Here is a 46,694-nt window from a genome sequence, read left to right as displayed (position 1 = left end):
ATCGCTGCGCAGAGATCAGCCTTGTGCATCTGCAGTGATTCGCAAACTAGTGAATAGGTGTCGCGGAAGCTATAGGGCCTCAGCCATTCGCCTTGCTCGGCTTTCTGTTTCACCAGCTCCTGCCAATAGGGCAAACGGCGCAGGGTTTTTCCCAGGTTGGCGCCACTGATTTCCATGGGATTGCCATCGGTGCCGATCGGTAGCTTCAGATCACAGCGCTGGATTTGACCCACAAGCTCAAAGGTCTGGCCGGCCACCGGGACGGCCTCAAGCCAGCGGGGCTCGTTTGATCTCTTCACGCCACGGGTTGTGTAGACCTTGCCCTCGCGGCAAAAGAGCTGAGGTTCACCATCGGCATTGGTTCGAACAATCAGGCAGTTCACTTCCCACATCCGTAGGCCAAACACCCGCAGCAGTCTGGCCACATTCGCTCAACCTTCTTCTAGGAGCTCGAATAGCTGCAAGCATTCAGCATCAGATAAGGTCGCCTTGATTCTCCTTTGAGCTGAGCTGCCGCGGAGTTTTTCGTATTCACTTGGGCTGATCAACTAGCACTGGGATTGAACGTTTAAAAAGTAATCTCATTATCTCGGATGTTTTTGGTTGCAGCTATCAGGCCAAATCAACTGCAGGAATGAATAAAGAGCGAGGTGTTTCTCCTTTAAAAGCCCTGCCTTATGCAGCGGGAGTAATAGGACTGTCTGGTTAGCACCAATGACTCACCAAGCATCCAGATCTAGACCTAAAGAAAGCCACTACAACCCCCTTGGGCTCGAGGGGGCCTGGGCGGGATTTCCCGGATGAGGTGGCTTAGGGGCCCTACTTTCTCGGGCCCCGCAAACGATTGAAAACCAATCAAGCGATAGCCCACCTCCTAGGCGTATTGGTTGCCTAATGAGCTATCCATTGAGTAATTGTTGTATGGAATTAACAAAATCATGCAATTAGTCCCTGCGACATTTCTTAGCCTTGGGATGGCTTTGATCGGCACTAGTTATCCGACTATTGCATTCGCTGGGCCTCAGCCATATCGGGAATGCCTCATCGCGAGTGCCGATGTGCCTGAAATTGGGCATGGACTACTTCAGGGATATTTAAACAAGGAGGATCGGCCGGATAGTTTGCAGTTGCTGCCTGCACCGCCAACGCTTGGCAATTCTGATCACGCTCTAGACAACACAATCTCTCAGAGAAGCTTCTCGCTCCCTGGGACACCCCGTTGGAATCTTGCGGCTATTGATGCTGATTTGAATTTTCCTGGGGCAGCCGGCACCTTTTCCTGCGCAATAGGTATCTCCATTAATGAAGAAGCAACGCCGAGGCTCTACATGCTTTTACGCCGGAGCCTTACTGATGCGGGTTTGTCCACTTATGCAGCCAAGAATAACTACAACCGCCGCAGACCCTTCTTGGTGAATAAGAAGATGATCTGCTCACCTCAGGACACCGCAGAGCTGACGACAGATCCCTCCTATCCATCAGGTCACACTGCCATTGGCTGGGCCTGGGCTCTGATCCTCAGTGAAATGGTTCCAGAGCGCCGTGACCAAATTCTTGCCAGAGGACTGGCCTTCGGGGAGAGCCGCCATCTGTGCAATGTGCACTGGTATAGCGATGTGGTCAACGGTCAACTGATGGGCGCAGCCTCTGTAGCGCTGCTTCATGCCAATGCCGACTTCCGTTCTGATTTCGCAGCTGCGAAAGCTGAGGTTTCAGAAGCTCGTTCAAGGGGATTACAACCAAATCGTGATTGCAGCGTTGAGGCTGCAGCGCTGGCCCAGGACACCATGCGTTAGCCCATATTGAGCGTCCAGCCTCCAGCCAGCCCGCTCTCTTCCCCTGGATGTGTGGCCAGGGATTACTAGCTGAGTTGATGTTTTCCTGGTGGGGCGCTCCCTTGCAATTGACTTCATGCCTCTGAGACACCCCCTCTTTCATCGAACGATTCAGGCGCTGTTTTGGGATGCAAAAGAGGCGGGGTTTGTGCACCCCACACTGGAAAATATCGACAGCTTTAGAGAAGAGCTTTTAAGAGAGCTGGAGGAAGGGATCAAGCCGATCATTGAAGAGCGTTGCTATCGGGATCCCACAGTCGAAAGATCAGAAGAAGATTCTCAAATTCCTCAGTGTTAAGACCCCTCCTATCGGTATCCCCAGGAATGGCCAACAGAAGGGTGATCACGTGCTGCCCTTGTTGGCCAGTGAAGCCACGCCTGAGAGCAGGGCTTTTCTTATTTACTTTTTCTCTCTGAGGCGGTGACGACTTTTTGTTTTCATCCATTACCGCTATCCATAAGTTGACGCAACTTCTTTAAAAACGCAGTGACCTGGCTCAATGCCATCGATGAGTTCGAACACAGACTGATCAAAGACATGCTTAGCTTTTGATAAGCAGAGCAAACAACTGACATGGAGAAGGGCACCCGCGTTGGATGCCCTCAAGTCCAGGACTCATTCTCAGGGTTTCTACGTCCTCGGACTCCTGATCTAGGTCTAAGCAAGCAGGAACAAGGCGTCAGCAGGGATAAATGCTTGTCTGTATCGGCCAGCTTCTCATCAGTCCGGCGTTTTGGCTGCTTGCTGGAAATGGATAAGCATCCATGCTCATGGTCGCCCCTAAAGAACTCTGTATTGTTCGCAAGTTGAGAGCGCTAACCGCAGGTTGCTTCATGCACTCCAAACAGTATTTTCACTTTGGATAAGAACACAGCCATACGAGAGGCACAGTTGCGTCGTATTGAGGCTTCTCTCGTTGCAATGCACCAAGCTGAGCAGGCTTTGAAAAAGGAAAAGCGCAGTGAGCTCTGCCAGCCAACCCACTGGAATTAGTGTCTTGAGCTGAATCGTCTTCAATACAGCAACGCCAAGGGAACAGCTAGTGACGGCTGAGGAACTGACACGGTCAACTGGCACAGTGACAGTTGCGATCGTTATGGTTAATTTGTGAGGAGGACTTCTCCTCGGAGTGGAAACAAGGAAACACGCCCAAAGAGAAGTCATGAAACCCTGCCTTTGGCGGGGTTTCTTTTTGCCCTTACATCTAGAGCTCTGAGCCCGACGAACAATGGCGCCAGGCATTTTTGCAGAGGGAGTAAGAGAACTGTCTGGTTAGCACCAATGACTCCCCAATCATCCAGATCTAGACCTAAAGAAAGCCACTACAACCCCCTTGGGCTCGAGGGGACCTGGGCGGGATTCCCGGATGAGGTGGCTTAGGGGCCCTACTTTCTCGGGCCCCGCAAACAATTGGCAACCCATCAAGCGATAGCCCACCTCCTAGCCTGATTGGCTGAACAGCGATAGCGATCTGCGATCTGTTGTCAGGTGTATCCCATGCATCGATAGCACTCAAGCGACGCTTGGCGAGGGTTGAGAACGCATCACCTCAATGAGGGGATCTGGTTTCATTTGACTTTTGTAGTTTCAGCATTCACCTTTGAATAGAGGTCTGACTTTGCATCCGGTGTCAAGGTTGCATAGATATAGCTACTCAGGTGCATCTCAAGCGCGTGCCCCTATTGCTTGGGCAATGTTCGCTATCGGGTAGCCCTGCTGAATGAGATGTTTGGGCGTAGCGATAACGAAAGGCATTGGCCGTCAGAACTTCACCTTGATGTTTTGCTTCTTCCCTTAACAGTTGCCATAGTTTTCAACGTTTTAGGTAAGTGGTGAATGACTTTGCATCATGCCCATCCTCCCTAACGGTGGTTATCTCTCCCCTGCTGCGAATCTTGTTTGAAGGTTCCACTTTGTCTTGTTGTCAGCCATATCTCTGAAATGTAATGCATTCAATCGACGGGCTTCAAGTAGACACCTCTTTGCAGGAATAATTAAAAGCAGATGGTGCAGATCAAGTTGCTATTACCAAAGCTGCCGGACTAGCGATTACCTCGAAGACTGAACTACTGATTGTCAAAACCTGTCTGATGAGGATCTAGAAGGATTGGCTGGGGAGGTGGTTGTGGCTGGTGCAATATTAAGGCAGCCTAGGATGGCAGCAACCGATCCACTAACTAGCTCATGTTATATTCCCCAATCATCTTGTAGTTACAGGGTAATTTTAGCATCTAAATAGACACTTCAAGCTCTCAAAAGTAATCCGATGCTTGGCACACTAAACTTAAGGCAACCACTAAAGATTTAATCAATGTCACAAGAACAACTCAAGGTATTCATCGCCAAGGTCAAAGGCGAAAAATCAATCCAAGACAAGCTAATTCATGGTGGTTTTCAGAGAAATTAGAAATATGAAATGGATATTCCTGCCAAGTTCCTTACATTTATTATCCTTTCTGCATGCTTAGGAGGCTGTCAATACTTGATATCTCCCGACAAGATGGCGGAGAGCATAGAAGCAGATGAGAGGTGTTATGAGTGGAAGGAAGAAACCACGAGAGAGACTGAGAGGCTTAGGATGAAATATACCCTGTTTAACAGAGAATGTAACTTGAATGAAGATGAGACAATGATCTTAGGTTATCAAGGAGAATATGAAACAGGCGATAATAAGCAGGGCAACGCAATAAGAGTGAACTGGAAGGTAGTCAAGAGCTTTGATCTGAAGAAGTAGAGCTTTCCTTCCAGTAAGTTGGGGATAATTTATTGATAACATTAAGTCGCATTCATGCAACAATGCTTGATGTTGACAAAGATGGGCCTTCGACTTAAAAGCAGTCAATAGTAAGCATTGCTGCTGATCATGTAGTTAATATTACCAAAGAGCATAAGCAAGATTTCAAAATAAATATGCTGAAGTAAGCTCAACCTTCAGGATAGGAGTAGAAGGCTTGGCTGGATCAAATTGTGGAGGTAGCAGCTACTTAAAGGTAAGATTTGAAGATAGGATTTTGCTACAACTAACTATTTCCACCAAATTTAAAAATAAGGCCTTTTAGGATCCATTGATCAAACAGTATCCTTGATTCATCCCTATTGCGAACTCTCAGCTGAAGGGCCGATCACAATCCAAAGCAGCAATAAGGCCCCAATGAACGGAATCAGAGCGATAAATATCCATTGCCACTGACGGCCGGTATCGCGTATTCGACGAACCTGCATGGCAACTCCAGGAACGATGCTTGCAACAGCAAAAAGCGCGTAAATCGAGTAAAAGCCTTCTTGCAGCTGGGCGAGAACAAGACCGAGCAGAATATTGACGAGAACAATGGTCCACTAGTCACTGCGCTTGGTTCGACCCTTGAAGTCAAAACCCTGAGTCCAGAACGTGCTGTAGCGATCGAAAACTGACACTATTTAAAGTCAAAATATGAATCAATTGTAGACCCTTCCACTCTCTACTCACTCATGCAACCACTGATTAAAATTTTTCCATAAAATCATTTACCTTTATTAGACTCCGACCCTTTACGTTCCCATGGTAGAAAAATCCGCAGTTAAGAAAGTAAGCCTGTTTAGAAGCGTGTAATGAATGAATGGATTTTAATTTTGCTTAGCATGATGAAATAGGTTGCTACCTAGATCATTTGATGAATATATAGCTCATCCTGAGATTGCATTGTATGCGTGTGATTGCATTGCAGAAATAATCTGACACTACCAGCAGAACGAAAATCTGTAAGTACGAACTCTATAGTAACCATCAAGTCAGCTAAAGCCTTGATTAGCTTAGGAGGCCTCAATCTATACCGATAAAATCTTTCTGAGAAAGAGATCGAGGCTAGCTGGCGGTGTCGTTAGTGGTGAACCTCCAAGACCTGTTGTGCCTGAGGGTACCCAGTTTGCAATTAAACTATTGCAATAAATTTTATTTAATCGTTCAAAGGTGTGGAGGTAATGATTTGCCTTGTCTTTGTTAAATGCTAACCCGATTTAAATCCAGGCTTCCGAGGAGCAGTAAAAAATTCTTAAATACCTCAGGCTGTTATTTTCATATCAGGGGATGGATAAAAGCTTCTTTCATCGACAAAAAGATGGCAAGATTTTGATATGATGCTCAGTCACAATTTGAGGTGAAACTCTGTAAGTGGGATGACGCTCAGTGTTGTGAACTTAGGCAATCAGTTTGCTGCCCTTGAGGTTGTTATCAATAAAGAGATACGCTATTTAAGGGATGTTAGTATTCCCTTGACTTGTTAATATATAGCTTCTTAATCTTGAGCTGATTCATTGACTTAGCTGTCTGTGTCTTAGTGGTATGCGACCGCGAACAAAGGCGTTGCGACACCTAATGCCTGAAAATGTTCCTACTGTTTGATTAATTGCTGTTGGAATCTGAGACAAGACAAGGCATCCGAGTAAAATAACGACCCATTTTTGATAGGTAGTCAATGAGATAAAGCCTTTGCTTATCCTCTTTGGGAAGTTGGTTCTGTTGGTATTCATTGGTTGAAATCTTGTGTTGGTAATTGCTTGTTGATCATAGGATTGCTAACTACTTTCCCAGAGCATAAGAAGCAAGGTCATTGTTTAAGGGTTTTTTGCTCAGTTTTGATGGGTTTAACTATGTTCAGCAAAGCAGCAGCAAAACCAAGAACAACTGTGGAGCTTTTTACAGCACCTTCGTTAGCAGGCCATCTCGGGGTTTAGGGCTAGGCAGCATTTGCAGAGTGAGGTCTTGGTCAGGGATCAAGTGAAGTCGCAACTGGTGAAACAAGCCGACCACCATCAAACGTATTTCAAGTTCCGCTAGTGGTTTGCCTAGGCATACTCGCTCTCCTCCCCCAAAAGGCAGCAGGGTTGCTGAACAGCCATCATCTAGGTGGCGCTGGGGACGAAAGGCTTCCAGATCGCCAGCACCATGACGGTTAGAAGCTGCCAGAGCAACCTGTACCACACGGTTTTTTGGCACCTCCACACCGTCGATTACCAAGGCGCACTTAGTGCGGCGAAAAAAACCTCCCACCGCTGGCGTGAGTCGCATGACCTCAGAAACGACCGCATCAAGTTTTGGTGCGTTGACCTGGTCGTAGGCAGTGGTGGCCTGCTCGGGTGCTGGAGGCCAGTCAAGTCCATCGATTTCCTCTCGCAGCCACGTTTCCACTTGCGGGTTGAGAAGGAGCTCCCGCATCAGACAGCTGAGCGAAGAAGCCGTGGTCTCGTAGCCCGCGAACAGAAGAAGCAGAAGCTGCTCAACCACGTCTTCGTCCGTTAAAGGAATACCTGCTTCATCGAGACCTCCCGCAAGCAGATCAAGACCACCGTTGCCATTGGAGGCTTTTAAAAGTACCTTCTGAAGCCTCTTCAACAACCGTTCCCGTGCCTTAAGCGCTTTAGCAAAGGAGCTACCTGGAAGAGCTATCGGTATTGAGAAGAGGGCTCTGGTCCAGATCTCGAAATCAACGAACAACTCATCACGATCAGTACCCTCCAATCCGAGAACCGTCGTGGCGATTACCGAGAAAGCGAAACGACGCATTCTCTCTGCGAGAGGCAGAGCTGTTGTTGCAGCTTGCAGTTCGTCGGCAAGATCCTTAACCATGCTGATGATGCCAGCGCTGTAGCGCTGTAGTGCTGAGGCCGAGAACAATTGGCCTATCACCCTTCGGCGTGCTCGATGGGAGGCTCCGTTGCGGTTAGCCAGCGAATGGCTGCCCAATAGCTGCCGAACACTCTCCGGCCACCAACCTTCTACTGCGTTGGGTTGAGCTAGGAGATCACTTATCGCTTGCCCGCCCTGAATGAACACCATTGGCTGTCCGAGCAGTGATGTTTCAAAAACATTCCCGTGACGCTTAAAGCGCTTCTGTGCGAAGGCTGGATCGCGAAAAAATGCAAACGCTTCAAGTACCCCACTCAGGGCAGCTGTATTGGGAAGAGGGCGAAGCTTGGCATCATCAGAATTCGCCATGACATTTGCTATCCAACAGCAAAGCTAATCGGGCGGTAGAGCGAACCTTGAAGAATCGATGAAAAACCCTGAAGCCAAAAAGGGTCTCAATACTCTTCTATGCATATACAACTCGTCCCAATGATAAAAACAGCAGACCCTTGGCATGAAGAAGGGCACCCGCTTTGGATGCCCTCAAGTCCAGGACTCATTTTCAGCGTATCTGCGTCCTCAGACTCCTCATTCAAATTGAACCAGGTTTGAATTAGAGGCGCAGGAGGAATAACTGCTCCTTTTCAGTTGCCTCCATTGCAGAAGCGAACAGCCTCAGCATTGCTCCTGCCTGTGGCGATGGTTTCCTCTACGCAGCCGTTGAATACCTTGCTTTCTTGTTTGATGGAGCAGACACCCAGAGCAATTGCAGCAAGGGAGATTGCGGAGACAACGGTGGCGGTGATCTGAATGACGCCATAAGCAAGCATTGAGCTCTTTTTGCTGATGCAGTCCTTTTTGGTCGTGGTCTCTTCAGTCATGGATAAGGAAATGACTGCAAATATCCTATGCAGATCAATTACTTAAATATGGGATACATAAGGCAGTAATAACCACACTCATGGGCTTTTTAATCAGCATGGAGGCTTAGACAGCACCGCAAGTCTCAACTTTTAACAAATCTCCTCACCTCAGAACATTGATCAATTGCTAGGCATCAACTACTCGTTTTCAACTATATCTATGCCTAATATTATTTGTTTTTACCGATGGCTAGATGCCTGTTTGGACAGTTAGTTTGACCACCTCTGGTAACCAGTTCCTCAAGGAGGTAGCTTTCATCAGGTGTTGTCTCCAGAGAAGCTGATTAGGCTTGAGACACATATATCAATGGTGCTTTGGCTGGATGCCAGGCTCGATTCAACACAATAAGCTCGCTCTGGCAGGCCAAGCCTCAAAGACATAAGCAAAGGATTGCAGGGTGGTTATAAGGCTTCTAGTAAACCCTCTGCATCGTTAATAGACTTTGGAGATTTATACGTTTTCGTTGAAAAGCTTTTGGCTTTAGATATGCTACTGGAGAATTGGGACGATGGATCAATTGCCAGAGGTGTCTCCCGGCGTAGTAGAAACAATTATGGCCTTAATGATAAGTGCTTGGATTTTCCTATTGCTAATGCCGACCGATCACAATGAGGACTAGTGATTGGGGGGATTGTTTATTTAATCCAATTTTCAGGGTCTTCAACTTCATCATTGCTGATTGTTCCCTTTTGTTAGGCTTTTTTGTTTTGTATTGAACTGGCGGATGAGGCCTTTGGGTCAATTAAGGCAGGGCTTTTGGCTTTTGTTTTTTCTTCTTGCTTCCCGTGGTATCCGATTAGGTATGCCTGTATTTATATTAATAGTGAGTTATGTTTAGGATTAATCTTCTGGCTTGTGATCGAGATGGCCTTTACAGTCCAATGACAGTCTGCTGTCATTAACTTGCATTCAAGCTCCGCAGTGATAGTGGCATGTGAGATAATAATTATCAGTTTAAACTTTGATGATGCAGTGGTTGAGAGGGAGGTATTGAAAGGCTAAGAGATTGAGGATTGGTTTGCAGATTGTGATGACCACTCTCAGCATTTCAAAAGTCTCAAAGCCATTTGTTACTGGTTTTCAATGCTGGCTTCGATAAAGTTTAGTCTTCAGCTCTTGGTCGATAGTGGTTTACATTTATTGCAGTTGTTTATATTCAACTCACCCTTCGGGCTTGTCAATTTTTTTTGGAAGCTATCTAGCTTTTCTGCAACACCTGAAGGGCTCGTCGTGGACCCTACTATTCCGATTGCGTGGTGTTGAAGAGAGAGCTTGAATAATAGACACAACATTGGCTACCGTTTGCTGATGGACCCTACGCCAACCACGCAGTTCATCACCTACTGCGCTGAGCAAGAGTTTGGAGAAGATGCTGAAGTTACAAGAGTTAGAGACGAACAAGGTAGAGGACCTTGCAGGGACAACAAGTACCTCATCGTTAGTGCTGAGAAAAACTTCTATGAGTTCAAAGGGCTGGTTAACATCAATGGCATCACATTCGGATTCAAGGCCAAAACATTCAAAGCTAAGAAGCCCGAGTGGTCCTTCACGCCAGAGGCCCTTCTTAAAGAGCAGAAGAGCTCCACATAGGTTCCTCCAAGCAGCAATGATGGAATGGACCAAGGGGATCCCGAGCCTTTAGCCACCGTTGCAAAAGCGAGTCGCCCTGGGAATATCGTATTCCTTGTAACTGTGCCTCTCAATAATGCAATAAACCCTGAGAATTGCCTCAGTTGCAATTGGAACTTGGGTTAGGGCGAGCAGGGCCAATGCCAGTCCCGTGCCAGGTGCATGGATGTTTGCGGTAAACCAAGGTTTTTTTGTCACGGAGCTCTGCGGCTAGAGACGCTTCAAGAGGAAGCAACTCTGCCTCATAGATTGGCTTTACGCTTATCCAAGTTTGAAATGCTGGGTGAGGTGGCGGTGGTAAACCTTCGGCTGCGCTTCCAACACGCAAACCTTAGAGGTGCTAGAGGGACGCCTATGAATGGAATTACCGCTTAATTTTTAGCCTTTAGGCATCGGCGCTTAGGTGAAGACGGCAGCATTAAATCAGTTCACTAAGGGCTTCCTCTGGCCAGCATTCCTTGGGAATGTCTCGAAGCATTTTGAAGTCGTCGAAGTCAAAACCTGGGCTAACACAGCAGCTCACTAAGGTATAGGAACCTTGGCTGCAAGCAGCTTGCCAAAATCCTGCGGGGATCATTTGCATTGGCTGTGCTGTATCCAGCTTTAATCTGACTAGCTCATTGCTATTTGGATCTAGTCGCCAAAGAGAGAGGGGTGCTCCCTGAAGGTGAATCCAGATTTCATCTGCACCATCGACACAATGCCAACAACTTTTATCATCCTTGCCTAAGAGAAAAATGATCCCTGTGATGGCATTGCGTTGATGACCATCACTTCGTTTTACGGTAAGACCACTTCGGATGACTTCCCGGTACCAGCCTCCCTCCGGATGTGGGGATAACTGGAATTGGTCAATTAGCGTCAAGATGCTGTTGTCTTTCAATTGATCCAAGAGATTGCTAGCATGTCCTCAGAATAGGCAGAGTGTTCTTGGCGGGAGGAGGTGTAGGCGTTTTTATTTATTTGCTTCAGTCATTTGACTGGTCTCAATAAGAATGAGGGTGTTGGCCTGTGTGATGAAGTAAATACATTCTTACGGAATCAGTTTGATATTAGGGCCCTTTGTCGTAGGGTTGATTGATAATGATGAGAAGAATTTGCTCAAGAGAACTTGCTCGATGAATAGCGGTAAAGATGTACCTTCAGAATTCAGTCATGAAGTGAATAAGGAATCCTTCAGAAGGTTTTGCATGGGCAAGGGTGATCGTGTAGCATTTGAACAGTCGGAAATTTATGATGACTGATCAAAAGCGCGATGCGGAGTCGCCCTTGGCAAGATTCATTAATTGGATCAAAGGAGTAATGGGAGGGATGGGAACAGCAGTTGTGTCTGAGAAGAGTAAAAACGTACCTCCCAATATTGGCGCCCAACCATTTAAGGATAAGCCAAAGAAAGGAATTTTATGAACCGATGAGAAGTCATTAAAATATTGCTGATATTCGAAGAAATAATCTTGGATTTGTCCGTATTAAACTTTGTGGACAATGAGAGATTTAGGATGGGAGATTTAAACAGTAAATACTCTCTCCTGAGGAATAACTTTTTGATTTCACTTAGACATGGAGAATTTAGAATTAGAAGAATCCAGCTTTGCCAGATTTTTGCTATCAAGAGATCCTTATAAGATCTTCATCGGATATTGGCAAGGTACTTCTCATCATCCTTGCCGCTTTCTTTGCAGACCCCGTACACACAGCAGAAGTTCTGTCTATTGAGGATGGCGACACAATCACTGTTATTGAAGCCACTCGAGCAATCAAAGTGCGTCTTGCTTGCATTGATGCTCCAGAAACCTCCCAGGCGTCCTATGGAAGATCAGCTCGACAAGCATTAAAGCATCTTTTACCTAATGGTTCTCAGGTCAGCTTACGAATCAAGGCAAACGATAGTTATGGCAGAACTGTCGCTGAAGTTTTTCACAACGGCAACAACATCAACAAACTCTTGATTAAGTCAGGTGATTCCTTTGTTTATTGGCAATACATCAACGGGTGTGATCGTCAGGACTATGCTCGTTAGAGACCATGGCTCGTTTACAAGGCTCTGGGGTGTAGTCTGTCCCAGGCGGGATCCAGCGACCATGGGATTACAGGCAAAGCAGGTAGACCAACATCCGCGGCAAATTCGTATTGTTGAATGAAACATTTGTCCTTAGGTTCCTCACAAGCACGTCTCATGCAGTTCACCCTTTAGGCGGAGATTATTCTGAGTGATGTAAGCTGCCATATGGATTGTTCTTGCATAAGTAGTTGTGGTCTTTGCTATTGGGATGAAGTTCAGCTGAATCTCCCGCTCACTTTTCAGCAAGAAACTCATGAAGTCATTCTCAAGAAAAGACTTCATTGCATGGCTAGACCGTATCGGGGAGAAGCAGGTTTTGTGATGAATAAATGACTGCATAGCTTGGGGATAGAGCTTTGATAGCATGTAATCTTTTTGCTAATCATCGTTTGTAGGTTTAATTGGCGAAATAATAGCAATAATGATCGCTCTATATTCCCAGACTTAAAAACTTTATCCGTTCACAACTCTAGCCACAAAGGAGAGCCTCGGCGATCCCTTTCCCGGTAGATAAGTAAGCTCCAGCAAAATAATGATGGGTGTGAATTATGCTAGTAATCACTCCATTTGAGTATCTAACTTATTGACAATGTAATCTTTTCAGCTTGGCAAGAGATATTTTAAAGTCAGATTATAAGTCAATGCTGCTGTGCTCTGTCTTGTCGCTAATTGGTGCATCACTCTGTTCTCAAAGCTCCATTGAAATAGAGTTTCATGCCTGGCATAAAATTGAATGAGATATTTTAGCTAAGTTAAAAATTAATGAGATCATATCTCAACTAAGTCTTGCTTAGGTGGTCAACTTAGAGATTGCCTAGTCAATGCACCTGGCGGATTCATGATCGAGGCTTCAGTCAACTGTGGTAACGCTAAAAAATATATTGCTAGGGCCTAAACCCTCCCCGAAGGTTCTCACTAGTAACCTCTACCTAAGACACGATGGAAATCCTTTAGGCCACCTTGAGGAGTCCTGAGGCAACCTTAAGCTCCTTTTCAGAGATGCCACGATCCTGAGCTTCTTCGATGACTTGATTGAGTTGATATCCGAAATCCAGGTAGTCGAGTTCAGAATGTTGATTGCTCAGTATTTCCATGATCTTGTCTTGGTACTCATAAGCCAGCTCCTCTTTTGTAAGCTTAGTGAGATCTTCGCTGTTGCCCGGAAGGACAGTCGCTTTAACGGTGTACATGGTGCATTATTTATAGAGATAAAATCTAGGCACTATCCTTAGCTTGGGCTAGATACAGTCAGCAGATCTAGATATAAAGGGAATCCAGCATGCTACTCATCTGAATCATGAGCAGCCTTTATCCCTTCTTGTGTGATCATCTGTTTTATTATAGTAATAAGGATATTACTTTTGTGATAACTTCTTCTTCTTCTTAAAGTGTGTCCAAAGACTCTGCAAGTTGGTTTTTCAAGCTTTTTGAAGCTGGGCACTCTCTAAAATGAGATCCTCCGGCGAATCTTCTTGCTGGAATCTCTGATTTCTATTAATGTTTATTCACTATGCTTGGGCGGTGCAAAGCAGCTGTTGGCTGAGCTCGCCAGTGCGCTAATGGAGGTTTTAGTAAGGCTGTTGCATCAGATCAACCTTTTGCTTTGATTGCTTGCGCCTGGGAGCTGAATAACTTGCTGGGACCTGAGAACAGTCCAGCTCTTTCAAGTATCTTTTCCGTTGTGCGCTGTCTAGTGGATCAACGTCCAAGTAGTAAGTGATCGTCTTTTTTTTGTTAGGCATGCATTAATCAAACCACTTTGACGATAGTTGTATCTTGAAAACCGAATAAAACGATCTAAGACGTAGTTCTTGCTACTCAATGCATAGTCAGAGTGTATGCCTAGTTACAGTTCCCATCACATCATATTTAAAACGTATCGAGGTCTAGGCAATAGAGGGAGAGGTGACCATTGCAGAATTAACGTTGATATAACCAACGATGGATCTGTTTTCTGCTGTCGTGAACTGGTTAAGTTAAGTTGGACAAGGCTAGCCAGCGACTATAAGTCAACAAGTTGGTCAGGACTTCTTCGTAAGCTTAATGGAGAAGAACAGAAGTTAAGCAAGCCTCAATCTAGGTTTGGCAGATAATCAAGACCCCCAGTTGGATGCCCTAAATGCAGGATCCTTTTTGGGCATCTGCTCGGGCGGAGATCTGAATGGCGTCAGACTAGGCAGGTTTAAAGCATCATTCCAGGAAACACTCCTTTTTCATGGCCTCTATGGGCGAGGCTACTGGGACAATTGGTTGAGCGGGGTATGGTGCGGCTTAGGATACCTGAGAAAAACATTGACTTTCCCCCCGCTCAGTGTCTGGTTAGGGCTTTTACTCATTGCGATTGGCGTGAGCGTGGGGATTGAGTTTCAGGTTCGAGTGGATTCAGATTCAGATTCAGATTCAGATTCAGATGAGTAGATACCACTGCCCTTTCTGCTCAAGTCGCTACCAGATTCATCAGCAACGGGCGGATGGTGTGATGGTCTGCGGCCAATGTGGTGACCCCTTAGTCAAGGTTCCATTCATTAGGCCGACTCAGATCGTTGGTTTAGTAGCCGCTGCAGCATTCATTGCCCCCTTGCTGCTGATGGTATTTGTATTCATCCAAGACCAGCAACGCCCTAAGTTGAAGCGTCCTTTGTCTACAATGGCAGTTGTTACTTCGACTACTTCTGTAGATATTTGCTCTAGCCGAAGTTGAATTCTTTTAAGTATCTCTTTTGTTTGGGGTGGTCTAGGGGGCAACTGTAAACTAGAAGATGTTCTTCTTGTTTTGATGTGCATGCATCAATGAAACAAGTTTGCGACTATTCATCTGTCGGATGCGCTAAGTATTGAGAAGCCGCCAACATTGATTAAGCTTTTTTCTACCTATGAATGTCACCTGCCTTGCTGAGCGGGTGCTCTTTCTGCTTCTATTTCTCTGCATTGTTCATTTCTTGGTGAATGGATCACTCCAGATCAGAATTCAGCCGTAAAGGGATATGGGATGGAGTTGATCAGTGTCCAGACCGTCAAAACTGATCAGCCGCGTCAGTTCGGTCGGTCTGCGTAGACGCCAGTAGTTGAAGGGGAAAAGGGCTAGAGCTCATACTCCTGCTCAAAACGCTCCAGTAGCCCCTTGTAGAGGGCCAGGGTCCCCTCTGTCTCCTCGCAGAAGCCCTTCAAGACATAGCTTTCTGAAAGGTGAGAGGCTGCGGCGTTGATCTGCTCGAAGCCAGATAAATATTCGCCCTGAGTCTCTTCATCGGCGATGTCGTAGATCATCGCCATCACCAGCTCCACTTTTCGCTGCGCAGCAGCGATCTCTGCTTCCATCTCCTTGTTGAGTTTGCGTCGCTTTCTCGGCATCTCTCCCTCTAGATCCAGCAAAGAGACTAAGGGAGTGGCAGTTTTTAAGAGGAACCTCTTTTCTCAGAGGTTGCTTCTAATAGGGATTGGTGTTGATCTAGAGATCAACCAACAAGCAAAAGACCAAACAATCAATTTTGCTCCGGATCCGAGCTCTCCGCAATCAGCATTAAGACTGATTGCCATCAATGACTGACAGGGCCACAGTGAGTCCATCGAACACGGAGGCGCCTAATTGGACGACACGCCACCTGAGTACGCAGAAGAAGCAAGCTGACTTCTGGCCCCTGCTCCAACAGTCTCAAAAAATCGTGGGCTAATCGTCTGGTGCGACAAAGTTTATTTGTGCGTCAAACCAGTCGATCCTCCTCTGCATCGTCCTAGGTGCCCTTAAAGGAGTTTTTACAGCCACACACCTGGACAAATGGCCCCAGGTGCCAATCCTCAGAAGCTTCGCTTAATCGCTAAACGACATTAAAAACCGACCTCCACTTTTTTAGAGGAGGTTGGTTTTTTTTATGAATAGAGGGAGCTTTTGTCTTATGCCATGACTTTGCAAGGGTTTCAAATGTGAACTGACATGGCCTGCACTTTTGTTAATTACCCATTGAAATTGGATTCAAAATCTGATTTTTGATAGATGGCTCTACTAATTTATTTGTGGGATGAAGTGCTTGCAAAAGCTGATCATCAATTTGGAAGATCAAAACCATGACTCATGTCTTCTAGCAACTTGGTTTTTATTCATATGTATTGAGTAAAATGTTGCAATGGTCTACTTGCATATCTCGACTCTGAGTTGCCCGTTTGCTTCTCTCCTTCATAAGTGCGTTAGCAAGTATCTGCAAATTTGTAACGAATTTGATTGAAGGTGGAGGTGGTAGAGGGCTACAAGGTGTGGAGTGATCCTTCCCAGTTGAGGATGAATGCGAGCGCAAAGCCAGCTAAAAGGCCAATCGCCCAGCCCAGCCAGAGTATCTGGTAGTTGCTCAACAGAAAGTGTTACTGAATTTCTAGATGGGGTTCTTCTGTCTAGGACGATTAGATCCATCAATCAGTCCTACCAGTGATAGCTTTGTGTGGATTTAGTTTGTGTGCAAAACCTTAGAGTTGGTTTCGTGCACAGTGATCAATTGTGAATGAATTCAGTCACAATTACTTATCGCGTTTATCAACACATGGGTTGGGGTTGGTTCTCTTGTCGAGATGGGACTGCGCTAAAATAACTCAACGAGCATTGCTATGAGGTTGTCAATTGCAACTTGAGGACTTCAATCAACACAAGTGATGCCATGCTTGCCATTGCAAATCTCCCGTGCAAGATCTCGACTTGGCTCAATCGGGCGAAAGTCATGATGGAAAACCCCCCTAACGAACAAAGAGAAGAGCCGTCGGTGCAGAAAGGCGGCGATAGATCTCCATTACATAAAGACAGGTCACTCAATCCGCGTCAATAGGTCAATGCACTGGGCAACTAGCTTGATCGGTCGTTGATCCAGTGCAGCATTGCATTAAAGGTATTCAACACCAACGTGATTGAGCTAGACCTAGCTTGCAACCTTGATTTCATTCGACTCAATCGATTTTTTCTAGCAAGATTTCGCATACACTGTAATCAAAATTAGGGGGTCTGCAGAGGTTGTTGACTCCTGATCCATCAATCGCCTGTCTCTTGATGCAGTCACTCAATTCCAAAGCTACTTAGAATTCGAATGAGATCCAAGTAGGTGTCTTCCTTGATGAGTTCCAATGCATAGAGAGCTTTGACAAAAGAAAAGAGCCGAACCAACTCAGAACTAGAAAATGTGATTAAAGTTGGCCAGTCAATTCCGGCGACAACTCTAGACTTTGTTCAAAGTTAAGCTAAGAACGAGGGCTTGAGAAAAGATATCTTTTTGGATGTAAATGGGTGCGCTAGATAAGTAGGCATTTCAAGTGAGTCTCAATCAATTGCCTGGTATGACTGATTCCATTTTTCAATAATTAAAAAATCAAAATATTTACAACCGTGTTCGACTCATTAGAGGGAATCGTTAATTCTTAGCGGTCTATTTGCATGTAAATTATATTATGACTTATTGTATTCTTACTGTCTGCTCTTTCGAGATCTCATATTCTTCTTTGCTGATCAAGCCTTGTTCATATAGCCGCTTTAGCTCTTCCAGCTTTTGAAAAGGTCGTTTGGCTCCAGTTGCAAAGAGCCACCATCGCACCAAATATTTTTCCGACCGCTCTGGTAAATGCGTTTCTGCTTTCTCATTCTTTGGTATTTTGGTTTTGGTGATGGCGTCGCCGTGAACCCAGTCTTTTATTTTTAGATTTAGACGAATCATTGAGGGATGCCATGGTCTACGCAACTCTCCTTGAGTAATGCCATTTTTCATCAGAATAGACATCGCTTCTCGTTTAGCTTGACGGATTCCCGATTTGTAGAGGAATGGTCCAGCAATATATGTAGTCAAATAGAAGACTATTTTCCATTGTTCTGAGGAAGGCCCTTGGCCTGAGACTCCGAAAGTATTGATACATGCTCCAATGATTAAGCATATAAGTGCTGTTCCTACAATCCCATAAATTATTGGGGTGATAGATCTTCTGGATATGGCGTAATATATCTGGACAAGAGGAACCCAAGCTGATGACATTGCATAACCCCAGCCAGTGTCTTGTTGACGCTTTCTGAAAGCTCGGATTTTTTGGGCTGAGATTGGATGGACCATTTAGCCTGTTCAAGAACTATTTAATAGCACAATAACATTCTTGTTCTTCTATATAGTGATGCAAGTCAAGAATAGTAGACTAGGTAGTAGATGCTGAATTGCAGTTACTGTTATTCATAAGGGGTAACTTTCTTTCGACTCTTTGCTCAATTATTAGCTGATCACTCCTCAACCCTTTGGCTGGCAATAAGTTTCTGGCTGTAAACATATATGCCAGTAGATGATTGTTGAGAGAACCAAATCACCGTTCTTGCATATGCAGCCTATTCAAGTAGTCATGGATGATGTTTGCATGAAGGCAATTCCCAATCAAGTCGTTGGTCAAAATCTGCCTTCTTTAGGGTTGATTCGCATCTTAACTTCTGAAGTTAGAATAGGAAAAACCTTGATTGACCTTACAAGCTTTTACATTGTGCAGTAATAAGTGATTTTGTTAGAGGGTTTGGATTTTATTTATCTTTTGCTTGCTAGCTGCATGCAACGTTTTGCGCTTGTAGCCTGAATGTTGCATGAAATAGTGAGATAATTTACTTGGCTTGTGTATCCCTTGGCTAATGCACGTGCTTGACCGCGATATTTTGTTGCCCTCTTATGATGTCTTAGTAGTTGGCGCTGGGATTGGTGGACTAACTGCAGCGGCACTTCTTGCTAAGCGTGGGTATAGGGTTTTGGTGGTAGAGCAGCATTATCTCCCTGGTGGATGCGCGAGTATCTTTCGCCGTCAAGGGTTTACATTTGATGTAGGAGCTTCTCTCTTTTTTGGGTTTGGAGAAAAAGGCTACAACCCACATCAATTTGTGATGAATGAGTTGGAGGAAGACATTACTCTTGTTCCGATGGATGAAACCTTCACCATCCATCTAGATCAGCAAACCAAAGTCTCCATGTATACACAACGGGAAAGATTTTGGGAAGAAATGTGTTCTTGTTTTCCACACCAATCAGAACAAATCAAAGCATTACTAAGGGAATTCGAATCTTTTTATCATGACTCATTGGATAGCTATGGAGGTCAGTTTTTTGCGCCAGCGGAAACGCCACCGCAGCACGGCATCAATTTGATGCTTACGCGCCCTTTGTATTTGGCAAGGTTGCTCAATTATCTGCTTTCAACTCAAGAGCAACTATTTCGCCGCTTTACGCGTGATCCGCAGATTCTAAAACTATTTACGCTTTTAAATCAAAATATGACCACTTGTGGATTGGATCAGACTCCCGCCATCGCCGGCCCAATGATCCACGTGGAATCTTACACAGGTGGTTGTTATTATGCTCAAGGTTCACCACAGATGCTGGCGAATAAACTAGAGAAAGCCATTCATAAATATGGTGGGCAGATCTTATATCGCAATCGCATTGACAAAATCTTAATTGAGAAGGGCAAGGCGATTGGCTGTAAACTTGAAAGTGGTCTTAAGATTAAAGCTCATACGGTAATCTCAAACACAACTATCTGGAATCTCTATGGTAAGTTGATCGATCCCCAGCATATCTCTCGCAGGAAAAGAAAGTGGGCAAAGAAATTTAGGCCAAGTTATAGTGTATTTGGTGTTTATCTAGGGGTTAAAGCAGAAGCTGTCCCTTCGACGATGAAACCCACCCAGATTTTACCTTATGAGGTCGAAGGTTCTTCAAGTTATCTGACAGTCTATGTAACGTCGATGTTGGATCCTGAAGCTTCTCCGCCAGGGACCCATACACTCTGCATATTTCTACCGGAATCTACTCCAGAGATCACAGTGCCAACAGATGGCAAAGATAAATATCATAGCCGTACATATCGAGATCAAAAGCAGAAAAAAGCATCCGCTATTATTGATTACTTAGAAAAGAATTATTTCCCAGAACTCAAAAAACATATCTTGGTTCAGGAAATAGCTACCCCACAGACGATTCAGCGCTATACCCTTAAAAGTCATGGATCTATTGGTGGACCACAGGTGAATATGAGCCAAAGCTATATGAGTCGCCTGGCTGCTCGCAGTGATTGGCAAGGACTTTATTGTGTAGGGGATTCCACCAGTCAAGGGATCGGCGTAGTTTCTGTGACTGTGTCCGCAATAAGTGCAGTCAATGCAATTTTAAAGGATCTTCGTCAACCTCAATATCTGCCATTAAAGCATTATCCTCAAAATTATGTTCATTTTGCTAAAGCCTCTCTATCTCAAGAGCAACACTCTGCGGATTTGTTCCCAGACAGTCAGATGATAAAAACTGTGCAATTAGAGCCCCGAGCTTGTCTGTCTCCGCGCTGCGTTCGTGCTGGTCCAGACAGTACTCATCAAGCCCATATCGCACGCCTTGTCGAAGCCGGTAATTGGCTAGGTGCTGCACAATCATTACGAGCCGTTAATCCACTTTCAGAAACAACCTCGTACCTTTCTCAATCAGACGATTTTTGTGGTCCTTCATGTTCGCAATTGTTATGTCCTGACGCTTCTATTCCCATTAAGTCATTAAATCGCTATGTGTGCGAGAAAGTCCCCAATTACATACCAGATGTATCTCCGGATAATGGTAAGCGAATTTCTATTGTTGGGGCTGGGCCTGCTGGTCTAACATGTGCTCACTATTTGGCGCGTTTAGGCTACCAAATAGATATCTACGAGAAGCAAAGCGAATCTGGAGGGATTTTGAAGTGGATTACTCTTGCAGCAAGGATTCCTCAGTCAGTATTGCATCGTGAAATATCAAACCTATTATTGCCTTCTATTAGGATTTATTTTGATCAATCTTTAGGTGAAGATATCACAATTGCTGAGCTTAGACTTCAATATGATGCAATCTTTTTAGCCTGTGGTCTGGGAGAGAAGCAAATTCAGCCTAAAGATATCGATCACGATTTTAACTTGATTCATGGTCTGAAGTTTTTAGACCAATTTACTCAAGAGCCAACTATTGTTAGAGAAAAGATATTGACAATAGTTGGTGCTACCTACCTTGCTACGGATATCTCAAAGTTGGTAATTCAAAATGGTGCAAAGAAGGTTTGTCTGATTGACGAGCTGGCTGAACTGCAATCGAAATCTCAGGCTAAGCGTTTAAAAGAAATGCAAGAACTTGGAATTGAGATCCACTCCAGAATAGATCCAATAGCTTTCTCAGAACTCTGTAGTTCTTCTCATCAGGTAATCATGGCAGGTTTGGAGCAACAGCGTATTCAGTCTGAATTAAGGGACCATCTAAGTACAAGCCTTGTGGTAGATATGGATGACTTTGTTGACTTAGAGACGCTTCAGGTTCAGGGTCAGGTCAATGTATTTGCGGGTGGAGATATCATTAGAGGCTCCATTAGTATGCAAGCATCAATTAGAGACGGTCGCAAGGCAGCAGTAGAAATCAATCATGCCTTAATGAAGAATCAATCTTGATTCATAGAATAGGCATTTGACACTTTGACTCATAGCATTATTGAAAATGGAGTATCTTGGATAGTTGAATCAACATGAACCGATACTTCAACTTGAATAATTCTTTGCGATCTATTGAAGTATATTTATTCTACCCACCGATATGGGCTTTATTAGTTTAATCATGCTTGAACGCCAAGATAGCGTTCCACGAGACGAGCAGGAGCTATTTCACTGGTGCATACGGATTGACTAAGAGGTTGAGTTGGATGTACAGCTCAAGCAGGGAGCAGAAGAAGAGCCTGATCATCGCAGATCATTTTTCATTCCCAATGGTTCAAGGGCTATGACACTTATTGTTGATAATGGTGAGATTATAAAGAAGATTTATTAATCACCGGATGGAGAAAAAATCTCAGTGAATTGGTGCTAGTTTTGGTATATTCTTATTGCTAATAATTCTTCTATAAATAATGTACGTTGGAATCATTTTTCTTCATGGCTGAAGAGATACTCCGACTTGCCTAAAGTCTTCTTTTGCTAGGCTAATCGCTATGATACATTATTCTTCGGGGTGCATTTTGCTGCTCGAGAGTATCTTTGGAGGAATCCTAGTTGAAAGCATCTATCATTGCCTGAAATAGTTTTATAATAGAAACCATAAGATGAATGCCTGGGTAAAGTGATTCTTCGGAATCGCTGGAGTATGCCTTTGCTATTAGTATGAAAGTACTGAGCCTTTCGCTATGTGATTTGGCTTTGATTTCGAGATCAGATTAAGCATTTTGCGGATGTTCTTGTGCTCAGCGACAACGTCTTTATTTTATATTCAATTAGTCTCGGTCTCGAACTGTCAATAAGACCTTGTTAGTGCAATAAAAAGCAGGCAAGGCGGCATTGGAAAGCGATTGAGGCTATACAGCAGTCTTCGATCACTGATGAACCACCTAAATGGTTTATTTTCTCTTGCTCAGCCGTTCTGGAATATGATGAGTATGAGGTAACTGCCCATGACTCATTTCACTCAAGTTTCAACAGCTCTGATCGTCGCCCTTGGCATGGTCTTCATGTCAAAGGTGGTCATGACACTTGTTGCTGACATCGCTTTGTTTGCAAGCCTCAAGAGCTTGATGGGCTTGATGGTGAGAGGTAGCTATGCGACAGGCCGTACCTTTGGCATCTTCTACTGGCGTTACCTGCATGGCCCGCTCCGTATTTTTCTGATCCAGCTCATGGTGCTTATGGTCACACTAGTCATCCTTGCCTTCGATGCTTGGAGGCATACCTGGGAGCATCGCCTTAAGGTAAGTGCCCCAGCTGTTGCCCGATTGACTCCCGCTCATTAATCTTTCATTGCATTTCCCTAAAACAAATGCATACCCCAGTTTTTTGCTTATCATTGATATTTCAAAGCACCGTTAGTCAACGTTGCTTTCTCCGTAAGCATTGCTTCAATTGCTTTTGGGAAATTTTGTTCGTAAAAGCAGGAACGTCAGAATATAGTCTGGCTTGCATGCTTTACGGAAGGGGATAGCTTCCAATTCAAAACCTCTGCGTAGAGCCGCTCAACAAGAAATGCGCTTAGTTCAGCTTAGTGATCCTCACCTTGTTGCCTTTAATGATCAATTGGTACGAGGTCATAATCCGCTTTTGAACTTACAGTATGCGTTGCAACAGGCAAGCTCTCATTCTCCGGATCTGCTGTTAATTACTGGAGATCTTTGCCATGACGAGAGCTGGTGTGGGTATGTTTTATTGCGTGATGAATTGCAGAGTCTGAATCCAGCAACAAAGGTTGCTGTTCTTCCTGGCAACCATGACAACACTTTTTTCATTAAGGCGGCCCTTGGACGCCATGCCTTTACAGCCCCCGCAGACTTGAATGTTGATGGTGTTCGTCTCATTCTTCTTAGTAGCCATGTTTCAGGTCAAATCGCGGGTCAACTTGGTCAATCACAACTGCAATGGCTTGATTCGCGCTTGTCAGATATTGAGCAATCTGGCAGGCCATTAGTGGTTGCATTGCATCATCCACCTTTGCCGATTGGCCATTCTTGGTTGGATCCCCTTGGTCTATTGGATGGTGAGGCGTTGATCCAGTTACTCACTCCTGTAGAAGAGTTATGCGCTGTGGTATTTGGGCATATCCATCAGCACTGGCAAGAGGTCTTCCCTGGGCGTAAGGATGTGTTATTGCTTGGTTGCCCTTCCACTCTTTGCAGCTTTGAGGCTGCACAGCCATGCCCTTTGGGACGAGAAGATGAACCTGGAGGACGTTTGATTGAGTTGGATGCAAGCGGAACGCTTTTTGAAATGCTTCTGCGATGGTCAAATCCTGATCTTGATAATGGTTATGTTACTCGATAACGAGAATAGAGTCGACGGCCTTATGTTGAGAGTTCGAATATATCTTTCTAAGACATCCACTAACCCTTAAGTCTCAATATAGCTATTGCTGTAGAGATCAAGTCTGTGATCCATTGATATGATGCGCGAATGCAACCGATTCTGCTTTGGCAGCGTGTAGACATAATTATAGATCGATTGATTCAAGAGAAGATTTCATCCAATCATCTATTAAGGCTTTCATCTATTAAAGAATAAGTTCTTCCTGTAGTGGTCTTTGGTTGAAGATGGTAATGCAAAGCCTTAGAGAAATAATCTTTGGAAGCACATGGCAGATGTAAATCAAGCTAGTATTGCCTCTCAGGCTTGACTAAGCTCATCATTAGCCCTCTATTTGATAAATGACTTGGCTAGAGATCCTCTAATTCTTTTTGATCAATGTAACCTATAAATGTTATTTTAAGACTCATCACGTTAGCCTCTTTGAAATGGCTACTTGCTTGCTTGATGATTTAGCTAATGATCCATCTATCTGCCGGCCGGAATAACTCGTTCTGAGATCCCAGAGCAATCAAGGCTGGTATATGTATCCGCGCCAGTTTTTGAATTCTTGCCTGTAGCTCTTGCACAGAGCGCTTTTTGTTCTTGCCTGTCAAGCAAGGCGTTAGTGAAGTCAGCCCCATCAATCAAAGCACCAGCGAATTCACTCTTCCTTAGATTCGCGTTGCGTAGGATACTTTCTGAGAGGTCGGCATTGTCAAAGCGAGTGGCGTATGCCAATACATCCTCTAAGTTTGTACCGTGGAGATTGGCATTCTTCAGAGTCGTTACACTGAATGTAGACCCTCGTAGATCAGCCTCGCTTAAATCATAGCCGGCAAGATCATACTTTACAAATTCAGCTGTCAAGGGTTTGCCATCTTCAACTGTGTCTAGAAATGGATACTTTTTGCTGAGAGCATCTAGATTCTTCCTAGTCTCTAACATAGATGGATCAGCTCCACCCTGATCGTTTTCCAGCATGCTTGGGTAAGTGGCATCAGCAGCCAACGGCAGGATCAGGTAAAGAGAAGCGGCAATAGGGATCAGTATCCCCAGTAGTAGAGATCGCAGGACTGACGACCGAATCTTCCGCATTGGCTTGCATCGTAGAACTATCTGTCGTCTATTAATATCTCATTGGAAGCAAATAATAGCTGTATTCAAGTTGCCAGTCTAGCGTAATATATCTACGGTTTAAGGTAACTCTTGCTACTTCTCGTGGCTGGTCTAGTTACTGCTTATTGTCTGATTTGACCAGTATCTTTTCTTTCCATTCCTTTTCTCCTTGAAGCTTGAATATGTTTTCTGGCCAGTGAATAGCCATTGGCTCTTTTCTATGCATTGGCAGAAATTATGATTACTTTATTTTTATGAAAAGTTATTTCATTGGAAAGTTAATTCTCCAAGACTGCCTCGGTTCGCATTTGATTGCTTTAGGCAATTCCAGAATCATGATTATTTTACTCTCAAGCCCTATCTTTACTAGTGGGCACTAATCCTCCCTCGGTTGTAAATTCTTGTTCTGAAGATATGAATTCTCTGTGTTGGAGGTATTTGCTAAATTGTCCAGATCGTGTTCTCTATTATAGATATTATTCTATGTCTTCATGCTGATGCCCTTGCGAAGCGTTGAGACAGTTTTTCTTGACAACGATGAATCTCTAATTCATTGTATTGCGGATATCCACTCTATCGATGTAAAGAAATAAGCAGATTTCGTCAAAATATTGCTAGCAAATGTGCATTAGTCTTTCGCCGTTATTCACGCAGCTTCTGTTGATTCTGATGATGAGGTGATGTTGATGATCACAGCTAATCCAATACATATAACAGTAAGAATGCCGCAAAGTTCTGTCCAGCCAAGCAGTCCCAATCGAGTCACTGCTAGAGGGGCTACAACGGTGATCACCCCACCAGAGAGAATGGGTTGCAGGATCAATTGTTTGATCGAAAACACAGGTAAGGCTTTTGTAAGGTTGCGGGGATCGGCCAGTCGAAGCAGCAAAAGGCCACTCGCAGCGACTCCAGTGGCCTGTCCGAACTCGGTGATCGAGCGCTCGAACCATTCCTCGCGCAGTGTGAATCTGGCCACAAAGAGCATGATCAATAGATTCCAGGCCAGCCCTGTTACAGACAACACAGTTAGTGGAAGCCAGTCGTGTTGCAGCAGCGGCAGATTCAGGCTTGCCATTGCAGTGGTGATCAGCAGGTCGGTGGCCAGGATGCCGATTTCACGTTGCAATAACTGTGATACCCATTGAGTTTGGCCCGAGACTTCCAGGGCTAGTCGGATCAGTAGTGAACCCCCTAGTGCAAGAGGAAAGACTGGGAAGACGTGAATGACTTGCCGGTAGAACTCCCCCAGCCAAGGGCCCAATAATCGCAAGCCTTCGAGCATCAACACGCCGCAAGCAACAGCGGCTCCAGCCAGGCCAAGATTTACGGCCAGCAGGCGAAGTTGTTGGCCAAAACTCGTTTCTTCTTCAACAGCTCCTGTGTCTCCGATTTCTGTGGGGCCATGGGGGGCAACCCATCCACGCCAACGGCCGAAAATCACCAGGACACTGCCCAGAAGGGTTGATGTGAGCAGGCCCACTGTTGCCATTGCCAGGCCAAGGTCTTGGCCCCCGGGAAAGCCGAGTTCGCGAAAGCTTTCACCCATAACGGCCGCTGCCCCATGGCCGCCCTCAAAACCCACTTCAATCAGGCAGCCCATGAGCGGATCAACCCCCAGCAAGGGAATCAACACCAGCAGGACCGCTAGTCCCCCCACTAGGTATTGACCAAAACCGAGCATCATTCCCAGCATGGCCTGGGATGCCACAGGCTCCCATAAGCCTTGACCTTTCGGGAGGGGGCGCCCGAGCATCAAGGTGGCGAAGACCAGGGTAAGCAACGCTGTTGGAACTTCAGTCCAGATGTCCGTTACGCTCAGTGGCAGCAGGGGTAGGGGGCCATAGGGCCCCAGCAGCAGGCCTGCTGTGCCGGCCAACAGGGCAATAGGCAGGCCTAGCCGCTCCAGTCGCAGGGCAGGCTCGAGCCTTCGCCCCAAGCTCAGCAACAAGGCCAGCACAGTCAGCAGACTTAGGGCCAGCCACAAATTGGTTGGCTGGGTGGCATGGAGCAGGCTTTGCAAGCCGTTAACCATGAGAGCCGTCTAGTGGCTTTAGATCAAAGCAGCGGTTCAGATGGTGTTTTGTGTGCTGGAGAACTTCGATATGTATTGCGCCATCTTGAAAGCCATGACTGTCGTATGCAAAGGCTTTTACTCTCAGCGCTCCTTGATGGCTTGCATGGCTGGAATCGAGAGCTTGTGTCTGCTCAGGCTTGAGTGTTGTGGCGCTTTTGTATGAGTGGATTGGCGGCGAGTGCTTCATTGCGGGGAGCCATTGGTGTTGCTGTGCTTTTTTTTGCTGGGCTAGTTTTCGATGCTGAATCCCCGCTGTTGGCTGAGGCGTTTGCAGTGAGTGGCTTGTCTTCTTTTAACCAATCAGGGTCAGGTAGAGCACTATGCAGGGCGCCCTGCAGCAGATGTCCAATGGCCATGCTCCTGTCTATAGCGTAAACATCGCAATAGTCATCGAGGCAACCCAAGACCTCCTCCTGAAGTGAGATCTCAATGCGCGTAGCTGTGTGACGATCGTTATGTGGAGTGCTCATCAGTTGTCATCTCGGTGTGTTTGTGCCGATTCTGATCGGCCAAGCTTGGGAAATGAGTAAGGGGAGGGTATCGCGAAGCGCTTGAGGGTCTATCGACTTGCAAGCTCCCAATCCAGGGATTGGTTATGGCATTGCCCAAAGAACAGGCATTTCTTTCAAGACAGATCACCTTGTGAACTCAGTAGGGTTGGGGTGGCTTTTTGGGATTGTTGTCTGAACGACGCATCCTGATCTGAAGCTGATGAGCTGTTGAGAGCAGCTTTGACAACCTGCTGGAGACCTTTGCCTCTTGGAAACAATCGAAGCCGACGTGGTGATCGTGGGTGGTGGCCCAGCTGGTTGCAGCTGCGCGCTTTACACATCGCGTGCCGATTTGAAAACAGTCATCCTTGATAAGAATCCTGATGTAGGCGCCTTGGCGATTACCCATCAGATCGCTAATTATCCAGGCGTTTCCAGCGAGATGAGTGGCGAAGCGCTACTGGCTTTGATGCGCGAGCAGGCCGTTTCCTTTGGCAGTGATTATCGTCGTGCCCAGGTTTTTGGTGTGGACGTGAATGGTGAATGGAAGACGGTGTATACCCCTGAAGGGACTTTTAAGGCAAGGGCGCTGGTTGTAGCGACTGGAGCTTTGGGGCGCCCAGCATCATTTAAGGGAGAGGCAGAGTACCTTGGCCGCGGCGTGAGCTATTGCGCTACCTGTGATGGTGCCTTTTATAAAGGACGTGAGGTGGCTGTTGTTGGGGCAAACAAAGAGGCAGTTGAGGAAGGACAGGTGCTGACCAAGTTCGCCTCGACAGTGCATTGGCTTACCACGAGTGACCCCAAGGAAGATGACGTGCACGCGCAAGCGTTGATGACTCAGCCAAATGTTCAACACTGGAGCCGCACAAGATTGATGTTGATCGAGGGAGATGATGCTGGCGTGACTGGCATCAAGTTGAAAAATCGGGCTCAGGAGACAGAGCAGGACTTGGCCGTTGAAGGTGTGTTTGTTTACATGAGTGGCTCTAAGCCAATCACTGATTTCTTAGGTGATCAGGTGGCTTTTAAAGAGGATGGAGGCGTCGTAGTAGATGACTTTATGGCCACAACAGTGGACGGGGTATGGGCTATTGGTGATATTCGTAACACCCCGTTTAAGCAGGCGGTGGTGGCTGCATCAGACGGATGTATTGCAGCAATGGCGATCGATCGATTCCTTAATAGCCGCAAGGGGATTCGTGTTGATTGGGTGCATTAGTGAGGACGCACCTTCGACCAGGCCTTGTCTTGCCGATCTTTCCTCCATAGCTGATCAATTGTTCGATCAGGAAATTGACTTTAAAGTTTGAAGAATGAGGTTTTGTGCAGAGTAAGATGAATGAGCAGTAATGCTTAAGGCGATTAATTTAATTGATTTACATGCTAGCTAAATATTAAATTATAACCCTGGCAATTTTGGCGATATAAATCCGGGTTTTAATATTTTCTTTTTAAGGCCACATTGCATTGCATACGCAAGGCATCTCTTGTGTGAGTATTTCTCGGCACTTGATGGCAACGTCTTGGTGTTCTTTTTGGGTTCCATGTGCGGAGCGCAGATCGATATAATGAAGCCAAGATCTAACGCTCCCTGCCATATAGATTTTCGTGGGAGTTGCTAGTGGAAGAACTTCTCTTGCGCATTCTTTTGCTACGCCAGCTGCAAGCATCTCTTGGTATAGGTCGCGACTTTGTTCAAACAATAAGTTCGCTTTTGAACTCAGTTTTGATACTGTCTCTTGATCAAGATCGTCGATGCTGCTTTGCCTATTTTTTATGTCTTGCCTGCGTAGTGAAGGCGGCTTAGCAAAGGCCATTGTTGAGACATCAGCATAGCGCTGACTAAATTCTTGAAAAGAGAAGCTTCGATGTCTGAGGATTTGCGCTGCTATTGCTCGGGTCGTTCCTATTTCCATAACTATATGGGCCATCTCGAAGGGACTCCAGTGACGATGTTTAATTAGATAGCGGATAAGCCTTTCGCTATCAGGATTGTCTTGATTTTGAGGATTAGAGACTCTCGCACAGTAAGCAATGATTTCTTCTGCCTTGGGCGTTACGGAGATTAAGGATACGGTGTTCATGAATCTGATGATTGGGAGATTGAATGGTTTGGGTATGTGATTGGCTGTTTTTTGGGATGGTGTTTATTGTTGGTCCTTATCCTTCGACTGAGAGCGAAATGGTTGTGCATCCAGCAGGATCATTCTTTGCAAGACTTCGGTATTCGTGAGAATGCTTGAGGCGGCTTGAATGGATTGATCCCTGACTCTTGACCTGCACTGCCATACAAAGATTTAGCAAATTTACTGGGTTGATGAGACCTGATCGAGGAAGTGTTAACAGCTTGCTGAGTTTACCTTATTCATTCAACTTGAATTTTGTTGGTAGTTGCAGAGAACTTTGCTGTGAAATAAATTCCTTGAAACGGAGCAAAAGCCAGTTGATATCTCAATAGAAAAGTGTTCGTCAGTGAAGCAAGTGACTAAAAAATAATTCATGTGCGGTAGTGTTGCATCTTCTTCAGGAATAGGCGATTGCTATAGGTATGTTGGCTTGCTCTTTTGTGGAGCTCTCGTTGTTGCAACGCCACAGCTGTCTAGATTTATGCAGGGGATTATTTGCAGATAATTCTCTGGAATCAAAACGAAGTTGTCTAATGATTTGCGATTGAATTCCAATATTAAGCTTAAGCTTAATATTGATTGGTACTCGCTTAATTGAGATTTTTTTAGGCTAGTCCTTTGTTCATTGGCGTCAAGAATCTGTTCATTATTCAGGGCTGGCAGGCATCTTGGTCCAGATTGCTAACTCCTCGATCGACTGCACCCCTTCACGTCGCTGTCCGTCTTCAAGGATCCAGGTGGGATAGGCCTGAATCTCGGCTTTTACGCAGGCTGCTGATTGTTCAGGCAGCTGTTTTGGTTTGCCACATTCCACATAGTTCAGGATCGTGCTCGCCTGCTGGCCGAACAGGTTTTTTTGGAAGAAACAAGCCGGACAGCTCCAGGAGCCGTAGAACACGGCTCCGATGGTGTTGAGATGACGAACCAAGGTCAGTTGTTCGCTGGTTGATGTTTTGAGAGGCTCCCCTAGGGTGCCCGCGCCATCGCCTGCTCGGGTTTTGGCAGCTTGCAGTGAGAGACTCAGCCCCATCGCTGTGAGTAGGGACAGCCATAACTTCAGGCCATGGTTGCCTTGGAGGATTTGTGGCCGAACCATGGAAGCTGAAGAGTGGGGTTTGGCAAACTTAATCACTCTCAAATCGTTCGGGCTTCCCTCCATGTAGCAAGGCGCAGGGTTACGGCGAAACTGGGACACTGAACAGATGTAGGGCCTCGCGCCAAATCAACGCCATGGCCGGCAGCGGCTACCGGGATTATTTCAAGGTTCTCGGAGTTGAGCGCAACGCCGATAGCGATGACATCAAGCGAGCATTCCGCAAGCTGGCGCGCCAGTACCACCCTGATGTGAATCCCGGAGATTCTACTGCTGAGGCGAAGTTCAAGGAGGTGAGTGAGGCATATGAGGTGCTTTCCGATCCGGATAAACGCAGTAAATATGAGCAGTTTGGCCGCTATTGGAATCAGGCCAGTGGCATGGGTGGTGGAGGTCCTGCCGGGGCTGGTTTTGAAGTTGACTTTGGTCGTTATGGGAATTTTGACGACTTCATTAATGACCTTTTGGGCCGTTTTGGTGGGCCTCAAGCTGCTGCTGGTTTTGGCGCTGGTTTCCCTGGTGGCGCAGGCTTTCCTAGAGGGAGCTCGCGTGCTCCGGTGAATCTTGATGCCGAAGCTACCTTGAAGGTGAGTTTTGCTGAAGCGTTTCGCGGTACCGAACGCACCCTTTCTGTGAATGAAGAACGAGTGCAGGTGCGCATTCCGCAGGGCATTAAACCTGGTTCGCGCTTACGCCTCAAGGGAAAGGGCAATCTTCAACCTGGTACTGGCCGGCGGGGTGATCTTTTCCTCAATATTGATGTACAAACCCATCCCTTATGGCGGTTGGATGGTGATCAGCTGCGGGCCGATTTGCCCGTTGCACTCGATGAGTTTGCACTGGGGGGTACGGCGACTGTGATGACTCCTGATGGGGAAGCTCAGGTGACCATTCCTGCAGGAACCTCGCCAGGCCGCAGTCTGCGGCTTAAAGGCAAAGGTTGGCCTTCGCCTGGGGGGCGCGGTGATTTGCTCTTGACCCTCAACCTGAAGTTACCGTCTGAATGGTCTGCTGATGAGCTGGAGTTGTTGAAACGGTTGCAGCAGTCCCGCAGTACTGACCCCCGTCAGGCGTGGCTTCAGATGGCTCCACTCTGAGGCGAGACTTACGCTCACGAGATTGTTATGCGGTTTTGATGGATCTCACTTATCGCCCTCGTCGGCTGCGTCGTACTCCTGCCCTGCGTTCCATGGTGCGGGAGCACAGCCTCACTGCTGCTGACTTTATCTATCCCTTGTTTGTCCATGAGGGAGCTGATGTGGAGCCGATCGGTGCCATGCCAGGAACCAATCGCTGGAGCCTGGATCGCTTAATGGGAGAAGTTCAACGGGCCTGGGGTCTGGGCATTCGTTGTGTGGTGCTTTTCCCGAAAGTCGCTGAGGGCCTCAAAACTGAAGATGGGGCGGAATGTTTCAGTGAGCATGGGTTGATTCCGCGGGCCATCACGCAGCTCAAGCATGAGCTGCCGGAAATGACAGTGATGACCGATGTGGCATTGGATCCCTATTCCTGTGATGGTCATGACGGCATCGTGAGCGCCGAGGGTGTGGTGCTGAACGACGAGACGATTGAACAACTCTGTCGTCAGGCTGTTGTTCAGGCTCGTGCTGGTGCTGACCTGATTGGACCCAGCGACATGATGGATGGTCGCGTCGGTGCCATCCGTGAAGCTCTTGACGACGAGGGTTTTGAGCATGTGGGGATTATTAGCTATACAGCGAAATACTCTTCGGCGTACTACGGCCCGTTTCGCGAGGCGCTTGATTCAGCCCCGCGCGTGGCTGGTGGTAAGCCAATTCCTAAAGACAAGAGCACGTATCAAATGGATCCAGCCAATGCTCGTGAGGCGATTACTGAGGCTCAACTCGATGAGCAGGAGGGTGCAGACATTCTCATGGTGAAGCCTGGCTTGGCCTATCTCGACATCATTCATCGTTTAAGCGAAGAATCGGAGTTACCCATCGCTGCTTACAACGTGAGTGGCGAGTATTCGATGGTGAAGGCTGCTGCTGAAAGGGGTTGGCTTGATGAGCGGGCGGTGGTCTTAGAAACCTTGTTGAGTTTCAAGCGAGCTGGTGCCGATTTGATCCTCACCTACCACGCTTGTGATGCAGCCGCTTGGTTACGGCAGGGATGATTGGCTTCTTTCAAGTTCAGTGGGGCGGAACAGCGTTGAAATGAGCGCTGTAGTCATGAGCTCTGAGGTCTCGACTGCTTCGCGTGCCTTTCAGGACACACTCAAACAGCTTGAATGGCCACGCTTATGTGAACACCTCGCTGGATTTGCCAGCACCTTGCAGGGCCGGCGTTATTGCCAGACTTTGTCGCTGCCTGCCGATTTGTCTGACAGCCGTTTGCGCTTGGCAGAAACTCTTGAGATCGGTGCTTTGGATGGTCTGATTGATGGAGGCCTCAGCTTTCAGGGTGTCCATGACCTTGGCAATATCCTGGCTCGCTGTACAAAAGGTGGTGTGGCTTCTGGGGAAGAGCTTTTAGCTGTTGCCGACACCCTTGCAGCAGCGCGCCGGTTGCGCCGCCAGATTAATGATCCAGAGCTTCGTCCCACGATCTCGGCGTTGTTGCTGGATGTCGCAACGATGCCGGAGCTGGAACGGCGACTCAAATTTGCATTGGAAGAGGGTGGTCGGGTGGCTGATCGCGTCAGCTCCAAGCTCGCTGGCTTGCGACGACAGTGGCAAGGTTTGCGTCAGGAACGTCGCGATTGCCTACAGGAGGTGATCAGGCGTCATGCGGCCATGTTGCAGGACACTGTGATCGCAGATCGCCATGGCCGGCCAGTGCTAGCGGTGAAGGCCGCTGCAGTGTCTCAACTCCCCGGCCTGGTCCACGACAGCTCAGCATCTGGCAGCACAGTCTTTGTTGAGCCTCAGGTTGTGATCACCCTGAGTAATCGTCTTGCTGAATTGGATGGTCGTATCCGAGAGCAGCAGCAGCTCGTCTTGGCCGAGTTGAGTGCGGCGGTGGCTGAGTCCGGCGTATCGATTAGGCGCCTGGGAGAGGTTCTGCTTCAACTCGACTTGGCTCTGGCTCGTGGCCGTTATGGTCAATGGCTTGGTGGGGTCCCCCCTACGTTGCATGCAGAGGCTGCAGCTCCTTTCAGCCTTCAGGAGCTGCGACATCCCTTGCTGGTTTGGCAGCATCGCCGTGAGCATGGCGATGCTGTGGTGCCGATCAGCGTTGAGGTCTCCTCCACCCTGAAAGTGGTCGCGATTACAGGACCCAACACCGGTGGAAAGACTGTCACGCTTAAGAGTGTTGGCCTGGCCTTGCTGATGGCTCGGGCGGGTCTCTTGTTGCCTTGCACAGGGAGTCCATCAATGCCCTGGTGTGCACAGGTGCTTGCTGATATCGGTGATGAACAGTCACTACAACAGAATCTCTCCACCTTTAGTGGCCATGTGAAGCGCATTGGCCGCATTTTTGAAGCCTTGATCGAGGGGCCTGGTCCAGCTTTGGTGCTTCTTGATGAGGTCGGGGCGGGGACTGATCCCAGTGAAGGGACGGCCCTGGCCACAGCCCTGCTGCGCACGCTTGCCGACCGGGCTCGTCTGACCATCGCGACAACTCATTTCGGCAAACTTAAGGCCCTCAAATATGGCGATTCTCGCTTTGAAAACGCTTCTGTGGCCTTTGATAGCGAGACGATGTTGCCCACCTATCGACTGCAATGGGGAATCCCTGGTCGCAGTAATGCCCTCAGCATCGCGATGCGGCTTGGCCTAGAGGACGCAGTGATTGCTCAGGCGCAAGAGCTGCTGGGACCTTGTGGTGATGGAGAGGTGAATGAGGTGATCCGTGGTCTTGAAGAGCAACGCAGCCTTCAACAGGCAGCTGCTGAAGATGCCGCGGCTCTGCTGGCACGTACGGAATTGCTGCATGAGGAACTTCTCAGTCGCTGGCAGAAGCAGCGCAAGCAATCTGCAGATTTGCAGGAACAAGGCCGCCAGAAGCTGGAGAGCTCTATTCGAGAGGGGCAGAAGGAAGTCCGTCAGTTGATTCGCCGGTTGCGGGAGGGTCGTGCCGATGGTGAGTCCGCACGACGTGCAGGTCAGCGCTTGCGTCGCATTCAGGCTGACCATCGGATTCAGCCTCAACGCAAACAGCACATTGGCTGGCGTCCTGAGGTAGGAGAGCGCATTCGGCTGTTGGCCCTTGGCAAGGCGGCAGAAGTGATTGCTATCTCTGAAGATGGCAAACAACTGACAGTGCGTTGTGGAGTCATGCGCAGCACTGTGGAGTTGTCAGGGGTGGAAAGCCTTGATGGCCTGAAGCCAACTCCTCCAGAGTTGGTGGTGAAGGTGAAGGTCCGTTCAGGTCTGGGCCGTGGCACGGAGGTACGCACGACCCGCAACACCGTGGATGTTCGCGGACTGCGGGTGCATGAAGCCGAGGTTGCTGTTGAGGAGCACTTGCGCAGTAGCACTGGTCCGATATGGGTCATTCATGGCATCGGCAGCGGCAAACTCAAGCGAGGGCTCCGCCAGTGGCTTGAGACCGTTCCTTATGTGGAACGCGTAAACGATGCCGATCAGGGTGATGGTGGAGCCGGTTGCAGTGTGATTTGGCTGCATTAGCCCAGAATGGGCAAGTGGAGTTTGAGGTCGTTTGGGTCTTGTTCAGTGTTGTCTTGAGCTGTCATTGCGATGGCTTCCCCGTCGGCACCAAACAGTCGCCAGCCTCGAGGATCTGGCTCTAGATGCAGGTTGCTTCCAGCGCTGAGCGAGAGCTCGGGCGAGGCCCTCACTTGAACGAGATGGTTCCCGTCAAGAAGTTTGCAGGTGATCAGTTGTTCATTTCCTAAGACTTCCAGATGACACACGATTGCCGCAAGATTGCGATTGGTGGAAGGAGCTACGCGCAAATGCTCCGGTCGAAGACCAGCGCTGAGCGGTTGCCCCTCTTCCAGATGCAGCAGCGCTTCGGCCATTGGTCCTTCAACCGCTAGGCGACGATCACCTAGTAGGAGCGTATTGGCTGGGCCAACAACTACTGGCAGTACGTTCATGGGCGGACTGCCGATGAACTGCGCAACAAAAAGGTTTGATGGCCATTGATAGAGCTCGATTGGCGTGCCCAATTGCTGTAGCTGCCCTTGATTCAGTACCGCAATCCGATGACCCATCGTCATCGCCTCGACTTGGTCGTGGGTGACGTAGATGGTGGTGGTGCCAAGTTGACGCTGGAGGTCAACGATTTGAGTGCGCGTGCTATTGCGCAGTTTTGCGTCCAAGTTGCTGAGTGGTTCGTCCATCAGGAATACAGACGGCTCTCTCGCCATTGCCCGGCCTAGAGCAACACGTTGTTTTTGACCGCCAGAGAGTTCTTTGGGTTGGCGATTGAGCAGTGGTTGAAGCTCCAGGGCTTCAGCAACTTCTCTTGTGCGGGCCTCGATTCGCTGCTCTCGTATAGATGAAACCTGCAGAAGTGGAGGAAAGTTGCGGGTATTGCGATGGAGTTGGTCTTGCAGGAGTTGGCATAGAGATCGCTGCTGGCTGCGCCGTAGGCCGAAGACCAGGTTGTCGCGCACACTTAAGTGGGGATAAAGCGCGTAGCTCTGGAACACCATCGCCACGTCCCTTTGGGCAGGCCGTAGCTGCGAGACAGGTTGTTTGCCTACGTAGATCTCTCCGCTTGTAGGGGCTTCGAGGCCCGCGAGCAGCCTCAGCAGTGTGCTTTTACCGCAGCCGGAGGGGCCCACCAGCACAAGGAATTCACCATCGTTGATTTGTAGATTCAGTTGACGAATGACCTCAACAGCGGGTTCATTCCGCCTGCTTGGGTAGGTCTTGTTGAGAGCCTTGAAGCGAACGCCGGCCACCCACAGTTCCCCGATCAGGCTGATCCTAGGGTTGGAGCTTGGCCAGGCTGGGCGCCTACAGAGCAGTTCATTGATCAGCCACGGATAAAGGAATAGAGGATCTTTTCGCCTTAACACAAGTCATACCAGTGCATCTTGAGAATTAAACCAAGACGTGAAGACAGCCCTGATTCATCCATGAATGAGTTCTGACCAACTCATTCATGGATCAAAATCCCTAGAGCCTCCCCGGCAAGAGGAGGCTCTCAAAGAAGGGGCGCCCTCAGGAACACCTTCCAGCTCCTTATCAGAAAGGTTTTCGCGGAAGATTAGTAGATTAGTTCTTCAGTGGTAATCGAGAACCCAGCAGCCTTCGCAATCGATACAACATCAGCACCTTCTGCTTTTAGCTGTTTTTGAAGAGTGGCGCCTGCTTGAACTTTGGCGATGAATGCCGTGAGTTGCTCTTCTGAAATGATGATACTTAGCTTGGCTCAACGATCACCCCAAGAAATCTTAGCGAGAGTAAGGCGCTAATCCCTAAAAGGATTCTTGTTGTATATATATTATCCTTGTATCTTGTCATTAGGTTGAGTTTGTCCATAGAAGCCTCAATCAGAATATGTATTGCTATTTTAGTCTTTCCATGCCGGCTATGAAGTATCAAATAAGAGATATTATGGTAGCAAGGGTTGCCAAGGACAGTCACTTTGATCAACTATTCAGCCTAAAGCAGGGCTTCTTCTTTACTTGGCTATAGCGAGATTGTTGACTTGGTAATTATGTTTTGCAAATTAGACGATGAACAAGGAAGGTTCATCTAGGGATATAGGATCTAAGGGTGTGGTATCTCGCCACTTATATAATCCATACCATTCTTACTCTTTCTGGGATCTTCTTTTGTTATCCCTAAACTAGAAGCTGAATCTTTCTTTTCAACAGCTTGAATACCCTGATTGAAGCGAAGTGCGCATCAATCCCCCAAGCCTCCAGCTACATCCTTCAATTCATCATCCGATAGTCCCTCATTGATTCCTTCGTTGTTCTCTTTGGGGTCAGTCATTAGGTGTTTTTACGTGTTAGTTAGTATGGCTATCATTTTCTAAAAACGATTGCATCATCCCTTGGAGCATGTGTTCCCGTTGTCAGCTGCGGGATTGAAATAATTAAGGCGATCGTAAACGCTTCCATCTCTATTCCTTGGCCTTGAGAAGATAGCTCTTATCAATTGCTGTAAATCTGGTTGCGTCTGTCGGTTCTTTTGTTCTACCTCTTCAGTTATTGAAGCTAGAGCTGTCATTAATGTGAGAGGGCTTTGGCAGCCTGCTTTATTGACAAATGCTATTCACGTTCATCTGCTCGCCGGCTTGCTAGGTGTAAGTACTTATCCTGATTTCTTTTCGCCAATATTTAATGCTTGTCTCGCCACTAATTACCATGGGATAATTGTCTAACTTTTATTGCAAATGCTTCTCGTTATGCCATCCCCGATTCATCCCTTGTGAATTCACTCCCCTTAAATCTATTGGTATTACTGGAATAGGATGCAGTTCATAGATCAGGCACGTATCACCGTTAGAGCAGGGCGCGGCGGCGATGGGATCATGGCTTTTAGGCGGGAGAAGTATGTGCCGGCTGGCGGTCCCTCTGGTGGGGATGGTGGTGAAGGCGGCAACGTTGTTCTGGAAGCGGATGGCAACCTTCAGACTCTGCTCGATTTTAAGTACAAGAGACTGTTTCCAGCGCCTGATGGTCGGCGGGGTGGTCCGAATCGCTGTACCGGTGCCTCAGGCAAAGACTTGATCATCAAGGTGCCATGTGGCACTGAAGTGCGTCATCTCTCCACGGGCATCCTTCTTGGTGACCTCACTCGATCTGAAGATCTACTTGTGGTGGCTTTTGGAGGGCGTGGAGGGTTGGGTAATGCCCATTACCTGAGTAATCGCAACCGTGCTCCTGAAAAATTCACGGAAGGGCGCGATGGGGAGGAATGGTTCCTTCAATTGGAACTCAAGCTATTAGCAGAGGTGGGGATCATTGGTTTGCCGAATGCAGGCAAGAGCACTTTGATTTCTGTGCTTTCGGCAGCTCGGCCCAAGATTGCTGATTATCCCTTCACCACATTGGTGCCCAATCTCGGTGTTGTGCGTCGACCCAGCGGAGATGGCACAGTTTTTGCTGATATCCCTGGTCTGATTGCCGGTGCAGCACAAGGAGCAGGCCTAGGGCATGATTTCCTTCGCCACATCGAACGCACCAGGTTGTTGATTCATGTGTTGGATGGTGGCGCAGAAGATCCAGTTGAAGACTTGCTGGTGGTTGAAAAGGAGCTGGTTGCTTATGGCCATGACTTGGTTGAAAGGCCACGGCTGTTGGTGCTCAATAAACAGGAGTTATTGGATGAACAGCATCAAGATCAGCTGGTTGATGCCCTTCAGGCAGCGAGTGGTCGACGCTTGATTTTGATTTCTGCGGCTATGGGTGTAGGCCTTGAGGGGCTGTTGGGGCAGGTATGGAAGGAACTTGGCGTCTGAAGCTGTTCAGGTCTGCGAGACCACATCCAGACTTGTCTGTTCGTGTGTCATTGGCCATAACTGGAGTGAAACCATTGATGACATGACCTTTTACAGCTGCTTTGATCAGCAGGGCAAGGAGATTGCCCGCTGCCAGACCCATCAGGAGATTGAGGCTCTGCGGCGGATGGGACGTCCCATTGCTGAAGTTCGAGAAATGAGTAATGAAGAAGCGGTCGTCTGCTCTCTCACCGGTAGTCCGTCCGACTTCAATGAGGATGTTTGAACTGGATCAAGATGTTGATCTTCGCTCAGTTCAATAGCAAAAAAGCGGGCTTATGCCCGCTTGAGATCATTCTGAGTCAAGTTTTCTTTTGGGGATCAACTCAGTCGTCGTAGACGCGACACTCGGGCTCATCTGGATTGGCATCGCAGAACAATTCCAGGGCATTGGGGTCGTGTTTATCTTCTGGGTGGTGATCCTTGTATTCCTCAAGGGAATGGATTTCGTCGGTGAGATGGCGCACCTTGGCGTCGTTGCCTTGGGCTTTGGCGTCTTGGATCTCTGATTGATCCTTCTGAATGTGCTCGTCGATGGTGTTCATAGGGTCTTGGCCTGCGCCGGCCTCTGTCCACTATCACAACATAAGCACTTTGGTCGGTTGCGCCATGGGGGGAGGCCTGACTTGGTTTCCGTTACAACACCATTGCCAAGGTTTTTCATCATTGGCTCCCAGTTGATTAGGCAGATTGAGGCTGATGGCATGGTACGGATCAGAGACCGGCAGGATCGCCATTTCATCGATCAGCAGGAAAGGATGTTCTGGATGAACGGGCCAGAAACGTTTTGCGAGCTCTCTGCAAAGAGGCAATAGCGCAGTGGCCTCAGCTTCGCGGATGTATTGGAGTGGAAGCAATGCGCTTCTTCTGGCTTTGTCAGTTAAAGCTTTGGGTCCATTTTGAAGCCTGCGAGGCTTCCAATCACAACCGTGTGCATTGGTCGCAAGATCTATATCTGAGAAGGATGGGGGAACAGATGGCCCAGCATTGTTCTGTAGATGATTACCGCCCAACTGCCATGAATTTGGCTGAGGTTGAGGGATTACGGGTAAAACTTGTTTCCTGGATCAGTGCCTTAGAGATGTCTCCCTCTAATCCATAGACGGCAACCAGTTGGCAGTGTTGGGATACTCCGACTAACTCAGTCTTGTTCGCAAGGACATTAGATGATGCAGAATTGCGCCATACATATCGACGTCAGCGCACACTTATATGGCCAGTTCGCTGAGTTCGAGCCAGCGCTCCTCTGCTCTGTGCAATGTTTCGACCAGCTCGGCCAATTGTTGACTAAGCAGAGTTAAGTCTTCGTCGCCACCGGACAAAGCAGCTTCAAGGTTAGAACGCTTGGCTTCAAGCAGTGGGATATCAATGTTTAGAGCTTCTAGTTCACGTGATTCCTTGAAGCTTCGACGTCTTGGCTTGCTGGTTTCTGTGGCTTGGGGTGAAGAGCTTTCTGCCTCTTGAGAGGATCTTGTGGATATTCTAGATGGGCCAGAATCCTTCAAAAGTATGCTGGATTTGGGCTCATTTGCTTCGTTGAGGTCTCGTTCTTGTCGTCGTTGTTGTTCAAGGAAGGCGCTGTAATTGCCCTCAAAACGTTTCAATTTTCTATTCTCAAAGTTGAACAGACGATCAACTGTGCGATCGAGGAAATAGCGGTCATGAGAGACCACGACAACGCAGCCGCGGAAATCCTCAAGGAAATCTTCCAGCACGCTTAGTGTCTGGATATCTAGGTCGTTGGTGGGTTCATCAAGCAGCAGCACATTCGGTGCTTGGATCAGCATCCGGCAGAGTGTGAGTCGGCGTCGTTCTCCCCCAGAGAGCTTCCCCAGTGGGCTGTGCTGCTGAGCCGGTGGAAATAGGAAGCGTTCCAGTAGTTGAGAGGCCGTAATTTGTTCTTCTCCCAGAATGATTTGAGAGGCAGCTTCTTCGACAAAATCGATCACTTTGCGATCTAGGCCCTTGCCTTTGGTGATGTCTTCGGTGTGCTGGTCGAGATATCCCAGGTGCACTGTTTCACCTAATCGCAGTGTTCCACCATTGGGTTGGCGTCTGCCTGCAATTAAATCAAGCAATGTGGATTTGCCACTGCCATTGGGGCCGATGATGCCAACGCGGTCTTCTGGACTAAAGCTGTAGGTGAAGTTGTCTAGAAGCAGAGGACTGTCGGGCTTGCCATTGGCGGTGACTTGCAGGGCTTCCGCCTCAATCACTAGCTTGCCGATACGCCTGCTTACGTTGGCCATCTTCAAGGAACCCCGCAGTTGCGGCAATGGTTCGGCGCGCATCTCCTCAATTCGCTGCAGGCGTGCCTTCTGCTTGGTACTGCGTGCTTTGGGACCCTGTCGCAACCAGGCCAGCTCTCGTCTTAAAACCCCTTTGAACTTGTGAGCAGTGGAAGCTTCTGAAGCTTCAAGTTCGGCCTTTTGTTGTAGAAAAGTGCTGTAGTTGCCGGCATAGTTATGGGCTTTGCCTCGGTCTACTTCCACCATGCGGCGTGTCACCCGATCGAGCACGTAGCGATCGTGGGTGACAAGCACCAAAGCACCTGGAAAGCGATCGAGCCAACTTTGTAGCCACTCCACTGCTGCCGCATCGAGATGGTTGGTGGGCTCATCGAGCAGCAAAACGTCGGGTCTGGCGACCAAGGCGGAGGCAAGGCCGACGCGCTTGCGATACCCACCAGAGAGTTCTTCAACCGGCCGCTCTAGATCGGTGATACCAAGACGTTGAAGGACCTCTTGACATTGCTGTTCCAAGCTCCAGGCTTGAGCGTCATCCATCCGCTGGCTGACTTGTCCTAACTCAGCCAAAAGCGTTGCATCGTTGGGGTTGCGGGCCATCGAATTGCTGAGCTCGTTGAAACGCAGCAGCAGCTCTCTCTTTTCACCGCACCCGGCCAAGACTTCTTGCAGCACCGTATGGCCAGGGTTTACAGCGCTCTCTTGGCCCACGAGCTCTACGCGTAATCGCGCTGAGCACCTCCTTTCACCCTCTCCGAGGGGTTCTTCTCCGGCGAGCACCTTCAGGAGCGTCGATTTCCCGGCTCCATTCGGTCCGATCAGCCCTAGACGTTCTCTTTCGTTGATGTGCAGGGTGAGGTCGGCAAACAGGGTGTTGATGCCGAAGTCTTTTGAGGCCTCTATCAGGCTGATCAGGCTCACAGAGCTTCGTTAGCTTGCTGATTACTGAGGTAAGCAAACACACTCTTGTCACCGACGTCAGCAGCGGCATCCATGCCGAACTTTCGCAGCGCTAACACCAGCAGCAGCAGAGCGGCAGAGCCCAGTAATCCCATCACGATTGAGCCACTCATTAACCCGCTGAGATGACCCAATAGGGCTATTGGGATGAGCAGGGTGAGACCAATTGCCTCTGGTCGGCCGAAGCAGAAGAATTCTTTGAATCCAACCCCAGTGAGTGCTGCAAACAAAGGGCCGATCGCCCAGATCCAAGCAGGCTGTGCGGCCACTGTTGAGAGCATCGTGTCAGTACCGATACTCCATGCCATTACGACGGCACCTAGGCAGCCCAAGGCCCATAACAACTTCAGTGCCTGGTGTAGTGGGCGGAGGTAGATGTGAATCCAATTCAAAGCTAAGCCCAGGCCGATTGACATCGGTAGTAGCCATAGCCATGCCCATGTTGGCCCAAGCATCAGCCACTGTCCTAGTCCTGCTGTGAAGGCCACACCGCAGAGCAGTAAAGCAAAGCGGTAGCGCTGCACTTCCAATTCGTCAGTGCTGGTGATCCTGTAGCGGCCATAAACACCCTCAAACTCGTTCTCTGCCATAGCGGCGATGTCTGAATTCAAGGATTGTGTGTTGTCGGTCATCGCTGATCAGGGGCTGATGCATTTACCAGTTTGGCCAGATCAGGACCGGCCGGAACAATATTGCTCGGATGTAGGGGAAAGAGTGCGCCGAAATAGTCCTGACGCCAGGCCTGCGAATCACAGGTTTTGGCTACACCTGGGAGGGCCAGAAGCCTTTGGCGCCAATGCCAGAGATGAGGGAAGGCCCAAAGGGGCTGTTGACTGCAGCCAAACAGTGGTGCATAGACCATCTCCCAGCGGATCAAGGTAGGGAACAGCCTCACGTCAGCCAGGGTGAGTTGGTCTCCACAAAGCCATGGACCCTTCTTGGAGAGGCTGCGGTCCACTTGCGCAAGGGTGTCGAATAGTTCGTTACAGGCCTTGTCGTAAGCCGCTTGGTTGCGTGCAAAACCACATCGATAGACACCATCGTTAACAGCGGGCTGAAGAAGCTTTTGCCAGCCATTGATCTCGCCTTGAAGATGGGAGGGGGCTAGGTCGGGAGCATCTTTAGCCGCCGGCCAAAGGTTCAAAACTTCCACGAGTTGGGCACTTTCGTTACCGAGTAGCTGCGGTGATTGGGATGTCATGGTGCCTGGATCGACCAGGGCCGGAACAGTGGCGCGATGGCTGGGTGGGGAGCCGCAGCGTTGGTAAAGGGCAAGTAGAGAATTGCAGCCCAACCAGGCTGGATCTAATTGCCAACGGCCGGCCTTGTGGTCGGCGCGTGCCAGGTGCAGGGTGAGGCTGCTTTGAAGGTTGCGCAGTTGAAGCACCAGCCAGGTGCGATGTGCCCAAGGACAGCTACGCCCAATGATGAGGCGTGGGTATTGGTCTGCTGATCTGTTGCTCAGCTCTTGCTCTGCGGGCAATGTTGCTTGCTGATGCTGGCTGGGGGGGCGCCGATAGTTCCCCTGGGCATCTGCTGGAGCAAGACCGTTCATTAATTGAATCCATTGCCAGTGCCAGCCCATTCGGGCGGCGGCAACGATTGCGGGGGGGATCGACATGGTTGTTCCCTTTGCAGCCATTTTCGGTCAGGCTGAGGATTGCGATCGAATCTTGATGTCTGGCCTTCAGGTGCTTCTGGTGGCGGGTACTCATGGCAATGAAATCAACGCTCCCTGGCTTCTCGATCAATGGTCTCAGACCCCTGAGCTGATCAACACCCATGGTGTTGCTGTGGTGCCGGTGATCGGCAATCCAGAGGCTTTTGCGTTGGGCCGGCGTTATTTGGATTGCGATCTCAACCGCAGCTTTCGGCTCGACTTGCTCAGATCCCCCAGCATCTTGGATCGAGAGGTTGTTCGTGCCAAGCAGCTGCTTAGTTTTTTTGGTCCAGAGGGATCAACCCCTTGCCAGATCGTGATTGATTTGCACAGCACCACTTCAGCAATGGGAAGCACTCTTGTGGTTTATGGCCGACGGCCGGCTGACCTGGCTTTAGCCGCATTGATTCAGGCTCGCTTGGGTTTGCCTATCTATTTGCATGATGGGGATGATGACCAGCAGGGGTTTTTGGTGGAGCGCTGGCCCTGTGGCTTAGTGATTGAAATCGGTCCTGTTCCCCAGGGCCTGTTGAAGGCCTTCATCATTGAACAGACACGACTTGCTGTTCAGGCCTGTCTCGAGGCTCTGAGCAGAATTTCATCTGGATCGCCGACCTACCCAGATCAGTTTGTGGTGCACTCTCATCTGGGCAGTCTGGACCTGCCTCGTGATGCCTTGGGCCAGCCTGCTGCATGTGTGCATCCATATCTTCAGGGCCGTGATTGGCAGCCTCTGCAGATGGGTGCCCCCTTGTTTCTCCGGCCAGATGGAGAGGTGTTCAGATTTGAAGGACGAGATTCTCCTATCCCCGTTTTTATCAACGAGGCGGCCTACGTTGAAAAGCACATCGCCATGAGCCTGACCTCTCGAGAGGTCTGCCCCCTGCCTGAGCAATGGCAAGGGGCCCTGCAGCAGTTAGTCGACTGTTAACGAGGGGGGCCGTTGTAAATGATCTGATTGACAGACCTTCCGTCTGGGGCAATCTGAATGACGGTTTCTGTGGTCGGTTCATTGCCATATTCCGACCAGCCTGGGGCCCCACCTAAGAAGCTATAGGTGTAGCCATTGATGGTGTTTCTGATCAGGCAATCGTTACCACCATTGCTCGTGGCAAACATGCAAGGCGCCGGTTGGTAAACCGAAAGACCGCCGTTTTCTTTGACCGCGGTACCACGGGCCAGGTTGAGGGCGCGGATCTGGGAGGAAGGAAGCTGGTCTTGGGCGTGGGTCGGTGTCGCTAGATCTGCCAAGCAGGCAGCTCCACTAAGGGCTACGACGAGTGAGATTGTGCGAAGAGACATCGCTTTGCTCGAATGCTCGACCCATCTCATAGCAAGAAGGCCTCGCTTGGTCTGTTCAAAAACCGAAGGCTTTTACGGTTGGCGAGGTTTAACGCAATGGGCCGTTGTAGGGGACAGAGAGGATGCGCTCACCATCACGAGAGATGATCACCTCGGTTTCAAGGGTTGGCTCTGCTGGGACGAGCTGTTGCCAGCCTGGAGCACCTCCTCGGAATTGAAATCGGAACCCTTCATTGGTTGTTGAGACAAGACATTCTTCGGCTCCGGTGACGTACATGCATTGATCGGCTCGATAGGCACCCAGGCTGCCATTGAGCAATTCGGCGCGCATTCGCGCCAGGTTTGCGGCTCTTGTTTGGGCTAGCGGCAGGCTGTTCTGTGCATGGGATAGGCCAGATGACCCGACGACTATCACGGCAGCGGCAAGAGGGGCAGCAGCCCTTAAGCGGGAGGAAAACATCTCATCATCTGCATGCTGTTTCCTGAAATATTCAAAGGTTTGTCAGTGTTGGTTTCGAGGTGTGATCGGTTGTGCCTGAAATCAGCCACATGCCCATTGAATTCGCGTCGATTGTTCTTTCGTGCAAAGGAGATCGCTGTCACTGCCGTCGGCCCAGTAAACCCTTAGGCGGCCATCAGTTGATTCCATGCGAAAGGTGAGTGACTTGACCGGCCCGGCGGGGGTCTTGCTGTTGGTGTCGGTAGCGGAGGGGGTCGTTTGCCCTATTCGATGCTCGAGCTGATCGAGCCTGAGTTCAAGACGATTGATCGCTTCAGCTTGGCTTGTCGTCCATGAGGGCTGATTTTTTCGACATCCTGTGATGGCCATTAGTCCAGCCACCATCATGAGGGTCGAAAAAAGAGCAGGCGCAATTCTCGGCATGCAATTAGGAGTGGTGAACCACTACTAGTGGGTTCAGCTTGCCTTCGCCAGGCTTTGGCTCCAGTTGATGAGCTCACCTTGAGCCTCAATCCTGTTGCGTCGAGGATGCACCATGGAGATTGGCACAATCTCTTCAAAGCGACGCTTTGCCTGTTTGCCAGCGGATCAGAGCCACGAGCTGCTGCAGGGATCCATGGCCAAAAAACTTAAGTTTTCCTGGGGTTTTCTGGTGGATGCCAAGGACTACATCTTTTCCAGCGCAATCCATTTACAGATTGCGCAATGTTCCTTTACAATTTGCTCTGGCAGGTTTTGCCTGCGTTTTATAGCTGTCCCTTCGGGGGCTCTTTTTCTTACATAACTCAATGACCACCACCATTCGCAGTGGTCGCCTCAGTAGCTGGGAATCCTTCTGCAATTGGGTCACCTCCACCAATAACCGCATTTATGTGGGTTGGTTCGGTGTCCTGATGGTTCCCACGCTGTT

41 protein-coding genes and 3 pseudogenes are annotated in these 46,694 nt (G+C 48.3%); 20 read left to right on the top strand and 24 right to left on the bottom strand.

From position 1 onward, the window contains the following. A pseudogene (locus PMIT1303_RS00995) lies at positions 1–425 on the bottom strand (hypothetical protein); the annotation flags it as partial. Positions 426–938: 513 nt separating this feature from the next. Between PMIT1303_RS00995 and PMIT1303_RS00990 the strand changes: the two are divergent. The 3 genes from PMIT1303_RS00990 (at position 939) to PMIT1303_RS00980 (ending at position 4,570) form a co-directional block, all read left to right on the top strand. Beyond that, positions 939–1,796 carry a phosphatase PAP2 family protein gene (locus PMIT1303_RS00990; protein ID WP_063397150.1) on the top strand — a complete coding sequence of 286 codons (858 nt, stop codon included), beginning with the start codon at positions 939–941 and terminating at the stop codon, positions 1,794–1,796. An 88-nt stretch (positions 1,797–1,884) separates the two neighbouring features. Beyond that, a complete protein-coding gene (locus PMIT1303_RS12690) occupies positions 1,885–2,133 on the top strand; it encodes a hypothetical protein (protein ID WP_011130935.1) in 249 nt (82 codons plus the stop codon). Positions 2,134–4,252: 2,119 nt separating this feature from the next. Then, positions 4,253–4,570 carry a hypothetical protein gene (locus tag PMIT1303_RS00980; RefSeq protein WP_063397148.1) on the top strand — a complete coding sequence of 106 codons (318 nt, stop codon included), beginning with the start codon at positions 4,253–4,255 and terminating at the stop codon, positions 4,568–4,570. Between the two features lie 359 nt (positions 4,571–4,929). Here the strand turns inward: PMIT1303_RS00980 and PMIT1303_RS13865 are convergent, their stop codons facing one another. Further along, a complete protein-coding gene (locus PMIT1303_RS13865) occupies positions 4,930–5,124 on the bottom strand; it encodes a DUF805 domain-containing protein (RefSeq protein ID WP_304440523.1) in 195 nt (64 codons plus the stop codon). On the opposite strand from PMIT1303_RS13865, the gene PMIT1303_RS14185 reads away from it, so the two are divergent. After that, on the top strand, positions 5,119–5,247 hold the full coding sequence (locus PMIT1303_RS14185) for a hypothetical protein (RefSeq protein WP_255359743.1): 129 nt from the start codon (positions 5,119–5,121) through the stop codon (positions 5,245–5,247). The two genes, PMIT1303_RS13865 and PMIT1303_RS14185, sit on opposite strands and share 6 nt — an antisense overlap. Positions 5,248–6,508: 1,261 nt before the next feature. Here PMIT1303_RS14185 and PMIT1303_RS00970 read toward each other — a convergent pair. Continuing rightward, positions 6,509–7,807 (bottom strand): cytochrome P450, encoded by a 1,299-nt coding sequence (locus PMIT1303_RS00970; RefSeq protein ID WP_063397146.1) that lies wholly within the window; start codon positions 7,805–7,807, stop codon positions 6,509–6,511. 275 nt (positions 7,808–8,082) lie between these two features. Beyond that, a complete protein-coding gene (locus tag PMIT1303_RS00965) occupies positions 8,083–8,319 on the bottom strand; it encodes a hypothetical protein (protein ID WP_041384596.1) in 237 nt (78 codons plus the stop codon). 1,351 nt (positions 8,320–9,670) lie between these two features. Here PMIT1303_RS00965 and PMIT1303_RS00960 point away from each other — a divergent pair. Beyond that, a complete protein-coding gene (locus PMIT1303_RS00960) occupies positions 9,671–9,952 on the top strand; it encodes a hypothetical protein (RefSeq protein ID WP_063397145.1) in 282 nt (93 codons plus the stop codon). A gap of 457 nt (positions 9,953–10,409) precedes the next feature. Here the strand turns inward: PMIT1303_RS00960 and PMIT1303_RS00950 are convergent, their stop codons facing one another. Then, positions 10,410–10,856: a cupin domain-containing protein gene (locus PMIT1303_RS00950; protein WP_231901182.1), complete on the bottom strand. Its 447-nt coding sequence runs from the start codon at positions 10,854–10,856 to the stop codon at positions 10,410–10,412. 726 nt (positions 10,857–11,582) lie between these two features. On the opposite strand from PMIT1303_RS00950, the gene PMIT1303_RS00940 reads away from it, so the two are divergent. Beyond that, positions 11,583–12,011 (top strand): thermonuclease family protein, encoded by a 429-nt coding sequence (locus tag PMIT1303_RS00940; RefSeq protein WP_231901179.1) that lies wholly within the window; start codon positions 11,583–11,585, stop codon positions 12,009–12,011. A 992-nt stretch (positions 12,012–13,003) separates the two neighbouring features. On the opposite strand, the gene PMIT1303_RS00930 is transcribed toward PMIT1303_RS00940, so the two are convergent. Further along, positions 13,004–13,243, bottom strand: coding sequence for a hypothetical protein (locus PMIT1303_RS00930; protein ID WP_063397141.1), 240 nt, complete (start codon positions 13,241–13,243; stop codon positions 13,004–13,006). 1,169 nt (positions 13,244–14,412) lie between these two features. Between PMIT1303_RS00930 and PMIT1303_RS13670 the strand changes: the two genes are divergently transcribed. Beyond that, positions 14,413–14,754, top strand: a complete 342-nt coding sequence (locus PMIT1303_RS13670) for a hypothetical protein (protein ID WP_197459722.1) — start codon at positions 14,413–14,415, stop codon at positions 14,752–14,754. A 380-nt stretch (positions 14,755–15,134) separates the two neighbouring features. Here the strand turns inward: PMIT1303_RS13670 and PMIT1303_RS00920 are convergent, their stop codons facing one another. The 3 genes from PMIT1303_RS00920 to PMIT1303_RS00915 form a co-directional block, all read right to left on the bottom strand. Further along, positions 15,135–15,404, bottom strand: coding sequence for a hypothetical protein (locus tag PMIT1303_RS00920; RefSeq protein WP_063397156.1), 270 nt, complete (start codon positions 15,402–15,404; stop codon positions 15,135–15,137). Between the two features lie 1,240 nt (positions 15,405–16,644). Then, complete coding sequence (locus PMIT1303_RS14305; RefSeq protein WP_074159176.1) at positions 16,645–16,848, bottom strand: chlorophyll a/b-binding protein; 204 nt, start codon at positions 16,846–16,848, stop codon at positions 16,645–16,647. 631 nt (positions 16,849–17,479) lie between these two features. Beyond that, on the bottom strand, positions 17,480–18,124 hold the full coding sequence (locus PMIT1303_RS00915; RefSeq protein WP_063397139.1) for an SHOCT domain-containing protein: 645 nt from the start codon (positions 18,122–18,124) through the stop codon (positions 17,480–17,482). 560 nt (positions 18,125–18,684) lie between these two features. Between PMIT1303_RS00915 and PMIT1303_RS00910 the strand changes: the two genes are divergently transcribed. The 3 genes from PMIT1303_RS00910 (at position 18,685) to PMIT1303_RS00900 (ending at position 23,841) form a co-directional block, all read left to right on the top strand. Further along, on the top strand, positions 18,685–21,495 hold the full coding sequence (locus PMIT1303_RS00910; protein ID WP_231901176.1) for an FAD-dependent oxidoreductase: 2,811 nt from the start codon (positions 18,685–18,687) through the stop codon (positions 21,493–21,495). Between the two features lie 989 nt (positions 21,496–22,484). Then, entirely contained in the window at positions 22,485–22,820 is a 336-nt protein-coding gene (locus PMIT1303_RS00905) for a hypothetical protein (protein WP_063397137.1), read from the top strand. A gap of 229 nt (positions 22,821–23,049) precedes the next feature. Beyond that, a complete protein-coding gene (locus PMIT1303_RS00900) occupies positions 23,050–23,841 on the top strand; it encodes a metallophosphoesterase (RefSeq protein WP_063397136.1) in 792 nt (263 codons plus the stop codon). A gap of 507 nt (positions 23,842–24,348) precedes the next feature. Here PMIT1303_RS00900 and PMIT1303_RS00895 read toward each other — a convergent pair. Together PMIT1303_RS00895 and PMIT1303_RS00890 are read right to left on the bottom strand one after the other, a co-directional pair. After that, on the bottom strand, positions 24,349–24,957 hold the full coding sequence (locus PMIT1303_RS00895; RefSeq protein WP_063397135.1) for a pentapeptide repeat-containing protein: 609 nt from the start codon (positions 24,955–24,957) through the stop codon (positions 24,349–24,351). Between the two features lie 667 nt (positions 24,958–25,624). Then, positions 25,625–27,010 carry a sodium/glutamate symporter gene (locus PMIT1303_RS00890; RefSeq protein ID WP_011825057.1) on the bottom strand — a complete coding sequence of 462 codons (1,386 nt, stop codon included), beginning with the start codon at positions 27,008–27,010 and terminating at the stop codon, positions 25,625–25,627. On the opposite strand from PMIT1303_RS00890, the gene PMIT1303_RS13665 reads away from it, so the two are divergent. After that, positions 26,981–27,193 (top strand): hypothetical protein, encoded by a 213-nt coding sequence (locus tag PMIT1303_RS13665; protein ID WP_231901174.1) that lies wholly within the window; start codon positions 26,981–26,983, stop codon positions 27,191–27,193. The two genes, PMIT1303_RS00890 and PMIT1303_RS13665, sit on opposite strands and share 30 nt — an antisense overlap. Here PMIT1303_RS13665 and PMIT1303_RS00885 read toward each other — a convergent pair. Continuing rightward, the gene (locus PMIT1303_RS00885) at positions 27,184–27,522 is read right to left on the bottom strand and encodes a hypothetical protein (protein ID WP_063397134.1); all 339 of its coding nucleotides are present in this window, start codon (positions 27,520–27,522) and stop codon (positions 27,184–27,186) included. The two genes, PMIT1303_RS13665 and PMIT1303_RS00885, sit on opposite strands and share 10 nt — an antisense overlap. 289 nt (positions 27,523–27,811) lie before the next feature. Here PMIT1303_RS00885 and PMIT1303_RS00880 point away from each other — a divergent pair, with 289 nt between their 5' ends. Next, on the top strand, positions 27,812–28,765 hold the full coding sequence (locus PMIT1303_RS00880; RefSeq protein WP_011825061.1) for an NAD(P)/FAD-dependent oxidoreductase: 954 nt from the start codon (positions 27,812–27,814) through the stop codon (positions 28,763–28,765). A 232-nt stretch (positions 28,766–28,997) separates the two neighbouring features. Here the strand turns inward: PMIT1303_RS00880 and thyX are convergent, their stop codons facing one another. Next, positions 28,998–29,630: an FAD-dependent thymidylate synthase gene (thyX, locus tag PMIT1303_RS00875; protein WP_011825062.1), complete on the bottom strand. Its 633-nt coding sequence runs from the start codon at positions 29,628–29,630 to the stop codon at positions 28,998–29,000. Positions 29,631–30,318: 688 nt separating this feature from the next. Continuing rightward, complete coding sequence (locus PMIT1303_RS00870) at positions 30,319–30,768, bottom strand: hypothetical protein (RefSeq protein ID WP_231901172.1); 450 nt, start codon at positions 30,766–30,768, stop codon at positions 30,319–30,321. Positions 30,769–30,902: 134 nt separating this feature from the next. Here PMIT1303_RS00870 and PMIT1303_RS00865 point away from each other — a divergent pair, with 134 nt between their 5' ends. Genes PMIT1303_RS00865 through PMIT1303_RS00855 form a run of 3 tightly spaced genes read left to right on the top strand, consistent with a single transcriptional unit; the run spans position 30,903 to position 35,360 of the window. Further along, the gene (locus PMIT1303_RS00865) at positions 30,903–31,862 is read left to right on the top strand and encodes a DnaJ C-terminal domain-containing protein (protein WP_011825064.1); all 960 of its coding nucleotides are present in this window, start codon (positions 30,903–30,905) and stop codon (positions 31,860–31,862) included. A 38-nt stretch (positions 31,863–31,900) separates the two neighbouring features. Further along, the gene (gene hemB, locus PMIT1303_RS00860) at positions 31,901–32,902 is read left to right on the top strand and encodes a porphobilinogen synthase (protein ID WP_011825065.1); all 1,002 of its coding nucleotides are present in this window, start codon (positions 31,901–31,903) and stop codon (positions 32,900–32,902) included. Positions 32,903–32,942: 40 nt separating this feature from the next. Then, positions 32,943–35,360: an endonuclease MutS2 gene (locus PMIT1303_RS00855; RefSeq protein WP_369818692.1), complete on the top strand. Its 2,418-nt coding sequence runs from the start codon at positions 32,943–32,945 to the stop codon at positions 35,358–35,360. On the opposite strand, the gene PMIT1303_RS00850 is transcribed toward PMIT1303_RS00855, so the two are convergent. Then, positions 35,357–36,604 carry an ABC transporter ATP-binding protein gene (locus PMIT1303_RS00850; protein WP_063397154.1) on the bottom strand — a complete coding sequence of 416 codons (1,248 nt, stop codon included), beginning with the start codon at positions 36,602–36,604 and terminating at the stop codon, positions 35,357–35,359. The two genes, PMIT1303_RS00855 and PMIT1303_RS00850, sit on opposite strands and share 4 nt — an antisense overlap. 201 nt (positions 36,605–36,805) lie before the next feature. After that, positions 36,806–37,059, bottom strand: a pseudogene (locus PMIT1303_RS12665) (Nif11-like leader peptide family natural product precursor). Positions 37,060–38,127: 1,068 nt separating this feature from the next. On the opposite strand from PMIT1303_RS12665, the gene cgtA reads away from it, so the two are divergent. Further along, on the top strand, positions 38,128–39,117 hold the full coding sequence (gene cgtA / locus PMIT1303_RS00845; protein ID WP_063397132.1) for an Obg family GTPase CgtA: 990 nt from the start codon (positions 38,128–38,130) through the stop codon (positions 39,115–39,117). A gap of 82 nt (positions 39,118–39,199) precedes the next feature. Beyond that, entirely contained in the window at positions 39,200–39,382 is a 183-nt protein-coding gene (locus PMIT1303_RS00840) for a hypothetical protein (RefSeq protein WP_011825072.1), read from the top strand. Between the two features lie 100 nt (positions 39,383–39,482). On the opposite strand, the gene PMIT1303_RS00835 is transcribed toward PMIT1303_RS00840, so the two are convergent. The 5 genes from PMIT1303_RS00835 to PMIT1303_RS00815 all read right to left on the bottom strand — a co-directional run bounded on the left by PMIT1303_RS00835 (position 39,483) and on the right by PMIT1303_RS00815 (position 43,983). Continuing rightward, entirely contained in the window at positions 39,483–39,701 is a 219-nt protein-coding gene (locus PMIT1303_RS00835; protein WP_011825073.1) for a CP12 domain-containing protein, read from the bottom strand. Between the two features lie 33 nt (positions 39,702–39,734). Next, a complete protein-coding gene (locus PMIT1303_RS13160) occupies positions 39,735–40,013 on the bottom strand; it encodes a hypothetical protein (RefSeq protein ID WP_011825074.1) in 279 nt (92 codons plus the stop codon). A 351-nt stretch (positions 40,014–40,364) separates the two neighbouring features. After that, on the bottom strand, positions 40,365–42,323 hold the full coding sequence (locus PMIT1303_RS00825; RefSeq protein ID WP_063397130.1) for an ABC-F family ATP-binding cassette domain-containing protein: 1,959 nt from the start codon (positions 42,321–42,323) through the stop codon (positions 40,365–40,367). After that, positions 42,320–42,994 carry a DUF2301 domain-containing membrane protein gene (locus PMIT1303_RS00820; RefSeq protein ID WP_063397129.1) on the bottom strand — a complete coding sequence of 225 codons (675 nt, stop codon included), beginning with the start codon at positions 42,992–42,994 and terminating at the stop codon, positions 42,320–42,322. Before PMIT1303_RS00820 ends, PMIT1303_RS00825 begins: the two co-directional genes overlap by 4 nt. Continuing rightward, positions 42,991–43,983, bottom strand: a complete 993-nt coding sequence (locus tag PMIT1303_RS00815; protein ID WP_063397152.1) for a glutathione S-transferase C-terminal domain-containing protein — start codon at positions 43,981–43,983, stop codon at positions 42,991–42,993. Before PMIT1303_RS00815 ends, PMIT1303_RS00820 begins: the two co-directional genes overlap by 4 nt. A 55-nt stretch (positions 43,984–44,038) precedes the next feature. On the opposite strand from PMIT1303_RS00815, the gene PMIT1303_RS00810 reads away from it, so the two are divergent. Further along, positions 44,039–44,953 carry an aspartoacylase gene (locus PMIT1303_RS00810; protein ID WP_063397153.1) on the top strand — a complete coding sequence of 305 codons (915 nt, stop codon included), beginning with the start codon at positions 44,039–44,041 and terminating at the stop codon, positions 44,951–44,953. On the opposite strand, the gene PMIT1303_RS00805 is transcribed toward PMIT1303_RS00810, so the two are convergent. From PMIT1303_RS00805 to PMIT1303_RS00795, 3 genes are all read right to left on the bottom strand, one after another. Next, positions 44,950–45,324, bottom strand: a complete 375-nt coding sequence (locus tag PMIT1303_RS00805; RefSeq protein ID WP_063397151.1) for a hypothetical protein — start codon at positions 45,322–45,324, stop codon at positions 44,950–44,952. The genes PMIT1303_RS00810 and PMIT1303_RS00805 overlap by 4 nt on opposite strands. Before the next feature lie 88 nt (positions 45,325–45,412). Further along, the gene (locus PMIT1303_RS00800; protein WP_063397128.1) at positions 45,413–45,784 is read right to left on the bottom strand and encodes a hypothetical protein; all 372 of its coding nucleotides are present in this window, start codon (positions 45,782–45,784) and stop codon (positions 45,413–45,415) included. An 81-nt stretch (positions 45,785–45,865) separates the two neighbouring features. Further along, complete coding sequence (locus PMIT1303_RS00795) at positions 45,866–46,207, bottom strand: hypothetical protein (RefSeq protein WP_063397127.1); 342 nt, start codon at positions 46,205–46,207, stop codon at positions 45,866–45,868. Between the two features lie 27 nt (positions 46,208–46,234). Here PMIT1303_RS00795 and PMIT1303_RS13155 point away from each other — a divergent pair, with 27 nt between their 5' ends. Continuing rightward, entirely contained in the window at positions 46,235–46,417 is a 183-nt protein-coding gene (locus tag PMIT1303_RS13155; protein WP_156486860.1) for a hypothetical protein, read from the top strand. Positions 46,418–46,572: 155 nt separating this feature from the next. Further along, positions 46,573–46,694: pseudogene (locus tag PMIT1303_RS13150) on the top strand (photosystem II q(b) protein); the annotation flags it as partial.

This window comes from Prochlorococcus sp. MIT 1303 (genome assembly GCF_001631965.1).
Lineage (GTDB): Bacteria > Cyanobacteriota > Cyanobacteriia > PCC-6307 > Cyanobiaceae > Prochlorococcus > Prochlorococcus marinus_D.
This window is presented reverse-complemented; position numbering and strand designations above follow the sequence as displayed.

What these genes read in the sequence shown, in the direction of transcription:
- PMIT1303_RS00990 (WP_063397150.1), top strand. Translation starts at nt 939, where the DNA reads ATGCAATTAGTCCCTGCGACATTTCTTAGCCTTGGGATGGCTTTGATC.
- PMIT1303_RS00980 (WP_063397148.1), top strand. Translation starts at nt 4,253, where the DNA reads ATGGATATTCCTGCCAAGTTCCTTACATTTATTATCCTTTCTGCATGC.
- PMIT1303_RS00970 (WP_063397146.1), bottom strand. Translation starts at nt 7,807, where the DNA reads ATGGCGAATTCTGATGATGCCAAGCTTCGCCCTCTTCCCAATACAGCT.
- PMIT1303_RS00965 (WP_041384596.1), bottom strand. Translation starts at nt 8,319, where the DNA reads ATGACTGAAGAGACCACGACCAAAAAGGACTGCATCAGCAAAAAGAGC.
- PMIT1303_RS00960 (WP_063397145.1), top strand. Translation starts at nt 9,671, where the DNA reads ATGGACCCTACGCCAACCACGCAGTTCATCACCTACTGCGCTGAGCAA.
- PMIT1303_RS00930 (WP_063397141.1), bottom strand. Translation starts at nt 13,243, where the DNA reads ATGTACACCGTTAAAGCGACTGTCCTTCCGGGCAACAGCGAAGATCTC.
- PMIT1303_RS00920 (WP_063397156.1), bottom strand. Translation starts at nt 15,404, where the DNA reads ATGCCGAGAAAGCGACGCAAACTCAACAAGGAGATGGAAGCAGAGATC.
- PMIT1303_RS00915 (WP_063397139.1), bottom strand. Translation starts at nt 18,124, where the DNA reads ATGGTCCATCCAATCTCAGCCCAAAAAATCCGAGCTTTCAGAAAGCGT.
- PMIT1303_RS00905 (WP_063397137.1), top strand. Translation starts at nt 22,485, where the DNA reads ATGACTCATTTCACTCAAGTTTCAACAGCTCTGATCGTCGCCCTTGGC.
- PMIT1303_RS00900 (WP_063397136.1), top strand. Translation starts at nt 23,050, where the DNA reads ATGCGCTTAGTTCAGCTTAGTGATCCTCACCTTGTTGCCTTTAATGAT.
- PMIT1303_RS00895 (WP_063397135.1), bottom strand. Translation starts at nt 24,957, where the DNA reads ATGCGGAAGATTCGGTCGTCAGTCCTGCGATCTCTACTACTGGGGATA.
- PMIT1303_RS13665 (WP_231901174.1), top strand. Translation starts at nt 26,981, where the DNA reads ATGGAGCAGGCTTTGCAAGCCGTTAACCATGAGAGCCGTCTAGTGGCT.
- PMIT1303_RS00890 (WP_011825057.1), bottom strand. Translation starts at nt 27,010, where the DNA reads ATGGTTAACGGCTTGCAAAGCCTGCTCCATGCCACCCAGCCAACCAAT.
- PMIT1303_RS00885 (WP_063397134.1), bottom strand. Translation starts at nt 27,522, where the DNA reads ATGAGCACTCCACATAACGATCGTCACACAGCTACGCGCATTGAGATC.
- thyX (WP_011825062.1), bottom strand. Translation starts at nt 29,630, where the DNA reads ATGAACACCGTATCCTTAATCTCCGTAACGCCCAAGGCAGAAGAAATC.
- PMIT1303_RS00870 (WP_231901172.1), bottom strand. Translation starts at nt 30,768, where the DNA reads ATGGTTCGGCCACAAATCCTCCAAGGCAACCATGGCCTGAAGTTATGG.
- PMIT1303_RS00865 (WP_011825064.1), top strand. Translation starts at nt 30,903, where the DNA reads ATGGCCGGCAGCGGCTACCGGGATTATTTCAAGGTTCTCGGAGTTGAG.
- hemB (WP_011825065.1), top strand. Translation starts at nt 31,901, where the DNA reads ATGGATCTCACTTATCGCCCTCGTCGGCTGCGTCGTACTCCTGCCCTG.
- PMIT1303_RS00855 (WP_369818692.1), top strand. Translation starts at nt 32,943, where the DNA reads ATGAGCGCTGTAGTCATGAGCTCTGAGGTCTCGACTGCTTCGCGTGCC.
- cgtA (WP_063397132.1), top strand. Translation starts at nt 38,128, where the DNA reads ATGCAGTTCATAGATCAGGCACGTATCACCGTTAGAGCAGGGCGCGGC.
- PMIT1303_RS00840 (WP_011825072.1), top strand. Translation starts at nt 39,200, where the DNA reads ATGACCTTTTACAGCTGCTTTGATCAGCAGGGCAAGGAGATTGCCCGC.
- PMIT1303_RS00835 (WP_011825073.1), bottom strand. Translation starts at nt 39,701, where the DNA reads ATGAACACCATCGACGAGCACATTCAGAAGGATCAATCAGAGATCCAA.
- PMIT1303_RS00820 (WP_063397129.1), bottom strand. Translation starts at nt 42,994, where the DNA reads ATGACCGACAACACACAATCCTTGAATTCAGACATCGCCGCTATGGCA.
- PMIT1303_RS00815 (WP_063397152.1), bottom strand. Translation starts at nt 43,983, where the DNA reads ATGTCGATCCCCCCCGCAATCGTTGCCGCCGCCCGAATGGGCTGGCAC.
- PMIT1303_RS00810 (WP_063397153.1), top strand. Translation starts at nt 44,039, where the DNA reads ATGTCTGGCCTTCAGGTGCTTCTGGTGGCGGGTACTCATGGCAATGAA.
- PMIT1303_RS00805 (WP_063397151.1), bottom strand. Translation starts at nt 45,324, where the DNA reads ATGTCTCTTCGCACAATCTCACTCGTCGTAGCCCTTAGTGGAGCTGCC.
- PMIT1303_RS00800 (WP_063397128.1), bottom strand. Translation starts at nt 45,784, where the DNA reads ATGTTTTCCTCCCGCTTAAGGGCTGCTGCCCCTCTTGCCGCTGCCGTG.
- PMIT1303_RS00795 (WP_063397127.1), bottom strand. Translation starts at nt 46,207, where the DNA reads ATGCCGAGAATTGCGCCTGCTCTTTTTTCGACCCTCATGATGGTGGCT.